Below are 57,244 nucleotides of genomic sequence, written 5' to 3'. Positions count from 1 at the left end.
GCCCAAACCCTTGCCCATGACCGCCGATGTCGGCGAAAGCATCTCGCGCATGCCCGGACCGCCCTTGGGGCCTTCGTAGCGGATCACGATCACATCGCCGGCCTTGACTTCGCCGTTGAGAATACCGGCCAGCGCACCTTCTTCGCCGTGATAGACACGAGCCGTCCCTTCAAAGCGCAAGCCTTCCTTGCCGGTGATCTTGGCCACGGCGCCGGTGGGTGAAAGGTTGCCGCGCAGCACCACCAGGTGGGAGTCCTTTTTCACCGGTTGATCGAAGGGTAGAATCACGTCCTGACCTTCGGGGTAGTCCGGCACGTTTTGCAGATTCTCGGCCAGGGTCTTGCCGGTGACCGTCAGCACATCGCCGTGCAGCATGCCGGCGGCGAGCATGCGCTTCATCAACGGCTGAATACCGCCGATAGCCACCAGTTCACTCATCATGTATTTACCGCTGGGACGCAGGTCGGCCACCACCGGCGAGACCTTGCCCAGCTCGACGAAGTCATCCAGTGTCAGCTCGACGTCCACGGCATGCGCCATGGCCAACAGATGCAGCACGGCATTGGTCGAGCCGGCGAGGGCGATGACCACCCGGATCGCATTTTCAAAGGCTTTGCGGGTCATGATGTCCCGCGGCTTGATGTCTAGCTTGAGCAGCTCCATGACCTGCTGGCCGGCGCGGAAACTGTCCGACGCCTTATCGTCGCCGACCGCATCCTGAGAGCTGGAACCCGGCAGGCTCATGCCCAACGCCTCAATGGCGGAAGCCATGGTGTTGGCCGTGTACATGCCGCCACAGGAACCGGGGCCGGGAATTGCCACTTCCTCGATCTGCTTGACCTGGATCTCGTTGATGTCCCCGCGCGCGTTCTGGCCCACGGCCTCAAACACCGAGATGATGTCGGTGTGCCCGGCGCCGGGCCGAATGGTGCCGCCATAGACGAAGATCGACGGGCGATTCAGCCGCGCCATGCCGATCAGGCACCCCGGCATGTTCTTGTCGCAACCGCCCACCGTCACCAGCCCGTCAAAGCCTTCGCAACCGGCCACCACTTCAATGGAATCGGCGATCACCTCGCGCGATACCAGCGAATACTTCATGCCTTCGGTGCCATTGGCGATGCCGTCGGAGATGGTGATGGTGTTGAAAATGACGCCCTTGGCGCCGGCGGCATTCGCGCCTTTTTCGGCTTCGATGGCCAACTTGTCGATGTGCATGTTGCACGGTGTGACCATCGCCCACGTGGAGGCGATGCCGATCTGCGGTTTCTTGAAATCCTCGTCGGTAAAACCCACGGCGCGCAGCATGGAGCGTCCGGGCGCGCGTTCCACGCCATCGACAACTTGGGAGGAATATTTGCGCAGATCAACGTTGTCACTCATGACGTCTCCTCACTGGCTCATCGAGAAAAGCACGATGAGTATAGTGGCCGAGGCGGACTATCAAGTCGGGAACAGACGCGCGGGTTTGCCGTGTCGTGATATTCTTCGCACTAACTTGGTTTGACCTATTCAGTTTGCGTGTCCTTGCGACGCGCCAACAGAATCACTGTCGCTCAAGTAGCTGAGGCCAATAATGATAAAAAACCAGTTCAGTAGGGACATATAAACTGAGGTCGATGCAGTAAGTCGGCCTTGTGTGCCCACCCTCCAATCCTTATGTACGGGAACCCACGACAGGCTGCCTGCTTGCCGTGAACCAGGGGCCTTGTGACTTCGGATGGAAGGGCGGATGGCGTTTTATCATAGGTGCAACAGATGTTTAAAAAAATGAACACAGCCCTGCTGGGGCTGGCTTTGTCGATGGGGATCGCGTCCGCGCAAGCGGAAGAGGCAAAGAAAGTTGATGTGCTGCTCATTGGCGGCGGCATCATGAGCGCGACCCTGGGTGTCTGGCTCAATGAGCTGGAACCGGGCATGTCGATGGAAATGATCGAGCGCCTCGACGGCGTCGCCCTGGAAAGCTCCAACGGCTGGAACAACGCCGGTACCGGTCACTCCGCCCTGGCCGAGTTGAACTACACCCCGGAAGACGAGAACGGCAAAGTCTCGATCCCGAAAGCCGTTGAAATCAACGAAGCGTTCCAGATCTCCCGTCAGTTCTGGGCCTGGCAGGTTCAGCAAGGCGTGCTGAAAAACCCGCGTTCGTTCATCAATTCCACGCCGCACATGAGCTTTGTGTGGGGCGACGACAACATCAAGTTCCTGAAAAAGCGTTACGACGCTTTGCAAGCGAGCCCGCTGTTCGCCGGCATGCAGTACTCCGAAGACCCGGCTGTGATCAAGAAGTGGGTTCCGCTGATGATGGAAGGGCGCGACCCGAACCAGAAAATCGCGGCCACCTGGTCTCCGATCGGCACCGACGTCAACTTTGGCGAGATCACCCGCCAGTTCGTTGCGCACCTGCAAACCACGCCGAAGTTCGACTTGAAACTGTCTAGCGAAGTGCAAGACATCACCAAGAACGCAGACGGCAGCTGGCGCGTCAGCTACAAAAACCTGAAAGACGGCAGCAAATCCGAAACCGACGCCAAGTTCGTCTTCATCGGCGCGGGCGGCGGTGCACTGCACTTGCTGCAGAAGTCCGGCATTCCCGAAGCCAAGGAATACGCTGGCTTCCCGGTAGGCGGCTCGTTCCTCGTCACCGAAAACCCGACCATCGCCGAGCAACACCTGGCCAAGGCCTACGGCAAAGCCTCCGTTGGCGCGCCGCCGATGTCGGTTCCGCACCTGGACACCCGCGTGCTGGACGGCAAGCGCGTGATCCTGTTTGGCCCATTCGCGACCTTCAGCACCAAGTTCCTCAAAGAAGGCTCGTACCTGGACCTGCTGACCACCACGACCACGCACAACGTGTGGCCAATGACCAAGGTCGGCATCAAGGAATACCCGCTGGTCGAGTACCTGGCTGGCCAACTGATGCTGTCTGACGAAGATCGCCTCAACGCCCTGAAAGAATACTTCCCGAACGCCAAAGCCGAAGACTGGCGCCTGTGGCAAGCCGGCCAACGCGTGCAAATCATCAAGCGTGATGAAGCGGCCGGTGGCGTGCTGAAGTTGGGTACCGAGATTGTTGCCTCGCAAGACGGCACCATTGCTGGTTTGCTGGGCGCATCGCCGGGTGCATCGACCGCTGCGCCGATCATGCTGACCGTGCTGCAGAAAGTGTTCAAGGACAAGGTGGCTTCGCCAGCCTGGCAGGAAAAGCTGCACCAGATCGTGCCGAGCTATGGCACTCAGCTCAATGGCAGTCCTGAGAAGGTTGCCGAGGAGTGGGCTTACACCGCCAAGGTGCTGCAACTGACTCCGCCGCCGGCGATCGGTCAGGTGGTGGCTCCGGCTGCTGCTCCGGCGGATGCTGATAAAGCAAAAGCGCCGAAGGCTAATGCTGCCAGCGATATGGCTTTGTAAGTAGAAGCGCAATCGCAAAGCCCACTGAACCGGTGACGGTCAGTGGGCTTTTTTGTGAACGGGTTTTGAGGGGCCAGTATTCAGTCAGCGTCCGGCCTCAGCACGGGGCTTCTGTGCGCGGGTTTGTTGCTAAGCGTTCGGCCGAGGGCTTGCCCGGTCATTTCGACATAGCGGTAGGTGAACATCGACGCCAGGATTACCACGCCCACTACCAGCAACGCGATGACGTTATTGAACAGGGCATTACCGGTGTCCAGGTAGCGGATTCCGTCGATCATCGGTGCGATCTCAACGCCAAGGACTTTTGCCGCCACCATGAACGCCGACACGACGCAAAACAGAATGGCCGCGTGGGTCAGGTAGATGGAATAAGACAACTTGCCGAGAAACCCGAAGGGCCGTCCCGCCAACAACCGCGACACTGCACCGCCATCAAAGGCGAATATCAATACGATGACACCGAACAACGGGCTGGCCACCAATGATTTGCCTGCAAAATCATTGACCACGAATACCAGCGCCGCGGCCACAGCCGCCACTTCAAGCGCTGTCAGCAACCCGGCTTTGGCCTGGCCGGGGTGGGGGAGCTTCAGATACACGGCGTACGCCAGGCAGCCGGTGAAAAAGTAGGTGATGCCCCGCAGCGACTCGATGGTGAAGAAGGTATTGCCTGCAAACATCAGTGCGAGGGCCACGCAGACCATCGTTGCCCAGACCCATGTCCTGACGCCGAAGGCGATGCTCAGGATCACGGCGAAGATCATATAGGTGTAGTACTCGATACTGATGCTCCAGGACGGATAGTTGAACGACAGGGGATTGGTCAAGTACGTCCAGGATTGCAACAGCAGCGCATTAGGCAGAATTTCAGCCGGGGCAAACTTTCCAGTGAATGGCGCATTGTTGAACGTCATGCCTTTTTGGACAGCCATATACCGGCCGCACTCCAAGAGTATAAAAACACCTAACATGAAGAGGTGCAGTGGCAATAAACGGAAAGTCCGCGTTATGAAGAACTTGCGAAAATTAAATTGCACAGCGCTGCCATACGCATGCGTCAAGACAAAGCCGCTCAGTACAAAAAAGAACGAAACGAATACATCGGCATGGCGAAAAAACAACCATTCGGTAAAGCTGTCGCTGACGCGTAAGTGATAGAGCATGACTGAAGCGGCCAGCAGCCCCCTGAAACTGTCCAGCGAGTAAAAACGCTTCTCTGCGCGCATATCCGGGCTCCCTGACTTGCATAGGCGGCACGTTTTGGATTCACCTACGATGACCCTGTCGCTGGGTCGGCGAGGGTTTCGCACGGCTTCTACCCGGTAACGTGCCACCCGCTCCGGGAATGATTGCAAACCCTTCAGTGCTGCAATGAAGAGCGTAGCGCAAGATTTAAACGCTTAATTGGCGAATAACAAACCGCTGATCTGATGTCACGCTAGCATCACTCTTTAAAAGAGCAAGCTGGTTTTTTCGTGTGATGGCGGGTGTATTAACGACGCAATTACAGCGTCAAAAAAGCTACTGATTTTTTAGGGGGAATTGGGGGTTGGATTATGGCGATTGGGATGGGGGGTATATCCGTTGCTGCGGTAACGGCTACTTACGGTTCCGCTCTTACAGCGGGTCACTTTTGGCAAACGCCCGGAATGCCGGCCCAGCCAAAAGTAACCAAAAGGTCTTGCCCCTCCATTCGGTGCCTCGCTTAGGCTCGGCATGCCCTCACTCCGGCATTGCTCCGGGGGCCCGCCGCCATCGGCCATCCATGGCCGGGGGCGGCTACCGCGGCATCCTTGCCGCGGTACCCCCTGCGCAACGCCTGCGTTCGGCCTCTGGGAAAGGGGCGGCAGATCTGAAGCCGAAGCAAAGCAAAGCAAAGCAACGGCAAGATCAAAAATCGCAGCCTTCGGCGCTCCTACATTGACCGTGTGTGCGCATCTATTTGTATCGCACCGATCCCCTGTAGGAGCTAGCTTGCTCGCGATGGACCCACAGGCACCGCGTTTATCCTGTTAACACGCGCCGTCATTGACGTTCTTCGCGAGCGAGCTCGCTCCTACAGGGGAACTCGTATTCCCCAATCAGGCCGGCCGGTAGGCCGCCGTGCTTTTGATTTTGATGCACCGCCCATCGAGAGGCCGAGCGCAGGTTCTGCGCAGTGGGCAACCCGGCAGGGATGCCGGGTTAGCCGCCCCCGGCCATGGATGGCCGATGGCGGCGGGCCCACGGAGCAGGACCGGAGCGAGGGCATGCCGAGCCTTAGCGAGGCACCGAACGAAAGGGCAGAAGCGCTTTGGTTACTTTCGCGCTTTTCGAAAGTGACTCGCCGTAAGGGCGAAACCCATAGCCGCAGCAACCAAAAAAACGGATATACCCCCAATGCATGGTATTGGTCGTCGTACAACGAAGCTTGACGCCAGAAACCCAAAAGCCCGCCCTCAACACCCCCAATATCAAAGGCTAACAGCCCCACAGCCAGCGCAACCTGTAAGAAACAGAAAACCTAGCAAGCATTCCCTATCAAGACGAACGGCCATTTTTCAGATTGACAGCCCGGCACCGAAGTCGATATAAAAGCGACAGTTGTACGACGACAGACGATAAGTCGGCTGTTCAACCCTAAAAATAAAAATGAGTGTCGGCCCCCACTATGAAATCCACCAGCGTACTCACCTCCTCGAATACCGCTTCCCATGGCCCGATCTTGACCGATCGCCCGTGCGCACCCTCACGCCCATTGCATGCGCAAGACGCCTCATAGCATTCGCTAAAAGCCCACCCTGAGAATTTTGCTACGCGTGATTCATCGGTGGTGGGAGCAATAAGTCGATCGGGAAACACGGCGAAATCTGACCAGCCCTGGCGCGAATTCTCGCGTTTTGGCGATGCTTTACGACACAATTGATCTCGCTTGAAACCGAGAGATCATCACCATAATCCAATAATAAAGTGATGCTATGAATCTGAACGAGCCCATCAATCCGCAACGCATAGGCCAGGCCGTTGGCAAATATCGCTGGACGATCTGTGCGCTGTTGTTTTTTGCCACCACCGTCAACTACCTGGACCGTCAGGTACTGAGTTTGTTGGCGCCGGACCTGTCGACGCAGTTTGGCTGGAGCAACACCGACTACGCCAACATCGCTTCGGTTTTCCAGTTCGTGTACGCGATTTCCATGCTGTTCGCCGGCCGTTTCGTCGATAAAATCGGCACCAAGAAGGCCTACATCGTGGCGATCGGCGTTTGGTCAACCGGCGCGATGATGCACGCGTTTTCAGTGCCGATGGGCGAGGGCATCGCTGCCGTGAGCAGCGCGTTCGGCCTGGCGGTCATCCCGGTCTCGATTGCCGGCTTCATGCTGTCGCGCGCTGTATTGGCGATCGGCGAAGCGGGTAACTTCCCGATTGCGATCAAGGCCACTGCCGAATACTTCCCGAAGAAGGAACGCTCCTTCGCCACCGGTATTTTCAACTCCGGCGCGAACGTTGGCGCGGTCCTGGCACCGATCTGCGTGCCGCTGATTGCCGGTCTCTGGGGCTGGGAAGCAGCGTTTATCGTCATCGGCATGTTGGGCTTCGTTTGGGTAGCCGTCTGGATCGCCTTGTACGAGAAACCGGAACAGCAAAAACGCTTGTCGGCGCAGGAACTGGCCTACATCCGCAGCGATGACACCGTGGAAGTGGTCACCGCGCCGGTAGCGGGCGAAGTCGCCAAAAAAGTCTCGTGGTTCAAATTGCTGACCTACCGCCAGACCTGGGCCTTTGCCTTTGGCAAGTTCATGACCGACGGCGTGTGGTGGTTCTTCCTGTTCTGGCTGCCAACTTATCTGTCGGCGCAATACGGCATGAAAGGCCAGGCCATCGTGTTGCCGCTGGCCGTGCTGTACAGCATGACCATGGTGGGCAGTATTGGCGGCGGCTGGTTCCCGAGCTATTTCATGGCGCGCGGCGACAAGCCGTATGACGGTCGCATGAAAGCCATGCTGGTGATTGCGTGCTTCCCGCTGCTGGTGCTGTTGGCACAGCCATTCGGTTACATCAGTTTCTGGGTGCCGGTGCTGCTGATCGGTGTGGGCGCGTCGGCGCACCAGGCGTGGTCGTGCAATATCTTCACCACCGTGTCCGACATGTTCCCGAAAAAGACCGTCGCTTCGGTGGTCGGTATTGGCGGCATGGCAGGCGGCTTGGGCGGTGTCGTGATGACCAAGATCGGCGGTTGGGTGTTCGACTACTACAAATCCATCAACGATATTCACACCGGCTACATGATCATGTTTGCAATCTGTGCGCTGGCCTATCTGGTGGCATGGAGCGTGATGAAAATGCTGGTGCCACGCCACAAGGAAATCACTGACCTGTAAACAGCGTTTAGTGCGATAAGAAGCTCCGTTCCATTGAGATGGGACGGAGCTTTTTCGTTTTTATAGATCTTGAGATCGCAGCCTTCGGCAGCCTCTGATCCGTACTTTTCAGCGCAATCTGCCTCTGTAATGCACACAGCCCTCGGCTCACAATGACGGCACGGTCAGCGTTCACCGAGCGGCTGCACCGCAAACTCAATGTAGGAGGCCTTCATGGGCAAGATGGCGATTTTCCTGGGTGGATTTCTGGTGTTGACCCTTTTGATTGGTGCGCTTGCCACGATTTCTCCGGTTTAGTTCGCCCAGCGACAGCGCTGGCAAAAAGCACAACGCCTCCACAGTGGGAGGCGTTGCGATCTTTCAGTGATAGCGATTACTTGAGGTCGAAGCGATCCAGGTTCATCACCTTGGTCCATGCCGCCACGAAGTCGTTGACGAATTGCTCCTTCGCGTCGCTGCTGGCATAGACCTCGGCCAACGCTCGCAGCTGCGCGTTCGAGCCAAAGACCAGGTCGACACGCGTGGCAGTCCACTTCGCTTCACCCGTTTTGCGATCGCGGCCTTCGAACTCCTCGTTAGCTTCCGAGACCGGTTTCCACTCCACGCCCATGTCTAACAGGTTGGTGAAGAAGTCGTTGGTCAACGCCCCCGGCTGCTTCGTGAAGACGCCGTGCCGGGTTTGCCCGACGTTGGTGTCCAACACCCGCAGGCCGCCAATGAGCGCGGTCATTTCCGGTGCGGTCAGCGTCAGCAGTTGCGCCTTGTCGATCAACAGCTGCTCGGCCGGTACGCGGTATCTGCTTTTCAGGTAGTTGCGGAAGCCATCGGCAATGGGCTCAAGGAAACCGAACGATTCCACGTCCGTTTGCTCTTGAGAGGCATCCATTCGCCCCGGCGTGAAGGGCACCGTCACACTGTGCCCGGCATTTTTCGCGGCCTGTTCGACGCCGGCGTTACCGGCCAGCACGATCAGGTCGGCCAGCGAGATTTTCTTGCCGCCGCTGTTGAACTCATTCTGGATGTTTTCAAGTTTGCCCAGCACGTTGGCCAGTTGCTCAGGCTGGTTGGCTTGCCAGAATTTCTGCGGAGCCAGTCGCAGACGCCCACCGTTGGCACCGCCGCGCTTGTCCGAGCCACGGAAGGTGGAAGCCGCCGCCCAGGCCGTCGACACCAACTGCGGAACGCTAAGGCCGGAGGCGAGGATTTTGCTCTTGAGTGCAGCGACGTCACTGTCGTTGACCAGTTCATGGTCGACTGCCGGGATCGGGTCTTGCCACAGCAATTCTTCGGCCGGCATTTCCGGGCCGAGGTAGCGCGAGAGTGGCCCCATGTCGCGGTGGATGAGCTTGAACCAGGCGCGGGCGAAGGCGTCGGCCAATTGATCGGGATTGGCCAGGAAGCGTCGCGCAATCGGTTCGTAGATCGGGTCGAATCGCAGGGCCAGGTCCGAGGTCAGCATGGTCGGATTACGCCGCTTGGACGGGTCATGTGCATCTGGAATGGTGCCAGCCCCCGCACCGTTTTTCGCGACCCATTGGTTCGCCCCGGCCGGGCTTTTACTCAGTTCCCACTCGAAACCAAACAGGTTTTCCAGGTAGTTGTTGCTCCAACGGGTGGGCGTGGTGGTCCAGGTCACTTCCAGGCCGCTGGTGATGGTGTCCGGGCCTTTGCCGGTGCCGAAGCTGTTCTTCCAGCCAAAGCCTTGTTGTTCGAGGCCAGCCGCTTCCGGCTCGGCGCCGACATTGTCGGCAGGTCCGGCGCCGTGGGTCTTGCCGAAGGCGTGGCCGCCGGCGATCAGCGCCACGGTTTCCTCGTCATTCATTGCCATGCGACCGAACGTTTCACGGATGTCCTTGGCCGAAGCGACGGGATCCGGGTTGCCTTCGGGGCCTTCAGGGTTCACGTAGATCAAGCCCATCTGCACCGCAGCGAGCGGGTTTTCGAGGTTGCGTCCCTGCTCGGTACGACTCTCTTCGTTTTCGCCGGGTTCGGCAACGAGTGGGCCTTCGCCGGGTTCTTGCATGGGTTCATTGTCTTTGCCGTAGCGCGTGTCGCCGCCCAGCCACTTGTTTTCAGACCCCCAGTAAACGTCTTCATCCGGTTCCCAGACGTCCGGACGCCCGCCAGAAAACCCGAAGGTCTTGAAGCCCATGGATTCCAGCGCGACGTTGCCGGTGAGAACGATCAGGTCTGCCCAGGAAATGTTACGACCGTACTTTTGCTTGATCGGCCAGAGCAGCCGGCGCGCCTTGTCGAGGCTGACGTTATCCGGCCAACTGTTGAGCGGGGCGAAGCGTTGTTGACCGGAGCCGGCGCCGCCACGCCCGTCACCGGTGCGGTACGTGCCAGCGGCGTGCCAGGCCATGCGAATGAAGAGTGGCCCGTAGTGACCGAAGTCCGCCGGCCACCAATCCTGTGAATCGGTCATCAGCGCATTCAGGTCTTGCTTGACCGCCGCAAAGTCCAGGCTCTTGAACGCTTGGGCATAGTTGAAGTTCTCGCCCAGGGGATCGGACAGGGACGAGTGCTGGTGCAGGATCTTCAGATTCAGTTGGTTCGGCCACCAGTCGCGGTTCGTCGTGCCACCGCCAGCGGCGTGATTGAACGGGCATTTCGATTCGTTTGCCATCTGTGAGCTACCTTTGGTCGTGTTCATCCGGCTATTCGGCCCAGTGTTGGGCGTTAAACAGCAACGGGCGAAACCAATGACACAGGCTGCTGGGCCAGCACTTTGATCAACTGATTGTTTTGATGACTCGGGGATTCTGAACAGCGGCAATCGAGTTGCCTGCACGGTGGCCCACGGCAGGTTTAGTCAGGCTTCTGACCCATTCCTATCTCCTTATCAGCTCTTACCGGCCGGCTTATGGTGCCAGCGCTCGAGTAAGGTTAGACCCCAGTTGGGAAGTCAGCTAATAGGTGGAGTATTAGATCGTGATAGGCAGAGTCTTTTACGGGTGTCACGGGTAATTCCGCGTCTATTTGCAGTATAGACGCGGGAAAACCATCACTTGCGCACGTTCTGGTACAGCATCAACCGTGAGGTTTCATGCAGGGCGCGGGTCAGTTGTGACAGGCGTTTGAACTCTTCCGGGTTTTGCTCGGCGACGTTGTCCAGCGGCGTCGGTGAGGCCAGGTCATGGAGAGAGGGCGAGCTGCCGTCATGTTCCATCTGCACCATGTAATGTTGAGTCACGCCGGCAATCAGCGGGAACGTGCCTTCACGCAAGACCAGCGGCACCACGCGCTCACCCTCGGGCGCCGGCTGCTGGATATCACGGCCCATGCCGCTGTTGCGGAACTCAAGGCCGGCCATGCCGGCCACGGTTGGCAGCAAGTCCACCAGGCCGACCGCTTCCTTGACCTTACGCGTCCCGAGCAAACCGGGTGCATGAATCAGCATCGGCACCGCGTTGCTTTCCAGGCCCAGTTGCTCGTAGGCCGGTGCCAGGTAAGGGATCTGGGCGATGCGGGTGTTGTGGTCGCCAAACATCACGAAAATGGTGTTTTCGTACCAGCCACCGGCCTTGGCGATTTCCATCAGGCGGCCGATGTTGAAGTCCAGCAAGCGCACGGCGTTGTACTGCTCGACACTGCGTGAGCCCGCGGCCTGGACTTCTTCCAGGGTCGGGTGCTTGACCTCGAACCCGTCATTGCTCTTGGGAATCGTGAAGGGGCGGTGGTTGCCGGCCGTTTGCACGTAGGCGAAGAACGGTTTGTCCTTGGGCAGCGCTTGCAGGATCTGGTCGGTTTCCTTGAACAGGTCCAGGTCCGAGATCCCCCAGACGTCCACCACCGGGGATTTCCAGTCGCGCTCTTCGAACAAGCGGACGCCATCGATGCTTTGCCGAATCAAGGCATTCATGTTGGCCCAACCGGAGTTGCCGCCGATGGTGTAGATCTTCTCGTAGCCGGTGAAGGCATTGATCAGCGTGTTCTGCTGGGTGATCAGCGGATTGCGCGTCGCGGTTTCCTGGCGCGTGACGTCCGGTACTCCGCTGATGCTGGCCCAGACGGTTTTTGCGGTCCCGGTTACCGGCACGTAGAAGTGCTCGAAGAACCAGCTCTGCGTGGCCAGGCGATCGATATTCGGCGTCGGGTTGATCGGGTTGCCATAGGCGCCGACGGCACTGGTGCCCAGTGATTCGAGCATGATGAACATCACGTTCGGCGGTCGCGAACCCGGTACCTTGTAGGATTGTGGCGCTTGATGGCGGACGAAGTTCAGGGCCTGCGGATCGGGCTGGTCGACGCCCAGGTACTTGGCCATGACCGCGTAGTGTGCGCGCACCTGTGCTTCGTCATAGCGCGATTGGCCGACCTTGACCGTGTCATAGAGGAAAATCACCGGGTTCAGGCCCAACGCCGCCACTTGGTTATTGCCCGAGAAAAACGCATCGCTCCAGCGCAGCGGGACCGGGTTTTCAAGGTTCATGTTCTCCACACGGCCCAAAATACCCAGTAGCACCAGCACCACCATCAGCGCGCCACCCCATGTCGCCGAGAGCGGGTGAATGACTTGGCGCGGGCGGTCCAGCGTGACGCGTTCCAGGCGTATCAGGGCCACGGTCACCAGTGCAACGGTTGCCAGCCAACCCAAAGAAATCCAGATAACCGGGTAGGTCTGCCAGACCATGTCACGGGATATTTGCGCGTCCTCGATGAAGCGCAGCACCGTGGCGTTGATCCGCACGCCCAGGTAGGCGTAATGGCCAAAATCGATGATGTAGATCAGCAGCAGTACGCTGAGGATCGCCACCAGATAGACCCGGGCGAGGAGACGAAGCAGACGGCTGCCGATCAGGTTCCAGCGAGGAATCCAGGCCAGCAACGCCAACGGCAGCATCACCAGGATGGCCAGGCGCAGGTCGAAACGAAAGCCGATGCCCAAGGTTTCCAGCACAGCTTTTTCGTCGCTCAGGGCGTTGGCGTCGAAACCGGAAAAGCCGAAAAAGAACACCACCCGCAGCAGTGCAAACAGCACAAACGCAATCGCTGTTGCGCCCAGCCAGTAATGCAAACGTCTCGATTTCAGCCAACCCATCCGTGTTCCCCTGTAAAAAATATCGTCAAATCTCAAACGGATTTGTTTGCCATGGGACTGCGCAGCGTCATTAGCCAGCGATACGCCCAGCGCGTCGCCAGCATCAGCAAAGCCAGGCAGCAATACAGACCCAGCAGCGGATCAATCAGGTAATCCCAATAGTTGTGCGACGGTTTGATCCCGGCGACGAAGGCCAGGGTCGCGCTGGCCAACATCACGACGGCCAGGCCGTTGCGCAGGTAAAACAGGCCCAGCGTCAGCAGTGCGACGAAAATCAACAGCGGGCGCGGGCTGTAACCCAATCGATAAGGGTCCAGGTCACTCAAGCCCAGGGTTGCCGGGTACAGCACCAGGGCCATCGCGGCGAAGAGGATCAATACACGGGTTTGACCGTGCTGCGCGGGCGGCAACACATCCAGCCGACGCAAACAGCCCCACATCATGAACACCAGTGAGGTGATTGCCAGGTCATCGATGTGGCTGCGCAAATACGCGGCCAGCGTTAACCCGTCCAGTGGTATGAAGCTGGCGGCCAACAGTGCGATCAGCAGCGCGAGGCGCCAGGCCTTGTTCAGTCCAAAAGACGGCAGCACCAGGAAGAGGATCATCGCGAAGCTGACGTGGGCTTGCCACAGACTAATCATTTGAGACGCTCGGACAGCCACGCATCGTTGAAGGTGACGTGTTTGATGAAGGTGTTGTTCCAGGAATAAACCAGGTGATACATGCCGTCGGGGCTGCGGATGAAGTACGGGTATTCATATTCAAACTCACAGCCTTGGGTTTTACAGACACGCTTGTCGAGGTTGTCGAGGAATTGCGCTTCCAGTGGTTCGCGAAGCTTGCCACTGGAGCCACGGAACTCTCTGCCGATGATTTCCTTGTAGGCGAGGGGCGAAAACGGCGCGCCTTGCGGGTCCGGTGATTTGTCCAGATCGCGCAACGAGCGCCAATCGTCCATGTTCGCATCGGTGCCATACAGGCTCAGCTTGAAGCGCCCCTCCTGCAGGTCGTTCAGCGCTACCAGCAAGCCGTGTTCGGGCGTCGCGATCGCCGCCAGGGAGGAATTCGGGTTCGAGGGGTCGAGCGGATAAGGTTCGCTCCAGGTTTGCCCGGCATCTTCCGTGCGGCTCGCCAAGACACGGTGGTGGGTGTTGCCGGCATAGCGCAACAAGGCGATGCCACGCCGGCCATCCAGCGGCACCACCGCTGGTTGCAATGAGTTATTGCCGTGGCTGATGCGGTATTTGTCGATCACCGCACCGTCTGCGCTCAAGTACAGGTACTCGGCAAACTTGCCCAGGAATTCGTGGTAGATCGGCAAACCGATGGAACCGTCGACATGAAACACCGGTGCCGAGCGAACCAGGGTGCTGATGTTCAGAAAGGGTGAGGTGATCAACTGACGCGGTGCCGACCAGTGTGCACCGAAGTCGTCCGAGACCATCACATTGACCGCGCTGGCGGCCCAGCCACCCATGGATACGGACACGTAGAACAGCCACAGGCGATTGTCCGGCGCGAGTGCGACCACCGGGTTGCCCAGTTTTCGAATGTATTTGCGGGTGCCTTGCTGGGTCGAGTCGCGGGTCGCCATGACCTGCTCCGCGCCCCATTCACCGGTGCTCACGTTAAAGCGGGCGGAGCGCACCTGTACGTCAGCGGCGCCTTCGCGAGTGCCGGCGAACCAGACCGCCATCAGGCTCCCGTCAGGTAACGCGGTGACCGCCGAGGAATGCACGAAGTCGACCAGCCCGGAGGAGGCGAAGCGGCTGGTATAAATCGGCTTGGCTACTTTGTCGGCCACGGCCATCGCCGGGCTCATCAGGGCAAAGGACGCATGCTTGGGGGCAGGGTGGGTGAACCATGCGCCCGCAAAGAGGCAGGCAAGGGCAAGGTAAACACCGAGGGTAGGAAGACCGGGTAAGGTGATGCGCATAATTAGAACAGAACATCTCATGGCCCGAAGGAGCGGCGTAACGTAACACTCGCTAGTACAGGATCGGGTTTTATGAGTGACTGTTTTGTAAGTAGATGTTTGTGATGCGCGTCGATGCTGTCGGCACAGGCTCGGCTGAGAGAATGAAACTACCGGACCAGAGCACTTTTGGTTCGATCTATAGGACTGATTGGCGGGTTGCCATTGGTCGTAGCACCGGACCGCAGCAATCGGTTGCCAGGTCCGGCTAGTAAAAAAACGACTTTTGTGCCACAGCGTGAAAACTTTTTCTACGATTTCAAGGCGTCAGAAGTAATACCCGATATTGACGTTGGTCCGGTAGTACCACTGATTGCTGCCCACCGAACTGGTATTGGTGAAGCCCGTGCCATTTTCCGCACCGCCGTAGGGGTTGGCGTTTTTCGCCCAGGTCAGGTCGACCCACGCCATGATCGGCATTGCCAGGAACTGCGCACCGACGGTGTACATCTGCGAGTCGTCCCAACCGCTCTTGTCTTTCATCATGCGGCTGTAGTCGTTGTACAGTTTGATCTTCTTCAACTGCCCCAGTTTCGGCGTCGGGATATCGTAGCCAACGTTCAGTGACACGATGGTGGCTTTGGACGCGATCAGATAGGCCGGCGTCAGGCCGTTGCTGCCCATCAGCACCGAGTCGTTGCTGACACCGTCGGGGTTTTTCGGGTCGTACTCGTAGCGAATGCCTTGGGTGCTGACGGTCCATTGGCCAGCGTTGATGATGGCGTGGATACCGCCCGCCCAGTAATCGCCGTCGTCTTTGGTGGTGGCGTTGTACAGCTGGGCAGCGGCCACCGATGCGCCGATCTCGGTTTTCCAGCCATCATTGTTGAAGGTCCGCGCGACGCGGGCATTGATCTGGTTGTGTTTCTCGTTGTCCTGGCGCGACTGGGTGAAGGGGATCGCATTGTCGTTGAGATCGGCAAAGCGCCCGACTTCCGGTGAGTAGCGGATATCGGAAGGCAACATGCGCGGGAAATACCCCAGTTGCAGGTCCCAGTCCTGATCCTTGTAGCTGTACTTCAAACCGGTGCCGGCGCTGACGCCATAGCCCATGAAGAAGGGCAGGTGATAGCTCCAGCCGAATTGCGGATAAGGTTCCAGGCCGAATGGCTTGAGCGGCGCGCCCAGTTGCAGGTTTGAGTTGCTGTTGATGCGATAACCGACGAAGCCGCGGTCGATGGAGTGTTTGCCGTCATCCTGGAACCAGTAGCCGACATCACTGAAGAGGTTTTTATAAGTCGCCTGCACGTCGATTCGGAAGGTGTCGAAGAGAAAGCGTCCGTTGTTTTCGGTGGTGTCCCAATGCTCGTCGCGGTAGTTGGTTCGCAGGGCACCGCCGATGTCCAGGCTGCTTTCACCGTCGTCGCTGCGCCAGGCGATATGCGGAAATGGCTTTTTACCGGTCGTCGATGTCACTGGCGCAGCAGGACCGGGTTCACCTGCGAAACTGACGCAACTGGTCATTATCAGTCCCAGGCCTATAACGTAATTCTTCATGTTGGATTCCCCTGCAATGTTGAGCGCTACAAAGTGACCGGCAACACTTTTCCGCTTGCCTTTAAAATGGCAATGGGCGGATGAGTTCGAGTGTTGCTGTATTGGAGTGCGTTTTTGTTTTTACTGTTTCGTCGGTGGGACGGCGTCTGACATATGAACTTGATAGAGATAGAGCAGAAATTATGCCAACTGCCATGTGCCACTTGTCGTTATCAATAAGTCCAGTAAAAACAATTGTTTATATGGGAAACGGGTTTTCTTGTGTTGCCCGTGAAACGCGGGGCTCAGGGGGTAACGAAACTGCACGTTGAGTGTGCGTCTTTACTTCACGCGTAATAAAAAAGGGCCGGCGAATATTTCGAAATTTCAGTTTATTTAAGAGAAGTTTTTGATTTGATTTGGATGGGGGACATATCCGTTTCTGCGGTCATGGCGACTCATGGTTTCGCTTTTACCATGGCGGGGGCGGCTACCGCGGCATCCTTGCCGCGGTGCCCCCTGCGCAACGCCTGCGTTCGGCCTCTGGGAAAGGGGCAGCAGATCTGAAGCAACAGCAACGGCAAGATCTACAGCTTCGCGAGCAAGCCCGCTCCCACATTGATCTTCAGTGAACGCAGATTTTGTGCACGACGAAGCTCAAATGTGGGAGCGGGCTTGCTCGCGAAGGTTTTGAATGCGCGACGTTTATCCTGTTGAAACGCATCATCGTTGACGACCTTCGCGAGCAGGCCCGCTCCCACATTTGGACGGTGTGCACCTGCGAGAGATTGGTCGGCTGTCAGGCCTTCTTCGCGGGCAAGCCGCGCGTTAAAGATCAAGCACCAAACGCCGACTCTTACAACCCGAGACACACACCATCATCGACTTATTCGCCGCCCGCTCAGCTTTGGTCAACACGCCATCGCGATGATCAACATCACCCTCCAGCACCCGCGTCTCGCACGAACCGCATACCCCTTCGCGGCAGCTGTACTCAATGTCGCAACCTGCCTCAAGCAACACGTCGAGCAAACTCAGCCCCGGCTCAATCGATAATGTCTTGCCGGATTTTTTCAGCTCGACGCTGTAGCTGCTCTGCGCATCTTCCGAAGGCGGCAGTTCAGCCGCCGCGAAACGCTCGATATGCGCATGCGGATAACCAAGGCCTTCGCAGGTACTTTCAAACGCATCAAGCATCGGCGTCGGGCCACAGCAATAGAAATGCGTGTCACTGGGCTGATCCGCCAAATAGGCGCTCAGGTCCGGAGGCATGCCTTTTTCATCATTGAAGTGATAGACGACTTTGGCATTCAAACCGCTGAGTTCTTCAACCAGCGCGGCTTCCTGGCGCGAGCGGGCGCAGTAGATAAGCTCGGCGGATTTACCCAGCGCCAGCAGTTGGCGAAACATGCAGTAAATCGGCGTGATACCAATACCGCCGGCCACCAGCACGCTGTGCCTGGCACTCGGGTCGAGCTGGAAATTATTGCGCGGTGACGAGATCGACAATTGCATACCGACCCGCAGTTGTGCGTGCACATACTCCGAACCGCCGCGGCTGTTGCGGTCACGCAGGATACCGATCACATACCGGCCTTTTTCACTCGGCGAGTTGAGCAATGAATAACTGCGCACCAGGCCGTTGGGCAAGTGCAGATCAATGTGCGAGCCCGCTTCAAACGGGGCGAACACCGTGTCGCCAAACGGCCGCAACTCGACGCTGATAATGCCTTCGGCTTCATAGCGCAGCGTGTGCACGCGAGCGGTGAGGGGGGAGGAATGGGACATCGGTCACCTCTTTTCGACAGTACGTAAATCAAGATCGAGACGCGCACTGGCCTCGATCTCTACCCGCAGTTCGGGAAACACCAGTGCGCTGACTTCGACCAGCGTGGATGTCGGGAAAACCGCCTGACCTTGGAAAAAGTCACGCCGCGCACGGCCTACTTCATCCTTGTCGCCGATGGCCGTGACATACACCGTCAACCGATAGATGTTGCCAACATGCCCACCCGCCGCTTCGACCAGCGCGCGGATTTTGTTCAATACGACCAGCGTCTGGGCGTAGGCATCGAGGGGCGCGTCAGCGACAACCGCCAGGCGTGTAGCGGGATGGCCGGTCATGCCGGACATCACCACTTCATTGCCGATCAGCAAGGCATTCGACCAGGTGGCGCTGGCCGACTCGATCAACGAGTCGGCCTGAACACGTTGCACGGCTGAGTTCATGACAACTGCTTCGCGTCGATCAGCTCCAGTTGGGCCTTGGCCGCGTTCTTCAGGTAGCGACGCAGGCGCACCACACCGAGGTCATGCTGGTAGAGGTTTTCACGCTGGTTGGCGTCCGGCTCCATGAACTCGAGCAGCACTCGATCCTGTTCGAGCACTGCCCAGTGACGTGCTTCCAGGCGATTTTTGTAGAGGAAACGCCAGGTGTCGCGCTGCCAGCCGGTCAATGGACGGCAGCGCCAGTGGAACACCGCCGACAAGGCGCGGCTGCTCGGCGTGTAGCTGCCGATGATGGTGAAGTTGCCACCCGGGCCGCCGGTTTTCGGATAAGGGATTTCCAGGCGCAGCCAGTGGCAGCCGTTGTCCATGAACTCGGTCCAGTCGAAATTCACCCCGCGCTGGCCTTCTTTCTCGAAGAAGAAGCCGTTGTCGGTGTCGCGGGTGACGAACTTGGCCGTGGCTTCGCCTTCGCTCATGGAGTGCGACATCTTGTGCAGGTAGGTGCCGTGCATCGGGTCCATGACGTTATCGATCACGTAGCGGTAATCACCTTTCCACTCGGTGTAGCAGACGAAGCTGCTCCAGTCGGGGGAGGTCAACTGCTCAGGCAAGACCAGCTCCGGCGGAGTATCCACGTGCGGGTCGGCGGCGTTGTACAGAAAGATTGCGCCAGCGGCTTCACGGGTGTGGAACATGCGGGTCGGGCGGCTGCCTTCGAGCTTGCAACCGGGGCTGCCGGGAACCTTGGTGACGGTGCCGTCGCAGCGCACTTCGACGCCGTGATAAGGGCATTGCAGACGGTCACCGAGCACCGGTCCCTGGGACAACGGCGCGCCGCGATGCGGGCAGTGATCTTCCAGGGCATGCACGCTGCCGTCGTTGTCGCGCCACAGCGCGATCTTGTAGCCGAGGCGGCGGATCGACAGCGGTTTTTCGCCCAGCAGATCGGAGGGCAGGACCGGGAACCAAAGGTTTTTCAAGCCATTGGCCAAGAGGTTTTCAGCGGGATCGACGGTTGTATTCATGTTCATTTCTTATTGTCCTCCGGCGGGTCATTCGCCCAGCCGAGCCATCAGGGTTTTATAGGCGTCTGGTGTCCACTCTCCGGTGGTCAGCGGGCAGGGCGGTCCGGCCAGGTTGAGGTGCGCGAGCAGGTCGGGCAGCTCGGTGACCCCGTTACCAAAGGCGCGTTCGATGGAGTCGCCGAGCAGCTCCTCGAATTGGGTGTTGGGACGTTTGCGGGCCTGGTGCGGCTCCAGGTAGGGTTCGGTATTGCTCATCTCATTGACCTCCGTTACGTACCCGTTCGCGGATCATTTCGCGCACGGGAATAAAGTCATACGTCGGGAAAACATCGGTGCTGAACACGCCCCAGGCCGAGCGTTCAAGCTCGACGTTGAGGGTCGGCAGCAGACTCGGTGGCAAACGCAGGGTGACGATCTGGCCCAGGCCCATGGCCACGGTCCAGGACACCACCTCAACGCCTTGCGGAGGAAACCGCTCCCACCAGTCCTGCTGCTTCATGTGCCGCTGAATGTCTTCCAGGTTCTTTGATTGGTCGTGCTTGAGCAGCACGCTCACCAGCAAGGTTTCGCTCATGCCCGTGGCCTGCTCAGGGTTTCGGTTTGTCGGTGAGGAACTTGCCTTGCGGCGCGTCGACGTTCTGCTGGCGTCGGGTATTGCCATCGATGCCACCGGCAATCGCCCATTCGGCGAACATCGTCGGGCCGGGCTCGAAGTCCCGCGGCTGCCATTCGCCGGTCAGCTGGTCTTCGTCGGCGTAGTACTCGACCAGCGCACCGGCCGGGTTCTTGAAATACCAGAAGAACGCCGACGACACCGGGTGCCGACCTGGACCGATTTCCGTGGCCCAACCGCAGCGGGAGATGTGCATGCCGCCGCCGAACACTTCGTGCACATCGCGCACGGTGAAGGCGACATGGTTCAAACCGGCGCGAGGGGCGGGCAGTTGCAGCATGAACAAGTCGTGGTGACCGCCTTCTTCGGCGGTGCGCAGGAACGCGCCGCGATCCGGATAACGGTCAGAGGCCTGGAAGCCGAAACGCTCGTGGTAGAAGGCTTCGCAGGCGTTGACGTCCTTGACGAAAAACACCACGTGGCCGACTTCGATTGGCGTGGCACGATCGTAGATCGGCGCGGCTTTGTTGATCCGGCCTTTGGTCTGCCAGGTGTTATGGCCGCTGCATTCGATCTCCACTTCACGCTTGCGCGTCACTTGCAGGCGGATCGCCAGGCCATTGGGGTCGGTGCAACCGATGCGGCCGTTTGCTTCGATGAAGCCCGGGTCGTTGGCGATTCGTTCGCTGTAAAGCTTCAAGTCAGCGTCGCTTTCGACGCCCCAGACCACTTCGCGCACGGTCGAACCAGGTTCGATGGCGGGCGGCAAACCGGCCTTGTTGATGTCGGCGAGCACCACGCGGCAACCGTTGAGGGTTTCGAAGATCACTTCGTCAGGCTGCTCGCTGACTTTCGTCAGGCCCCAGTCGCTGAAAAAACGCGCGCTGGTGTCGAGGTCCTCGACGCCGTAGGTGACTTCATCAATGCCTAAAACGCTCATAACCCAACCTCTCGTTGCACACCGGCCCAGGCCAGTGGCTGTTCATTCATGCCCCAATAGAGGCTTTTCTGTTCCATGTACTGCAGGATGCCGAGGCGACCTTTTTCCCGGCCCAGACCGCTGTCGCGCCAGCCGCCGAACGGTGTGGAAATCGAGAACTGTTTATACGTATTGATCCACACCGTACCGGCCTGAATTTTGCGACCCAGCGCCCAAGCGCGTTTGTAGTCGCGCGTCCAGATCCCGGCGGCGAGGGCGTACAGGCTGTCGTTGGCCTGTTCGAGCAATTGCGCTTCGTCATCGAAGGGCATCGCCACCAAAACCGGTCCGAAGATCTCTTCCTGACAGACCTGTTGGCTGTTGTTCAGGCCTTCGAGGATGGTCGGCGGGTAGTAATTACCCTGGTCGTACACGCCACCGCTCAGGCGCTGGCCACCGAGCAACAAACGTCCACCTTCGGCCAGTCCCAGAGCAACATAACGCTCTACGGATTCACGGTGGCCGGCGCTGATCAACGGGCCCATTTGCGTGCGCTCATCCGCTGGGTCGCCGACGCGCAACTCAGCCGCCGCCGCCACCAGACGCTCCATGAACGGCGCGTACAGCGCGCGGGCGACGAACAACCGTGACCCGGCGATACAGGCTTCGCCCGAAGAGCTGAAAATGCCGTACAACACGCCCGCCACGGCGTGGTCGAGGTCGGCATCCTCAAGAACGATGGTCGGTGATTTGCCGCCCAGTTCCAGCGATACCGGCATCATTTTATCGGCGGCGATGTGGGCAATATGTTTGCCGGTTTTGGTGCCGCCGGTGAACGACACACGCTTGACCAACGGGTGACGGGTCAGCGCATCCCCGAGCAGCGAACCCTTGCCCGGCAACACGCTCAGCAGACCTTTGGGCAGCCCGGCGTCTGCGCAAATGCGTGCTAGTTGCAGGGCCATCAATGGCGTGATTTCCGCCGGCTTGATCACCACCGCGTTGCCTGCCGCCAGTGCCGGGGCGACCTTTTGCGCTTCGCTGGCAATCGGCGAATTCCACGGGGTGATCGCGGCGATCACGCCCATCGGCTCGTAAACGCTCATGCTGACGAAATCACCACGGGACGGCGTGATGGTCTCTTCCAGGGTTTCACAGGCCGAGGCGAAAAACTGGAACGTCCCTGCAGCACTGGCGACCAAAGCGCGGGTTTCGTTGATCGGTTTGCCGTTATCCTGGCGCTGCAATTGCGCCAGTTCTTCGCTGCGCTCGCGGATCAGTTCGGCAATGCGATAGAGCACGCCAGCCCGTTCGTGAGGTTTGCGCTGGGCCCAGCCGCTGTGCAAAAAGGCCTGGTGAGCGCCTTGCACGGCGTCTTCAACGTCATCGACACTGGCGGCGTTGAGCCAGGCCACCGCTTCGCCCGTGGCGGGATAGTACGTGGCGTAACGCTCGCCGCGACCCAGGCGCCAGTCGCCGGCAATGCAGATCGGTAAAGTCTGTTCGAGAGTCATGGGCGGTCCCTTAAATCGAAATCGCGTGGGCGTGGTTGCCCAAGGCACGGACGACGCTATAGACGGTCAGCGCCGAGGTCTTCGGGTTGGCCAGCAGCGGTTTGCCACGCAGGCTCAATTCGAAGCCGCCAAAGGCACCGCGTGCTTCGAAGTGATGGACGTTTTCCTCGCTCAGCGGGTCGGCGATCAGCGTCACGTGGGTCCGATCGAGGCCAAGTCCGGCCAGCGACAAGGTCGCCGCGACGTTGGCATTTTTCGGGTAAAGCCGTGCCGCTTCCCGGGCGCTGCCCTTAAAAATCACCGTGGCTTCGGTAATGCTGTCCAGGTCACAGGCCTGTTCGGCGGGGGTGTTTTTCCAGGCTTTAGCCGGTTTGCGACCGGTGTAATTGACCGAATCGAGCCCGCCGACTTTGGCCGCCGACAAGGCGTCGATGCCGCCAATGGCGCCGGGCAGCAATTCGATGCGGGTCTGACCGCGTTCGGCCGCTGCTTCCAGGCGTTCAACCAGGCCGACTTCGGACAGCGCCCCGACCGAGACAATCAGGCAGGCGATGCCACGTTCCAGTGCTGGCAGCACGTGTTCTTCGATGGCGCGATGGCCGGCGCACTCGACCAACAAGTCAGGGCGCGCATCGGCCGGCAACGCGGTCAGCACTTGCGGTGGTCGCTTGAAGCTGGCCAACCGCTCCCGGACCAATTCTTCCGACCCGGCCGAGGCGATGACATAGTCAACGCACAGCTGCGGGTCCTTCTCCAACAGTTCGAGCACGCCGACGCCAATGGCGCCGCAGCCGATCATGGTGATATGCAACATGACGAGGTCCTCAGGCCGTGGCTTTCTGCGCTTTGGTTTCGCTGTTGGGCGGACCGGCGAACTGGGTGGCGAAGCTGCCGACGGCGAGCATGTCGACTTCCAGCAGGAACGGGCCCGGTTGAGCCAGCGCGGTGTCGACAACACTGCCGAAATTCTTCAGATCGGTGACCAACCCGTGGCGCAGGCTCAGGGATTCGGCCAGCTTGGAATAATCCGGGGTGTGCAGGTCGACGTAGCAGTGACGGCTGCCGTAAACCGCGTCCTGAATATTGCGAATCACCCCGTAGCGCTGATCGTTCATCAGCAGAATCACCACGTTGGCCTTCTCTTGCACCAGTGTCGCCAGTTCGCCGAGGTTGAGGATGAAGCCACCGTCACCGGCGAGGGCAAAGACTTTGCGCTCAGGGTCGGTTTGCGCGGCGGCCACGGCAGCGCCGATGCCCATCGACAAGCCCTGGCCAATGCCGCCGCCCAGCGCATGCACGCCGGAACGTGGGTGGAACAGGGTGAGCAGGCGGTTGCCCCAGATGCTGTTGGACAGCGTGACGTCGCGCACCCAGGAGAAATTGCGCCCGGTGATGGCTTGCAGCTGTTCGACCATGGCCGAGTACGGGCCGAGGTCGGCGATCAGTTGGGTACGGGATTTTTCGCGCACGTCCTTGAGTTCGGCAAGGAACGTCGGGTCGATCTGCAAGCGACCTTCAAGACGATCCGCCAGGCCTTCGAGGGCCAGCGCCGCGTCACCGCAGATGAACAATTCGCTGTTGTAGCTGCGGCCTTCGACGGCCGGGTTGGCGTCGATACGCAGGGTGTTGCGTGGCAGCTTCAGTGCGTACTTGAAGGTTTCGTTGCTGCGCAGGCGCGAACCGGCGATCAGCAGGGCGTCGCAGCTTTGCAGGAACTGTTCGACCCGTTTGTTTTGCGAGAATGCGCCGAGGCAGCGCTCGTCATCTTCGTTGACCACGCCGCGACCTTGAGTCGAGGTGATCACGCCGACGCCCATGTCCAGCAGGCGTTTGACTTGCGCCCCGGCATGCCGTGCGCCGCCGCCGAGCCACAGCAGTGGACGCGTGGCGCTGGCCAGGCGTTCGGCCACCAGGTCCAGCGCTTCGGGCGCAGGCACGGCCACCGGAATCGGCAGGGGAGAGAGGTCGGTCGGCATCGTGATAAACGTCGACTGGATGTCGATCGGGATTTCCACGCTGACCGGTCCGGTGGGTGCTGTCAGGGCGGTCTGCACGGCCAGCTTCATTGTGCTGAGGGCGGTGTCGACGCTGCGTACGCGGAACGCAGCTTTCGACACGGCTTTGAGCATGGTCAGTTGGTCGCGTGCTTCGTGGATGTAGGCGAATTCCTGGTCCAGGTACGGCGTTTCGATCTGCCCGGTGATGTGCAGCAGCGGTGTGCCAGCGGTCAGCGCTTCGACCATGGCGCCAGCGGCGTTCCCAGCCGCGGTGCCAGTGGAGGTCAGGCAAACACCCAGGCTGCCGGTGGTGCGGGCATAGGCATCGGCCATGTTGGTGGCGCCGGCTTCGCCACGGGCCATGACGAAGCGGATGTTGCCGCGAACGGCGAAGGCATCGAGGATCGGCATGTTGTGGATCGAGATCACGCCGAACGCGGCCTTGACGTCGCACTGCTCGAGAAACGCGGTGATGGCAGCGCCAACGGTGACAGTATTTTCATTACGCATGGCGGGACAGGCCTCCAGAAACATCGATATGGCTGCCTGTGGTGTAAGCCGACAGAGGCGAGGCCAGAAACAGGATCGCGCGGGCCGCTTCAATCGGCAGGCCCAGGCGCCCCAAGGGAATGTGTTTTTTACGTGCCAGCTGGGCGGTCCATTGGCTCCAGTCCAGGTCCCGCTCTTCGCGGGCCTCGAAACGTCGGCGCCATTGCCCGGATTCGACCAGGCCGATGAGGATGCCGTTGACCCGAATGCCTTCACTGGCAAATTCGGTGGCCATCGAGCGCACCAGGTTCATCACGCCGGCACGCGCCGCCGAGGTGGCGACCATGTGCGGTTCCGGCTGGCTGGCCAGCAAAGAATTGACGCAGACGATGGCTGCGTTCAGTTGACCTTGCAGCTGTGCCTTGAAGGCGCGGACCGGGTTGATCACCGAGAAAAATTTCAGGTTCAGCTCTTCGGTCCAGGCGCTGTCTGTGGTGTCGGCGAAGGTCGAGACCCGGCCTTGCCCGGCGTTGTTGATCAGCACGCTGGCCGGGCCCAGGGCGGCCAGGCTGGCGGCGGCAAACGCCTTCACCGAATCGGCGTCGAGCACATTGCAGACCTGGGCCAGCAATCGCGCCTGAGGAAAACGTTCGCGCAATGCGCCTTCGGCACGGCGCAGGCGTTCTTCGTCGCGACCGCAGAAAGCCACGGCCGCGCCAGCTTCGAGCAGCAGTTCGACGCAGGCCAGGCCAATGCCCGACGAACCACCGGTGACGATCGCGGTGCTGTCTTGCAGTTGATAAAGACTCATCTCAATCCCTCATCAACGCAGTGACGCGGTGCTGACCGTCATGGGCAGCGGCGCTGTTGTAGTTGAGCAACCGCGACAGTTCGTCAGCGCTGCGGCGCACCTGCAGCAGGACTTCGTTGAAGTTGACGTGACCGATCTGCGCGGTCGGGATCGTGACGCCCAGAGCGGCGACGATCCGGCTGGTCTCATCGCGCACCGGGGCGGCGATGGTCGAAATCGTTGACTCGAAGAAACCTTCGCTGCTGACGAAACCGCGCTGGCGGTCGGCTTGCACCATGTCAAACAGCTCCATCACGTTTTTCGGCGTGCCGTCCGAGAACTGCTCCAGGTGTTCTTCCGGGTACAGTTCACGCAACTCGGCCAGCGACAGGTCTTCGAGCAGAATCCGCCCGAGCACCGTGGCATGGGCCGGCAGACGGGTGCCGACGTTGACCGCGCTGGAGAACACCGACGGCGGCGACACTTTGGCCACGTAGACAATCGAGCGACCATCGCGCACCACCAGATTGCTCGGGTAGTTGAGGCGGTCGCACAAACGGGCCAGCAGTGGCTGGCCGAGTTCGGTCAGTTCCAGCGAGGCCAGGTATTCGAACCCAAGGCGCAGCACTGACATGCCCAGGCGGTATTCGTTACCACTGCGAGTGACGAAACCCATGGTTTCCAGGGTCGTCAGCAGCCGAAAGATGGTTGAGCGCGGCAACGCCAGACGCCGGGCCAGTTCCGGTGCGGTCAGCGTACGATTGCGCCGGCTGAATTCGCAGAGCAACAGCAAACCGCGTTCCAGGCCCGGCACGATGTATTTGTCCTGAGCGTCCTTCAGCAGATCTGAATCGTTCATAGGGATGCACCTGTCAGGGATTCTTTAATGGCAAAGGCCAGGCGGCCCGCCACGACATGAGGTTGTTCGATCGGGCAGGCATGCCCGGCATCGGGGATCAGGTTGAAAGTGGCACCCAACGCCTTGGCCAGGCTCAGGCAGCTTTCGGGGGCGGTGATGCCGTCGGCTTCGCCGCAATGCACTTCGCAAGGCATCGACAGCGGGGCATGCCGCAGCAGGTCATCGCTGCACAGCAGTTCAATGGCCTGGCGATAGCCATCGGGATTGAGCCGCGCCATGTTCCACTGCACCCAGGCATGTGCCTGTGGGCTGGCGGTGGGCGAAAGCATGAAGGCGCTGCGTTGCTCGGCCATCTGTTGAATGCTCAGTTGTTCCAGGGCCCGCAGGCGTTTGCCGCGCACTTCCTGGCGCAGCAAGGCGCGCGATGGATGGCCGTAGCCTTGGGCCGGGCTGATCAACACCAGCCGGCTGATCCGCTGTTGCTGCACGCCGCTGGCGAACGCCGTGGCGGTGATCGCCCCGAGGGAATGCCCCACCAGCACACAGCGCTCAATGCCCAGTGCATCGAGCATCTGCAGCAGTCGTTCGGCGTAGTCCGAAGCATCGGGGGCCAGCGACCGCAGCGGCGTCGAATCGCCGTAGCCGGGAGCGTCCCAGGCAATCACCCGGGCGCTTTTGCCAAGTTCCTGCGCCACCTCTAACCACGATGCCGAACCCGAGCCAATTCCGTGCAACAACACAACAGCCGGCCCGGCCCCGCATTCGCGAAAGGCCTGGCGGCCGCCTGCAATCTGCAGCGTGCGCTGGGGAAAGTTCAGGGCCAGCTGTGCCTGGAGGTCGGCCGTGAGCGGGGGGACGAGAGTGTCGATGGCGTGCAACATGGGCTTATCCGCGCTTGATCGAGGCCAGAGGGTGTTCTGGCGGGTAGGTCGGGGTCAGTGGTTTTTTCGCGCCGAGCATCACGCACATCAGCGCGTCTTCATCGCCAATGTTGATCTCTTCGCGGTACACGCCGGGCGGCACGGAAATCACGTCGCGGTCGGTGAGGATGGTTTCGAAACGCTCGCCGTCCTTCTCGATCACCACTTTGAGTTTGCCGCGCAGCACAAAGAACACTTCTTCAACGTCGGTGTGCAGGTGTGGCGGGCCTTCGTGACCGGCCGGAATCACCATGGTGGAGAACGTGAAGTTCTCCGACGGGATGGTGTTCATGTCGGTGCTCACGCCCGTGCCGCCGGTGCCGATGTAGCGCATTTGCGCACGACGGAATTTCGGGTCGTAGTCGGCCTGAAACTTCAGTGCGTTCCAGTCGTACTTGCGCGTGTCGTAGCGGGCGATGCGGGTTTGCATCCAGCTTTCAAGATCGCTGCCGGCCGGTTGTTCCCAGCTTTTTAGGGTGTTTTGTGCGGATAGATCGGTCATGGCTGTCTCCAGATTCAAGGCATGACGAACCCGCCGTTGACCGGCAAGGTTTGTCCAGTGATGAAGCGGGCGAGGTCGGACAGCGCGAACAGCACGGCGCCGCTGACGTCTTCGGGAAGTTGTGGGCGTTGAATGGCCCGTTGGTCGTTGTACAAACGGTGGCGGGCTTCGGGCACGTAGGCGGTGGCTTCGACTAGCACCAGGCCGGGCGCGATAGCGTTGACCGTGATGTTGTCGCCGCCCAGTTCGCGGGCCAGGCTGCGGGTCATCGCGATGATGGCGCCCTTGCTGGCGACATACGCCAGCAGGTTCGGCGCGCCCCACAGCGGCGTGTCGGACGCCAGGTTGACGATGGCGCCACGACCACTGGCGCGCAGGGCCGGCAGGCACGCTTTGGTCATCAGCCAGGTGCCGCGCACGTTGACTTGCATGACCTGATCCCAGGTGTCGAGGCTCAGCTCTTCGCAGGTCTTGCCGCCAGAGTTAGTGATTGAAGCGTTGTTCACCAGACCGTCGAGGCCGCCGAGCAATCGAAAGGTTTGCGCCACGCAGGCGTCAATCGAATCAGGCTGCGCCAGGTCAACCGTCACGCCATGCACGGTCAGGCCTTCGGCGGCGAGTTCAGTGGCCGATTGCTGCACGCGTTCGGCGAGGATGTCGGCGATCACCACGTGGGCACCGGCGCGGCCGATGGCTTGGGCAAAGGCATAACCCAATCCACGGGCGCCCCCGGTGACCAGCACACGGCGGCCTTCGAGCAAACGATTGAGGGCCGTCATCATTGCGTACTCAGCATGGCTTTGGGCATGTAATGCAGCACGCGTTTCTCAGCCCAGACCACGGCGCCGTAGGAGAGCACACCGATCAGCGTGAGCATGACAATGGCGACGAATACGCCGGCGGTATTGCCTTGGCCTTCGGCATCGACCAGCAAGAAGCCCAGGCCCTGGTTACCGCCCACCAACTCACCGACGGTGACGCCGATCACGGCCAGGGTCGAGGCAATGCGCAAGCCCGAGAACAGCGCAGCCATGGCCGAGGGGAATTCCACCAGGCGGAAGATCTGCCAGCGACTGGCGTTCATCGTCCGGACCAGGTTAATCATGTCTGGGTCAACGGTGCGGATGGCCGAGAGCACGTTGATCATCACCGGGAAGAACACGATCAGGATGGCGATCAGGATCTTCGGGTAAATGGTGTAGCCCAGCCACATCACGAACAGCGGGGCGAAGGCGACTTTGGGGGCGATTTGCAAAGCCAGAATGTACGGCGACAGCATGGCTTCGGCGGCAGGCGAGAGCCCGAGGGACACACCGATCGCCACACCGAGCAGAGCGCCCAGGCCGAAACCGACAATGATCTCGAACGCGGTAATCAGGGTGTGCTGCAACAAGCCGCCGGTTTGCCACATCACCACACTTTCCTGGGCCACGCGGCTCAGGTGCGGCATGACGAATTCGGGCATGCCGAGCAGTCCCGGGCCCCATTGCCAGAGCACCAGGAACAGGATCAGCAGGGCAACGCTGCCGAGCATGGAGTTATTGAGGTTTTTCATCGTGTCGTTACCTTGTTGTCACTCGCCGTTATTGCGCAGCTGTTTGGGTGTCGATGAACTGGTTGGTGTAGAGGTCGTCGAGCTTCGGTTCCTGGGTGACGATGCCTTCGCTGACATAGAACTTGCGCACGGCTTCCAGTCGCGCGGGATCGATCCGGCCGAGTACGGTTTGATTGGCGTAGACGTGCTCGACGTAAAGCTTGAAGACCTTCTCCAGCGAATCTTCCTTGCCGGCATACGCGGGGACCGCTTTGGCGAACGTGACCGCTGCGGCGCGCGGGTCCTGGATGATGTCGCGCATCCCTTGCAAGGTGGCCTGGACCACGCCGCGTACAATTTCCGGATGGGTCTTGATGGCGTCGTCTGAAGCGAGGATCGCCTGGGCCATGCTCTCGAAAATCTGCGATTGCGGGATCAGTTTGATCTTCACCCCGGCTTCTTCGGCGTTGACCACCCAGTCCGGTACACCGGCCATTGCCTGGGCTTTGTCAGCCGAGAACAACTGCCAGACGCCCGCCGGGCCGGCAGCCTGGATACTCACGTCGGTTTTGCTCAGGCCGGCTTTGCGAAGGGAGGCGAGCAGGGCGTAGTAAGTGGTGTCCGAGTAGGACATCACCGTCATGGTCTTGCCCTTGAGGTCAGTGATCGAGTTGATGTTTTCGGCGGCGTTGGTGGCAATCATAGTCACACCACCGGCGCCGAGAACGGCGACGGAGCGCACTGGAATACCGTTGGCCCGCACCACAATCGGGGTATCACCCAGGGCTCCGCCGAGCATCGCGTTACCGGCGCCGATCTGTTTCGCCACGTCCACGCCACCCTTGGCAGCAATGAATGTCATGTTCAGGTTCTGGGCGGCGTAGTAGCCCTTTTCCTGGGCGATGATCCACGGGGCGAAGGCCGGCGAGTTCGGCGGTGCCGGCAACAAGTAAGTCACGTCGGTGGGCTGCGCCTGTGCGGCGAAAGCCATGCCCAGGCCGAGCGCTATCGCGCTGGCCTGGCTAAAACGTTGAAACAGAGACTTGAACATGCGTACTCCTGAATCGGTTGATGGCCGCAAGGGCATTGATCAATGCAGTTCGGTGTCTTCGCCGACTTTCAGCAATTCCATCAGGCGACCGGCCAGCGGGCCGATCTCCGGCAGCTTGCGGCGCTCCAGCGGGTTGTCGCGAAACGGCAGGTCGACGCTGATTTCTTCGATGATCGTGCCGGGGCGGGCACTCATGACCAGCAGCCGGTCGGACATGGCGATGGCTTCGATCAGGTCGTGGGTAATGAACAGGGCGGTTTTCTTCTCATCGAAAAGCATCCGCGCCATGTCCTGCTGCAAGATCATCTTGGTCTGCGCATCGAGGGCCGAGAATGGCTCGTCGAGGAACAGCACTTGCGGGTCGATGGCCAGGGTGCGGGCCAAGGCGGCTCGTTGGCGCATACCGCCCGACAACTGGAACGGGTAGTGGTCGGCAAAGCCTTGCAGGTGGCAACGATCGAGCAGATCTTTGGCCACGGCCTCACGTGTGGCGGCCGGTACGCCTTGTATTTCCAGACCCAGTTCGACATTGCGACGAATACTGCGCCATGGCATCAACAGGTCTTTTTGCAACATGAACGCGACCTGGCGGACCGGTCCGGTGACCGCTTCGCCGCCGACGAAAACTTCCCCTTCGGTCGGTCGGTACAGGCCGGAGCCCATATTGAGAATCGTGCTCTTGCCGCAACCGGATGGGCCGATGATCGACACCACTTCACCGCGGCGAATCTTGAAACTGACGTCGCGAATGGCAAACGGCGCGTCGGACTTTCCTTTGGCCGGGAAACTTTTACCGACATGGCGGAATTCAATTTCAGTGGGCTCCAGGTCTTCCTTGGGAGCGGGTTTATTCCATTGAGGAGCGATGGCGTACATCTCGTTCACAGCCATTGGGAAGGGTCTCTGGTCTGTTTTATAGGTGATACGCCGTTTAGTGCATGAACAATGCCAGAGCAGGGCCAAGTTGAGTATTTGTTGAAAAAGTCTTGTTTATTAAAGAGTTGTGAACTTCTTAATGTTTTTTGCGTGTTTCATATATAAAACGTGGTTTCTTATTTGGCACGAAATTGCACATCGGCTGTGCACGAGATGAGCGTTCAAGAGAAAGGAGTGCTTTTTTAGGTAACGCAGGGAGGGGGACAAGTGCGATTTTGTTTTATATATGAAACAGAATAACTCCGGGACGTGTGGCGTCAGTTCGGGCCTCCTCGTGAGCAAGCCTGCTCCCTAAGGATTGGTGTCGATCAAACTGTCGATCTAACACACGCCTAATGTGGGAACGGGCATGCTCGCGAAAGGGCCGGCGTTGACACGTAAAATTCCGGATCAGTCGTACTCGTCATGCCGCCGCCACCAAGGCCCCGTTTCATTGCGCCCCTTTGGCGCACGATCAAGCCATTGGTACATGCCCCATAGCCCATCCAGCCCGCGGGCATAGGTGGAATAGCTGTGATAGACGACGCCATCCTCAAGCACAAACGCACTCAAACCCGGCCGGTCGCGCGAGTAGGTGGGCGCATCGGTGCCGCAGGAAGCGGCGAACCGGGCGACGGGCTCCGGGACCTGTGTCGCGTCCATCGCGTGGCCGCCGCGCTGGTAGTTGTAGTCGACCAGCCCTGCGCGCTGTTGCGCCTCGGTGAAGTAGACATTGAAGTCGGCGGTGAAATCGCTGTCGGGCTCGGACACCCAAGGGAACGTCCAGCCCATCCGCCGCTTGTACGCTTGCAGTGTCGCCAGAGGCGCGCGGGAGACGGCGATCAGGGTGACATCGTGGTTGGCCAGGTGGACGACAACACCGTTGAAGCCGTCGGCGATGGCCGAGCAGGAGGGGCAGCCGGCCTGGTAATCCGGGCCGAACATGAAGTGGTAGACCAGCAGTTGCGAGCGGCCCTGGAAGAGCTCGGCCAGGGTGACGCTGCCTTGGTCGGTGTCGAATCGGTAGGGCTTGTCGACTCGAACCCACGGTAACGCCTGGCGTTGCCGCGCCAGTTCGTCGCTGCGCCGTGTCAGCGCCTTTTCCGCGTCGAGCAGTTCGAGCCGCGCGGCCAGCCATTCTTTACGCGTTGCAGTCATGTGTGTGGTCATGATGGTTCGCTCCCTGGGTGTCGTCCTTCGTGATGGGCAGTCGTGAGATAGACTAAACAGCGGGTAACCGACGGTGGGAGTGACAAGTGTGGCGGGATTCCGATGGATTCGCTGATCACGGCAGCGGCGCGGGCGCTGGCGGCGGGTGATCCGCTCGGTGCGCTGGACCGGGTCGCACTGCGCGACGATGCGCCAGCGCTTGCGCTGAGGGGCATCGCGATGGCGCAGCTTGGCGATCTGGTTCGGGCGAAGGCGCTGGTGCAAAAGGCCGCGCGGGCCTTTGGGCCGAAGGAGGCGTTGGCTCGGGCGCGGTGTGTGGTCGCCGAGGCCGAGATTGCGCTGGCGTCGCGGGATCTGGGTTGGCCGGTGAAGGCACTTGAGGCTGCGCGGGTGACGCTGGAGGCCCACGGCGATCGGGTCAACGCTGCCCATGCGCGGTATCTGCAGATCCGGCGTTTGTTGCTGATCGGGCGGCTGGATGAAGCCGACAGCCTGCTTGCCGAACTCGACCCCGCACCATTACCCCCGGCACTGCGCGCTGCTCACGAACTGATCGTGGCAGGCATCGCGATGCGGCGACTGGAATCGAACAAGGCACGCTCGGCCCTCAGCAGAGCCGAGCACGCCGCGCATGACGCCGGCATTCCTGCGCTGACGGCAGAGGTCGAAAACGCAGCCCTGGTCCTGAACACGCCCGCCGCACGATTGATTGCCGGTGGCGAGGAAACGCCCTTGTTGCTGGATGAGGTTGAAGCATTGCTCGCGTCAACCTCGCTGGTGGTGGATGCGTGCCGGTACGCTGTGCGTGGCGCCGGCATGTCGGTATCCCTCGCCACGCGCCCGGTCCTGTTCACCCTTGCACGGGCGCTGGCCGAAGCCTGGCCCGGAGATGTACCGAGGGAAGTGCTGATCGCCCGAGCCTTCCGTTTGAAGCACGCCGATGAATCCCTTCGTGTCCGCCTGCGCGTCGAAGTCGGGCGACTGCGCGCGGCGCTCAAACCCTTGGCCGGCGTCAACGCAACGCCGCGCGGGTTTGCACTGGTGCCGCTGATTGCCGGCGACGTTGTGCTGTTGGCTCGCCCGGTGGAAGAGAAACACGCGGCGGTGTTCGCCTTCCTCGCCGACGGTGAGTCGTGGGCGAGTTCGGCCCTGGCGTTGGCCCTTGGCGCCAGTCAGCGGACGGTGCAACGGGTGCTCGATGAACTGGCCTCCACCGGCAAGGTGCAGTCGTTCGGTCGCGGCCGGGCGCGACGCTGGATGACCCCGCCGGTGCCGGGTTTCGCGACGACCTTGTTACTCCCGGCGCCACTGCCCAGTGACTAGGATCACTGCACACACCCCGTGACGAGGAAGCCAACATGAAAAGCTCAGCTGCAGAAATCCTCCGTGAATATGGCCCGTTTGCCGGCGTCGACAAAATCCATGGCGTCACCTACGACGGCCAGCATGTCTGGTTCGCGACCGGCGACAAACTCAATGCCCTCGACCCTGCGAGCGGCAAGACGCTGCGCTCGATCGATGTCGCCGCGCATGCCGGCACCGCTTTCGATGGCCAGTACCTGTTTCAGATTGCCGAGGACCGCATCCAGAAAATCGACCCGCAGACCGGCCGTGTACTCGCCACCATCCCGGCGCCCGGTGGCAGTGACTCAGGGCTGACGTGGGCTGAAGGAACGCTGTGGGTCGGTGAATATCAGGAGCGCAAGATTCATCAGATCGATCCCGAGACCGGGAAAATTCTGCGCACCCTCGAATCGAACCGCTTTGTTACCGGCGTGACCTGGATTGATGGACAGCTGTGGCACGGCACGTGGGAAGAGGAGGAGAGCGAGTTGCGACACATCGATTCGAACACCGGCGAAGTGCTGGAAAGCGTGAAGATGCCGGCCGGGGTTGGCGTCTCGGGCCTCGAATCCGACGGCGCCGATCAATTCTTCTGCGGCGGCGGCACCAGCGCAAAAGTGCGAGCAGTGCGCCGCCCCAAATAATAATTAAGGCAACCGTGTAGGGTTCGCGTTGTGGTTTGATTGAGCCACTCAAGGCGCGCCAAATAGCATCGTCCAGTAAACCCCTTCATCACTGCGCGAATCCGCGGCATACGCCGCACCCATCTGGGTAAACATCGGGTTCATCAGGTTCGCGCAATGACCTGGGCTGGCCAGCCAACCCGACATTGCCTTGCTCGGTGAGCCCTGGCCGGCCGCGATGTTCTCGCCAATCTGCCGACCACGAAAACCCGCCGCCCGCGCCCGATCCGCCGGGCTATCGCCGTCGGGATCCTGGTGGGCGAAGTAGTTGCCGTACGCCATGGCCTTGCTGTGTCCTTGCGCCGCAGCGCCGAGGGCGGCGTTCCAGGCCAACGGCCGTGCGGCGGCGAAACGCTGACGACCGCACAGACGCGGTTTCGCACGCGCCGCATTGACCTGCGCCAGCAAGGCCTTGCTGACGGCACGAGTATCGCCTACCTGACCGTCGAGCACCGGCCGCGCCAGCACCACCTGCCATTCACTCCGCGCGCGACTGACGCCAATGTCGGCGAACTGGGTGTCGAGTAACGCCCCGCAGTAATCGCTCTGGAGCCTGTCAAAGGCCTCGTCGGCATCTTGCGCACCGACCACCCGCAGGGTGCGCACCGTCACCGCTTGATAGCCGGATGCTTTCAGGCGGTCGCGCAAACCGCCGCTATAGCCGATCGGCAACGCCAGGTTCGACTTCAGCGCCAGCGGCATCAATGCTCCACCTGCCCGCCCGGAACAATGAGAGGGATGGGCACGGTAGTCATTGATGGCTTCCACCAGTTGGCGTTCTGCACCGGCATGGGCGGGGCTGGCGAACAGCGAAATCAGGGGAGTCAGGCACAGCGAAGCAACGCGAAACGAGCGGACGAAGTGGCGCATGAGGTGGACGGCTCTGATGAAGTGACACGCTGAAGGTGGAAGTGGAGCCGAACGAAGCGCGTTTTGTGTCGGCTGTCGGTAGCTTCGCGGCGGCTCTGAGACTGGCGTTTCGAGACTTGGTTCACGAGGTGGCCGACAAATTGCGCAAGGGCGCCGAAGCGCCGGGGAGGTGTCGTATCATGAGATTTTTTTCGCCACAGAAGGATCCTCCCATGGGCTTGAGCAAACGCGAGCAGGCGCACATCGAACGTCGCCTGGTTGCCACCCTGACTGAGGCGTGTGAGACGGCCAAAGCGCAAATCGTCGGGTTCTCCTGGTTGACCCACGAGGTCGATTACGCCGAATTTCCCGCCAGCCTGAGGATCGTCTGGGTATTCGACACCGATGCGCATAAAAACCAGGCACTGGCCGCCGGGCAGGGTGAGTGCATGGTCGAGTTGACCGCGATTGCGTTAGGCGAGGCGGATGTGCTGCTCAGCCCGGTTGCGGCCCATGTGCAATTCGATTCTGAAGAACAATGCCAGCGCGCCAACGCCGGGAATTGGCAGCAACGTTTGACGCGCAAGCGTTCGACACGGGGCTAGCGTTGTTATTTCGAAAACCTCCGCGCACCCACCACGCACAGGATCACCGCAACGGTGACACCGAGCATGCCGATGCTGACCTGCTCATGCAGCAGCGTGGCCGCCAGCGCCAGTCCGAAGAACGGCTGTAGAAGTTGCAACTGGCCGACCGCGGCAATCCCTCCTTGGGCCAGTCCGCGGTACCAGAAGACGAAACCGACCAGCATGCTGAAGACCGATACGTAAGCCAGGCTGATCCACGCGGGTGGGCTGATTCCTGAGAACGAAGGCGGTGCAAGGAACCCGGTCAGCGGGATCATCACCGGCAGTGACAGCACCAAGGCCCAGGAAATCACCTGCCAGCCACCGAGGGTCCTTGAGAGCTTCGCTCCTTCGGCGTAGCCCAGGCCACAGGCGAGGATCGCCAGCAACATCAGAATGTCCCCGGCAGGGTTGGCGGTCAGGCCCTGGGAGAGCGCAAACCCGACCACCAGCGCGCTGCCCAGGATCGAGAAGACCCAGAAAACCGGACGCGGCCGCTCGCCGCCGCGCAAGACACCGAACGCCGCAGTGGCGAGCGGCAGCAGGCCGACGAAGACGATGGAATGCGCCGAAGACACGTACTGCAGCGCCAGCGCCGTCAGCAGCGGAAACCCCACGACAACGCCCAACGCGACGATGGCCAAGGACACAAGCTGATGGCGGGCAGGGCGCTGTTCTTTAAACAGCAGCAGCATGCACAGCGCCAGCAGCCCGGCGATGGTCGCGCGGGCAACCGTCAGGAAAACCGGGTCGAATTCCAGTACCGCCAACCGAGTTGCCGGCAGCGAGCCGCTGAAAATGAGCACGCCGATGAACCCGTTGAGCCATCCGCTAGCGGTTCGTTCGGTCGTTGAGTTTTGCAGAAGAGAGGTCCGTTCCATTTGGGTCACACTCAAGAATGTTTGCGTGAACGCCATCGTATGATCGAAGATCAGCACAATCAAAAAATTGTCATGGATACATCTCGACATGCCTCGTTCCCGCTACAAGTCATTGGTGGATGCGTTTGCGGCGGACATCCGCTCAGGGCGATTGCTGCCCGGCACGCGCTTGCCCACGCACCGACAGCTCGCCACCACAGAAGGCCTGGCGTTGGTGACGGCAAGCCGGGTTTATGCAGAGCTCGAAGCCATGGGCCTGGTCAGTGGCGAGACCGGGCGCGGCACTTTCGTCAGGGAGACCTCGTTACCGCCCAGCCAAGGCATCGACCAGAAAGTCGTCGCCACCGGCATGATCGATCTCAACTTCAACTACCCATCGTTGCCCGGCCAGGCAGAGCTGTTGCGCACGGCGCTGCGTCAACTGGCCCTGGCCGGTGATCTGGAATCCCTGCTGCGATACCAGCCACACGCCGGGCGCCCGCATGAGCGCGCTTCGGTGGCGCGTCATTTGCGCGCCCGAGGGCTGACGGTGGAGGCCGAGCAAGTGTTGATGGTCAGTGGCGCTCAACACGGGCTGGCCGTAACCCTGATGGCACTGCTGCAACCCGGTGATGTGATCGCCGCCGATGCGCTGACCTATTCAGGTTTCAAGGTATTGGCCGAATCCCTGCACCTTGAGATCGTGCCCATTCCCGTTACCGTTGATGGCCCGGATCTGCAGGCACTGGACAACCTGTGCCGCAGTCGTCGCGTGCGGGCCGTGTACACGATGCCGACGCTGCACAATCCGCTGGGCTGGGTGATGAGTGCCGATCAGCGCGAGCACCTGGTAACGATTGCGCGCCAGCATGAATTGCTGATTATCGAGGACGCCGCCTACGCCTTCCTGGTCGAGAATCCCCCCGCGCCATTAGCGCAACGGGCCCCCGAGCGGACGGTTTACGTGTCAGGGCTGTCCAAAAGCGTAGCCACCGGATTACGCGTTGGCTTTGTTGCCGCGCCCCTCGAAAAAGTGCCCGCGTTCGAGCGAATCATCAGGGCGACCACCTGGAATACCCCCGGTGTGATGACAGCGCTGGCGTGCGCGTGGCTCGACGATGGCACTGTCATGCAACTCGAAGATGAGAAGCGCCGCGACGCCCAGGCCCGGCAATCCATGGCCGCCGAGGTGCTGGCGGGACTTGAGTGCGTGAGTCATCCTTCGTCGTATTTTCTTTGGCTGCCGTTGTCTGAAGACGCCAGGGCTGATCAGGTCGCCGCGGCGTTAATGCGTGAACACGTGGCGGTTTCAACCGCGGAGCCTTTTACGATTTCTGCGCACGTGCCGCATGCCATTCGATTGGCGCTGGGTTCGGCGGAGATGGGCCCGCTGCGGGAGGCGCTGGAAAAGGTCAAGTGGGTGATTGGCGCGTATTCATAGGCGCTACTCACTACAAGCCTCATTGACCGCTTTCTCGGCGCGTTCGATTTCCTGCTTGGTGTCAGTGGTTATTCGCTGTTTTTTCAGTTTCTGTTCGAGGAATTGCTGACTGCCCTGTGTTTTCAGTTCTGCGTTGGTGGCGGCGTCCTGCACTTCCAGCTCGGCCGCGTGTGCGTCGATGACCGCTTCAACCTCGGCATCATTGGTGGCACTGTCCAGGGCGCTGACCAATTTGCCGACGTCCGCCTTCTCGGCCTCGGCGTACGCTTCGACAGACAGTCCGGCAGCCATCGCCCGGGTTCGAATTTCCAGCGCTTGCATATGCTCCTGCGCTGCCTTGCACACCGCCTGCTGGCGTTCGCTCTCGCCCGCTTTCCATTCCATAAATTCGCGCGTCGTCACACCAATCACCGCCAGGATGAGGGCGGCCCCAATTAATCGGCCTCTCACATTTCACAACCTCAACAGTCAAGGAACAGGGTTTCGTGATTATTGCCCGGGTCCATCCAAGGCATTAAAAGCGTAGCAGGGCGAGCGGTGCTGAAAAGCAATTTTTGTCGTTTCGTGACCGGCGTCATTCCCCCACTCACACGCCCCATCCCTCCCTGACCGCCGTCCGAATCCCCTCCAGCAACATCGCAAACGCCGGGTTGTCGTTGTTCTCGCGCCAGATCAAATGCAGTTCGCTCTGCACGCCTTCCCCCAGATCGATATCGCGAAACACCACATTCTTGAACACCACGCTGCTGGCGCAACGCGGCACCAGGGCCAGGCCCATTCCGGCGTTGACCAGTGCCAGGATAGTCAGTGACGAGCCGAGCCATTGCACGTATTCCGGGGCCACGCGGGCAGAGCGCAGCATGCCGGTCAGCAGTTCGTTGAACGGCGGGTAGGCGGCGTGGGAGTACATCAGGAACGGTTGCGCGTCGAGGTCTTGGACCGACACGGTGTCGGCACGGGCCAGCCGATGATTGCTCGGCACGGCGAGGACGAAGGGCTCGCGCACCAGGCATTCGGTGGCGTAGCCCGGTTCGAGCAAGGGCGCGCGGACGATGCCGAGATCGATACGCCGGGCGCGCAGGGCTTCGTGCTGCTGGTAGGTGTTCATCTCCGACAGGTCGATTTTGACATGGGGCTGTTTAAGCCGCGCTTCGGCGATGACTTTGGGCAAGAATTCGTACACCGCGCTGCCGACAAAGCTGATGTTGACTGAACCGATGTCGCCTTCGGCAAAACGTCGGGCCGTGACGGCGGCTTGTTGGGCGCGCTCCAACAGGTTCTGCGCTTCGATGAAAAAGGCCCGGCCGGCGGCGGTGAGGGCGACGCTGCGGGTGGTGCGGGTGAACAGTTCGACCCCCAGGTGGTGCTCCAGCAGTTGAATCTGCCGGCTGAGCGGCGGTTGCGTCATGTTCAGCCGTTCGGCGGCACGCCGGAAATTGAGTTCGGTGGCCACCGTAGTAAAGCAGCGCAGTTGAGTCAGCTCGAACATTGATCTAATCCAGGTATCAATCGAATGCCAAGTTAGATTAGACGGGATCAATTGTCGCGTCCATCATCGCCTCGTCCCTAAAAAAACAATGAGCGGGAGATGCCTCTTGAATACCCTCCAGAATCCGCCGGAGCCGACCGTGCTTGCCCGCGCGGCGGCCAAGGTCAAGCGCCATGTGCTGCCGCTGTTCGTCGTGATGTTCATCGTCAACTACATCGACCGGGTCAACATCGGCTTCGTCCGTAGCCACATGGAAACCGACCTGGGCATCGGCGCTGCGGCCTATGGCCTGGGTGCCGGGCTGTTCTTCATCGGCTACGCGATTTTCGAAGTGCCCTCCAACATGCTGCTGCAACGCTACGGCGCCCGCGCCTGGCTGACGCGCATCATGTTCACCTGGGGCGCAGCCGCGATGGCCATGGCCTTCGTGCGTGGTGAAACCAGCTTCTATGTGCTGCGCTTCATTCTCGGCGCGGCCGAGGCGGGCTTTTTCCCTGGCATCATTTACTACTTCACCCAATGGCTGCCGTCGACCGAACGGGGCAAAGCCATGGCGATCTTCCTCAGCGGTTCGGCGATTGCCTCGGTGATTTCCGGCCCGGTGTCCGGTGCATTGTTGAACGTCAGCGGTTTCAGCCTGCATGGCTGGCAGTGGATGTTCCTGATTGAAGGCTTTGCTTCCATCGTGCTGTGCGGGTTTGTCTGGTTCTGGCTGCAATCCCATCCCCGTGAAGCGAACTGGCTGAGCGCCGAAGAGAAGGACGCACTGACCAGCGCCATCGCGCTGGAACAGCAGGCCCGTGAAGCCGCGCAGACGGTCAAGCCGTCGATGTTCAAGTTGCTCGCCGACAAGCAGATCGCGCTGTTCTGCTTCATCTACTTCTCCATCGCCCTGACCATTTATGGCGCCACGTTCTGGCTGCCGAGCATGATCAAGAAAATGGGCAACCTCGGCGACTTCCAGGTCGGCCTGTTCAACTCGATTCCATGGCTGATTTCCATCGTCGCGATGTATGGCTTCGCCGCCATGGCCAGCAAATGGAAACACCAGCAGGCGTGGGTCGCCCTGACGCTGGTGATCGCCGCGTTCGGCATGTTCATGTCCACCACCGGCGGGCCGATCTTCGCCTTCGTCGCCATCTGTTTTGCGGCCATTGGTTTCAAGGCGGCTTCGGCGCTGTTCTGGCCGATTCCGCAAGGCTATCTGGATGCGCGCATCGCGGCGGCGGTGATTGCCCTGATCAACTCCATCGGCAACCTCGGCGGTTTCGTTGCGCCGACCGCGTTCGGTTTTCTCGAGCAGAAAACCGGGTCTATCGAAGGCGGCCTCTACGGCCTGGCCGCCACATCACTGGTCGCGGCCGTGGTGATCTTTTTCGCGCGCACGGCACCCCGTGGCGACGCAGCGGCAACAACAACCCTCAATCATCAAGCCTTGAGTTCAGGTTCAAAGGGAGCAGCCTCTTGAAAATCAAACGTGTCACCGTCACCCCCATCGCTTTCCGTGATCCGCCACTGCTCAATGCCAGCGGTATCCACGAACCCTTCGCGCTGCGCTCGATCATCGAGATCGAGAGCGACAATGGCTACATTGGCCTGGGCGAAAGCTACGGCGACGCCCCGGCGCTGGCGATCCAGCTGCAACTGCAAGATCAGCTGATCGGCCTCGACCCGTTCAACCTCAATCAGCTGCGCGCGATCGTCCAGGCCACCGTGGCGGCGAACAAACCGGCGAGCATGGCCGGTGCTGAACTGGCGCCGGGCTCCCATGCCAGCAAAGCGGTGAGCAATGCGTATTCGGCATTCGAAGTGGCGTTCCTCGATTTGCAGGCGCACTCGCTGAATGTGCCGCTGGTGGACTTGCTGGGCGGAGCGATCCGCGACGAGATTCCGTTCAGCGCCTATCTGTTTTTCAAGTACGCCCAGCATGTCGACTCGCCCTACAAACCCGACAGTTGGGGCGAGGCGCTGAACGAAGAGCAGATCGTCGCCCAGGCCCGGCGCATGATCGAGACCTTTGGTTTCAAGAGCATCAAGCTCAAGGCGGGTGCGCTGGAGCCGGAGCATGAGGTGGCGTGCATCAAGGCGCTGAAAAAGGCGTTTCCGGGTTATCCGCTACGGATCGATCCGAACGCCAACTGGTCGCTGGACACCTCGATTCGCATGGCCGAACTGCTGGGTGACGACCTGCAATATTACGAAGACCCGACGCCGGGCCTCGAGGGCATGTCCGAACTGCACAAACGCACAGGCCTGCCGCTGGCGACCAACATGGTCGTCACCGATTTCGATGAATTCCGCCGCAGCGTGGCGTTGAACAGCGTGCAGATCGTCCTCGCCGACCACCACTATTGGGGCGGCCTGCGTGATACCCAGGCGCTGGCGAAAATGTGCCAGACCTTTGGCTTGGGCGTGTCCATGCATTCCAACTCGCACCTGGGCATCAGCCTGATGGCGATGGCGCATGTCGCGGCCTCGGTGCCCAACCTTGATTACGCCTGCGACACGCATTACCCGTGGCAGGAGCCGGACGAAGAGGTGATCAAGGGCGGCAAGCTGCCGATCGTCGACGGCTGCGTGAAGATCACCCGTGCGCCGGGCCTGGGTCTGGAACTGGACCACGATCAACTGGGCAAGCTGCATGACCAGTACCTGACCTGCGGCATTCGCCAGCGCGATGACGTGAAGCAGATGCAGCGTTACAAGCCGGAATGGAAAACCGTCAAACCGCGTTTTTAATCGCTGGAGATTGTTCTGATGGGGCGCCAATGTGCTCCATCAGGCCATACCTTTCCCCGCCCCATCACAAACCATCACCGATCAGCTTCAGGTACTCGGGGCTCTCGCCGATGGAGTTGTGCCCGACACCCGGTATGACCTTCAGCACCGCCACGCCGTTGGCGAAATGCGTGTAGAGCCGATCCGTACTTGAACGCGGTATCACTTCATCGTTCTGCGCCGCGATCACCAGCGTCGGCACGGCGATGTGAGCCGCAAATTTCCAGGATTCAAACTTGTCCCGCAGCAGCCACTTCACCGGGAATATCGGGTATTGCCGTGCCGCCAGTTCCTCAAGGCTGTTGTACGGCGTGATCAGCACCAGACGCGCCGCCGGTCGGAGGCTGGCGAGACGCACGGCGACGCCCGAGCCCAGGCTGCGACCGACCACCGCAATGTGCGGGTGTGTGGCGTAGACCAGGTCAAACAAGGTCATGGCATCGCGGGCAATCGCCTCTTCTGAGGGCGAACCGGAACTGCCTCCGTAGCCTCGGTAATGAAGCAGGTAGAGGGCATGATCCGGGAACGCCTGCGAAAACTCGGGCAAGCTCCGGGAAACGTCCTCGGCATTGCCACCGAAATAGATCAACGCGTTCGGCCCGTCATGCGCTCGAACAGTCACCTGCACCTGCGCATCGTCCACCGCCAGCGTCAGCAGCGCTTCGGAGGTGCCGATGGCACGCGGTTGCGGGAAGTAGATGAGCGCGCGTTGAAATACCAACAGTGCAGCGCACAGCGCCAGATACACCACAGCAGCGATAACGACGATAGACACCAGGGTTCGTGACATTCGGCTAACTTTAGTGGGCGACATTGACTGCTCTGGCCTGAAGACTGCAAGCGTTTGATCGCTGTCAGAGTGTAGTAGACCCACGCGAGACGCAGCGGGAGGGCGCCCATGCCCATCGTGCTCAAATGGCTCGACGTTCAGCCCTGCGAAAGAGCGGCGGTGATGCTGGGGTTCGCCTTCCATTTCTGCGTGCTGGCCAGTTATTACTTGGTGCGGCCACTGCGTGACGCCTTGGGCCTGGAGGGCGGCGCCGACAAATTGCAGTGGCTGTTCACGGCCACGTTCGTCGTGATGCTGTTGATGGTGCCGGTGTTCGGTGCGCTGGTGTCGCGGCTGCCGGCCACGCGATTCGTGCCGTTGATCTATCGCTTGATTGCCTTGTCGATGCTGGTGTTTGGCGTGCTGATCGCCAATCGCGTTGCGCCGGTGACGGTTGGGCGGGTGTTTTTCGTCTGGATCAGCATTTACAACCTGTTCATCGTTTCGATCTTCTGGAGCGTGCTGGTGGACCGGTTTTCCAGCGAACAAGGGCGGCGGCTGTTCGGTTTTGTCGCGGCGGGAGGCACGTTGGGGACGTTCATCGGGCCGTTGCTGGCCGCGACGATGGCCACGCGTTTAGGCCCGGTGGCATTGACCGTCGCGGCGGCGGTGCTGCTGGAAATCGCGGTGCGCTGTTATCGAGCGCTGCTGTCGCGTACCGAATCGCAGTCCGGTAACCGCTTGCTGGACGAACGGCGCATGGGCGGCAGCATGTTGGCCGGGGTCACGCTGATCCTGCGCTCGCCTTATTTATTGGGGCTGGTGGCGTTCATGCTGTTGCACACCAGCGCCGCGACCTTGTTGTATTTCGAACAGGGGCGAATTGTGGCGGGTAGCTATGCTGATGTTGTCAGCCGGACGCAGTTTTTTGCGGTCGTCGATTTGATCGTGTCGGCACTGACGTTGATCTTTCAGCTGGTGTTGACCGCGCCGTTGATTCGCCTGGTGGGTGTCGGCGGGGCACTGGCGGCCTTGCCGTTGGCGACGGTCGTGGCGTTTGCCGCCATGGCCCTGGCGCCCGTGCCGGCGACTGTCGCCCTGGCACAAGGGCTGCGCCGCGCCGTCGAGTTCGCCATCGTGCGCCCGGCGCGGGAAGTGTTGTGGACGGTGGTCAGCCGCGAGGAAAAGTACAAGGCCAAGAACGTGATCGAAACCTTGGTCTATCGCGGCGGAGATGCCGCCAGTGGCTGGCTGTCCGCCGGTTTGACGGCGCTCGGTGCCGGTTTTGGCCTGGTGGCGCTGGTGATCGTACCGTTTGCCGGGGTGTGGGGCTGGTTATGCCTGTGGCTGGCCAGGCGCCAGGCGCAAAAGGCCGGCAGCCAAGAAGTGGAAGGGCAAAACCATGAGCCACACTGATGGATACACGCGTCGAAAAATACTCACGCTGGCTGCCGGTGCTTCGGCGGTTTTCACCTTCGAGTCGGCTTTTGCAGCCTTCACGCCATCGACGGAAACAGGAGGCAAGAACATGCTGACCCGAGCCATTCCTTCCAGCGCGGAGCCGTTACCCATCGTCGGGCTGGGGACCTATCGCGGCTTTGATGTCAGGCCTGCCGATCCTGCGTACAAGCACCTGCCGGCGGTGCTCAGTGCGTTGTTCGAGAAGGGCGGGACGTTGATCGACAGCTCGCCAATGTACGGTCGCGCCGAGCAGACCACCGGTGAACTGTTGTCGATCCATCAGCCGCGCTCGCCTGCGTTTCTGGCCACCAAGGTCTGGACCCGTGGCCGCGACGAAGGCATCGCGCAGATGGAGCAGTCGTTCAAGTTGCTGCAAACCGACCGTATCGATCTGATGCAGATTCACAACCTGCTGGACTGGAAAACCCATCTGCCGACATTGCGCAAATGGAAGGAAGAAGGGCGCATTCGCTACATTGGCATCACCCATTACACGGCGTCGGCGTACGACGAAGTGGAGGCGGTGCTCAAGGCCGAAACGCTGGATTTCTTGCAGATAAACTATGCGCTGGACGACCGTGGCGTCGAGAAGCGAATCCTGCCGCTGTGTCGCGAGCGCGGCGTGGCCGTGATCTGCAATCGCCCCTTCGGCGGCGGTGGCTTGATCGGCCGATTGAAAGACAAGCCGCTGCCCCGATGGGCTTCGGACGTGAATGTGAAAAGCTGGCCGCAGCTGGCGCTGAAGTTTTTGCTGACGCATTCGGCGGTGACCTGCGTCATCCCTGGCACCGGCAACCCGCGCTACATGGCGGAAAACGCAGGTGCCGGTTTTGGTCCGATGCTCACAGGGGCGCAACGCGAACAGTTGATTGATTTGGTGGGGTAGGCGAGGGCGTTATGCCCAGTTTTTGGTGTGAGCAGGGGCGCCTAATGGCGAGCCTGTTGCGCCGCCATCGACGACGATCTCTGCACCCACGACATTGCTGGAGTCGCTGGAGGCAAGAAACAACGCGACGGTAGCGACTTCTTCCGCTTCACCAATGCGACCGAGTGGAATCGTGGTTTTCAGTTTTTCCTCCAGCGCATCCATTTCAGTGGAATTGGCGGCGAGCGGGTTCCACACCGGCGTGCGCGCCGCTCCCGGTGTGATCTGATTGACGCGGATGCCACGCGGGGCAAACTCCGCCGCCATGACCCGTGTCATCGAGCGGACCGCGCCTTTGGTGGCCGCGTAGGCACTGTAGCCCGGCCATCCCATGTCGGCGTGTACCGAGCCGTTCAAAATGATCGAGGCGCCAGGGTTTAGGTGCGGCTCAGTCGCTTGCACGGTAAAAAACGTGCCGGTGAGGTTGGTCTGGATGATGTTCTGGAAGGTCTCCAGGCTGGTACTGCCCACCGGCGTTAGCGCGGCAATGCCGGCGTTGGCGAACACGATGTCCAGTTTGCCGAAGGCCGCTACGGCTTCTGCTACAGCGCGCTCGATCTCTTTGACGTCGGCAAGGTCTGCCTTGATCGCGAGCAGGTTAGGGCCCAACGCTTCCCGGGCCTCATCCAGGGTTTTCTGACTGCGGCCGGTGATGGCGACTTTTGCGCCTTCAGCGATGAACAGTTTTGCGGTGGCCAAGCCCAGGCCGCTGTTGCCGCCGGTGATGAATGCAGTTTTTCCAGCCAGTTTCATAGGGAAACTCCTAAGGTTTTATCATGCAACCACTGAGGCCGATGCAAAGGTGCGCAAGGCAGAGTAATCGTATGAAAACGGGTTTGTGGTTTTATAATAAAACCACTGGTTGCGATTTTTACCAGCAAAGGTTGTATCATGCAACCACTTGCTGATGACGCGTGAGCGTCACGGCTGCAAACCCCTTAGACAGAGGCGTCTGACGTGAAACGTAAAAGTTTGCAGGGCAATCCCTGTCCAGTGGCTCGCTCCCTCGACCTCATCGGCGATTGGTGGTCGTTGCTGATCATTCGTGACGCGCTCGCCGGGACGCGGCGCTTCAGCGATTTCCAGAAGAGCCTGGATGTGGCGAAAAATATCCTCAGCGCTCGGCTTAAAAACATGGTCGCAGAAGGCGTGATGCGCCTGGAACCGGCCGCTGACGGCAGTATTTACAAAGAGTACGTGTTGACCGAAAAAGGCAGGGCCTTGCAGCCGGTGCTGATTGCGTTGTCGCAGTGGGGTAACGAGTTTATGTACGAGCCCGGTGAACTCGGCTCGGTGATGGTCGACACAAAAGACCGTCAGCCGCTCCAGAAACTGCAGTTGGTGGCGGTCGATGGACGATCGCTCAAGCCCGAAGAGATCACCACCAAGTTTGGCGTCGCGCATTGAGTGTATGTTGATCTGCGGGTGTGCCGAATTCGTCATTAGCCCGGCCTAAAGCGATCAAGCCGTAATCCTTGGAATAGGCCAGTCTGGACGGTCTGTCCAAGGAGCTGATTATGATCCGACTGTCCCTGGCCGAAGCTCGCGAGCTGGCCGAATCGATCCTGCTGCACAACGGTTTCAACGCGGCCCACGCTCAGGCGGTGGCCGCCACGGTGATTGCCGGCGAGCGCGACGGCTGCGCCTCCCATGGGTTGTACCGGATTCTAGGGTGTGTGAATTCGCTCAGGGCCGGCAAAGTGGCGCCCGATGCCGCGCCGCGGGTGATCGACCAGGCGCCTTCGATCGTGCGGGTCGATGCGGCAGGTGGTTTCTCGCAGTTGGCGTTCCAGGCCGGGCTGCCATTGCTTGAGGAGAAAACCCGGGCCAATGGCATTGCGGCGTTGGCGATCAATCACTGTGTGCATTTTTCCGCGTTGTGGGTCGAGATCGAGCAGCTCACCGCGTCTGGTCTGGTGGCGCTGGCCTGTAACCCCAGCCACGCCTGGGTCGCGCCGGCGGGTGGGCGTCTGCCGGTGTTCGGCACCAACCCCATCGCGTTCGGCTGGCCGCGTCCGGGTAAGGATCCGTTTGTCTTCGACTTTGCCACCAGCGCGATTGCCCGTGGCGAGATCGAGTTGCATCGGCGTGCCGGCAAAGCGATCCCCGAGGGGTGGGGCGTCGACGCCGAGGGCCAGCCGAGTACCGATGCGAACGTGGTGCTCGATGCCGGTGCGATGTTGACGTTTGGCGGGCACAAAGGCTCGGCATTGGCGGCGATGGTGGAGCTGATCGCGGGGCCGTTGATCGGTGACCTGACCAGCGCCGAGTCGCTGGCTTATGACGCCGGCAGCAAGTCGTCGCCGTACCATGGCGAGCTGATCATCGCCCTCGATCCGCGACGTTTTCTCGGCGAAGCCACCGAGCTACACCTGGCCCGCGCCGAAGGGTTGTTCGAGAGCATTCAAGGGCAGGGCGCACGCCTGCCGTCGCAACGACGATATGAGGCGCGAGTGCGCAGCCTGGTGGAAGGCGTGCAGATTCCCGAGGCCCTGTACAACGACCTGAAAGCACTATTGGCCTGATAAACGCAACCGATCAAATGTGGGAGCGGGCTTGCTCGCGAAGGCGGTGTGTCAGTCACATTTGTATCGACTGACACACCGCCTTCGCGAGCAAGCCCGCTCCCACATTTGATTTTCGCTGTATTGAGACTCGCCCTTTTACAGTGGATTGCGATGGCTGTTGCCATCAACCAGCCGAACGATGCCCAGTGGGTTTGCGTTTTTCAGCGCATCGGGCAGCAGCGCATCCGGGCAATTCTGGTAGCACACCGGGCGCAGGAATCGGTCGATGGCGAGGCTGCCGACCGAGGTGCCACGGGCATCGGAAGTTGCCGGATAGGGCCCGCCATGCACCATCGCCTCGCAGACTTCGACGCCGGTCGGATAACCGTTGAACAGCACCCGCCCGACTTTCTGTTCAAGCAGCGGCAGCAGCTCGCCATGGACTTGCAGGTCACCAGCCTCGGCTATCAGCGTGGCCGTGAGTTGTCCGTGCAAACCCTGCAAGGCCCGGTGCAGTTCGGCCGTGTCCACCACTTCCACCAGCACGGTGGTCGGGCCAAAGACTTCTTCTTGCAGCAGCGCGTCGCCGTCCAGCAGCAGGCTGACGTCGGCCTTGAACAGTTGCGGCTGAGCCTGTTTGCCCTGTTGTTCGCGGCCCGCCAGATGGTTGATTCGTGGATGCGCATGCAATGCCTGCACGCCCTTGGCATAGCTGCCGAGCGTGCCGCTGTTGAGCATGGTTTGCCCCGGCTGTTCAGCCATCAGCGCGCTAAGCGTTTCGATGAATGCGCTGAACTGCGGCGAGCGAATGCCGATCACCAAACCCGGATTAGTGCAGAACTGGCCGCAGCCGAGCACCACCGAAGCGATGAGTTCGCTGGCGATTTTCTCGCCGCGCACTTGCAGTGCTTCGGGCAACACCACCACCGGATTGATGCTGCTCATTTCGGCGAACACCGGAATCGGTTGGGGGCGCGCGGCGGCCATGTCGCAGAGGGCGCGGCCACCCTTCAGCGAACCGGTGAAGCCAACCGCCTGGATCGCCGGATGCTTGACCAGCGCTTCGCCGACCCCGGCACCGTAGATCATGTTGAACACACCCTTGGGCATCCCGGTTTGCCCGGCGGCGCGCAGGATCGCATCGGCCACCAGCTCGGCGGTCGCCATATGCCCGCTGTGGGCCTTGAACACCACCGGGCAACCGGCGGCGAGGGCGGCCGCGGTATCGCCACCGGCCGTGGAGAACGCCAGCGGGAAGTTGCTCGCGCCAAACACGGCAACCGGGCCGACGCCGATCCGGTACTGACGCAGATCGACCCGTGGCAGCGGCTGACGTTCGGGCAAGGCACGGTCAATGCGTGCGCCATAGAAATCGCCACGGCGCAGGACCTGGGCGAACAGGCGCATCTGGCCGCTGGTGCGAGCGCGTTCGCCCTGAATGCGCCCGGTTGGCAGCGCCGTTTCCTGGGTGACCAGGGTGATGAACTCGTCGTCCAGTGCGTCGAGTTGCGCGGCGATGGCTTCAAGAAATTCCGCACGGCGACTGGCCGGCAGTGCGCGAAAAGCCGGATAGGCAGACGCGGCGGCCTGGGCAGCGGCGTCCACTTCATCAACGGTTGCCTGGATAAACGAGAAGGGCAGCGCTTCACCGGTGTGGGCGTCGTGGCTGTGCACGGTGATGCTGCCGGCAGCGCTGCGCGCACCGCCGATGTAGTTGTGGCCGATGATCTGCGGCATAAAAAATTCCTGTCGAAAAAAGATTGGCACCGCACCCATTGTCGGGATCGGATCCCTTGTCGGGACGGGATCCCTTGTAGGAGCGAGGCTTGCCCGCGAAGAACTCACGAACGATGCGTTTATTCAGACAACCCGCGTCATCATTGACGACCTTCGCGGGCAAGCCTCGCTCCTACAGGGTAGGGTGGCGGTGGGTCAGGCCAGGGAATCGCCCCGGCGTGCGGTGGCCGGTGCGGTGTCGTCCAGTGCGGCAATGCGCGCGGCAGACTCGGCATCTACCTGATGCAACGACTTGCCACGGGTTTCTCGGGTCAGGCCGACGGCGACGATGGAGATCAGCGCGGCGCCGACCAGGTACCAGGCGATTGGTGTCGAGCTGTGGTACTTGTTGAGCAGGGTGATGGCGATCAACGGCGCGAGGGAACCGGCGAAAATCGGTGCCACCTGATAGCACAAGGAGAGCGCGGTGTAGCGCACGTGGGTCGGGAACATCTCGGCCATCAACGCCGAGTAGGGCGCGTAGGTCATCGACTCGATCGCCAGGCCCAGAGTGATGGCGCCGATGATCATCCAGTTATTGCCGGTGTCCATCATCGGAAAGCCGATGAAACCCCAGAACGCCGTGAGGATCGCACCGGTCAGGTACACCGGTTTGCGCCCGACCAGGTCGGACAGATAGCCCATCAACGGAATCAAAAAGAAGTGCAGCAAGTGCGCGCCGAACATCAGGAACAGAATCTCTGACGTGTCCTTGTGCACCACCAGTTTCAAGTAAGTAATCGAGAAGGTGACGACGGTGTAGTAGAGGATGTTCTCGGCAAACCGCGCGCCGATCCCAACCAGCACCGCACGCCAGTGGTGACGCAACACTTCGACCACACCCAACTGCTGTTGCTTGTTCTGCGCCTGACGCGCCTGGGCTTCCTTGAAGATCGGCGCGTCATCGACGCTGGTGCGAATCCAGTAGCCGATCAGCACCACCACCGCCGAAAACCAGAACGCGACGCGCCAGCCCCAGGCGAGAAATTGCTCCTCCGACAGATTCGACGACAACAGCAGCAGGGCGACCGTCGCCACCAGGTTCCCGGCCGGCACGCCCGCTTGCGGCCAACTGGCCCAGAAGCCCCGGCGATTATCCGGACAGTGTTCCGACACCAACAGAATCGCGCCGCCCCATTCGCCGCCGAAGGCGAAGCCCTGGATCAGCCGCAGCAACACCAACAACACCGGTGCCGCATAACCAATCTGGTCGAAACCGGGCAAACAGCCCATCAGGAACGTGGTGATGCCGACCACCACCAGGCTCAGTTGCAGCAGGCGTTTGCGGCCGAATTTGTCACCGTAGTGACCGAACACCAGACCACCCAACGGCCGGGCGAGAAAACCGACGGCGTACAGGGCGAAAGCGGCGATGATGCCGTCGACAGGGCTGTCGGTCTGGCGAAAGAACAGTTGGCCGAAGACCAGTGCCGAAGCGGTGCCATAGAGGAAGAATTCATACCATTCGGCGACGGTGCCAGCCATGGCGGCGGCCACGACACGTTTGAGTCCCGAGGGTGTGGTTGCGCTGGAGCTGCTGTGAGGATTGGACATGCTGGCGTTTTCCGTAGAGGCGCAATGACAGGCAGCCGGGCCGGACCCGCAAGGGCCCGCCCGGCAATCACTCAGAGACCGACGTCCGGCAGTTCCGGACGATTGGCCATGGCTTTGGCCATGATCTGCTCGACGAACACTCGATCGGCTTCCGGCAGCGCCAGGCGTGGCGGGCGGGTCAGGGCGCTGCCGCGACCGGCGATGGCTTCGCACAGCTTGATGCATTGCACCAGGTCGGCACGCGCGTCGAGGTGCAGGATCGGCATCAGCCATTCGTAGATCGGCATGGCTTCGGCAAAGCGGCCGGCCTTGGCCAGGCGGAAGATGGTTTCGCCTTCTTTCGGGAATACGTTGGACATGCCCGACACCCAGCCTTCGGCGCCCACTGCAATGCTCTCCAGCACCACGTCGTCGAGACCGGCGAACAGCACGAAACGATCACCGACTTCATTGCGCACGTCGATAAAGCGGCGGGTGTCACCAGAGGAATCTTTGAAGCACACCACGTTGTCGCAGTCGGCGAGGGAAATCAGGATGTCCGGCGTGACGTCGTTTTTGTAGATCGGCGGGTTGTTGTAAACCATCAGCGGTACGTCGGCGTTCTTCGCCACGTAGCGGTAGTGTTCGGCGGTCTCGAACGGCTTGGAGCCGTAGACCAGCGCCGGCATCAGCATGACGCCGTCGACGCCAACCCGGCGCACCGCGTTGGCCACTTTGGCCGCTTGAAGGCTGGTGAACTCAGCCACGCCACAAATCACCGGCACACGGCCGCGCGAGGCATCGACCGCGACTTCGGTCACGGCGATTTTTTCTTCGGCGCTCAGCGAGGTGTTTTCCCCCACCGAACCGCACACCACCAGGCCCGATACGCCGTCACGGATCACGTTGGAAATCACCTGGTGGGTTTTTTCCAGGTTGATCGAGAAGTCGTCGTTGAATTGAGTGGTCACCGCGGGGAAGACGCCACTCCAGTTAATGCGCTTGCTCATTGTTACCTCCGGTTCATTAATTGTATTTCGTATACGATATTGTAAGTGCCAACACTCGGCCAGTGCTTTTTTCAGGTTTTAAGGGGTTTTTTTAGCCGTTGGTCAGTGCGATCAAAAATTCGGTTTTCAGGCGCCAGGCCAAGTGTCTGACAGGCGATAGCCTTGCGGCCAGGGATCGCTCGGATCGAGCAGCAATTGGTGGGTGCCGGTGATCCAGGCTCGACCGGAAATGCACGGGTAGATGGCGGGGCGCCCGGCCACTTCGGTCAGTGAATCGATGCGGCAGTGGAACTCGGAACCGATGATCGAGCGGCCGATAAAACGCTCCCCGACCTGCATCAAGCCCTTGGCCTGCATCACCGCCATGCGCGCCGAGCAACCGGTGCCGGTCGGCGAACGGTCGATCTTGCCGGGTTGAATCACCACCGCATTGGCGCCGGTGGCGATGCCATGCTCATGGACGATCGGCGCGGCAATCTGGCAGAAGGAAATATGCGACCACTCAGGGTTCAGCGGATGGACGAAGCCCAACTGTTCGTTGGCCGCGCGGGTGATTTTCAGCCCGACTTCGACCAGTTCAGCGGCCTCATCGGGACGGATGGAAAAGCCCAGGCGCTCGGCGTCGGCGATCACAAAACTGTCGCCGCCATACGCGGTGTCGACCTGCAACGAGCCGAGGCCTTCGACTTCGATCCAGGCGTCGAGGCGGTCGGCGAAGGACGGTACGTTTTTGATTTCGACCCGCTCGACCTTGCCGTCACGGCAGTCGGCCACGGCCTCGATCAATCCGCCGGGCGCTTCGAGCACCAAGCGGGTTTGCGGCTCGGTCATCGGCAGGATGCCGCTGTCGAGCAATACGGTGGCCACGCACAGCGAGTTGGAGCCAGACATCGGCGGGGTGTCGGCCGGTTCCATGATGATCCAGGCCATTTGCGCCCGTGGGTCCTTGGCCGGCACCAGCAGATTGACGTGACGGAACACGCCGCCGCGAGGTTCGTTGAGGACGAAGTTGCGCAGGGTTTCATCCCTGGCGATCCAGCGTGATTGTTCCCACACCGTGGCGCCGGGTGGCGGGGCGACGCCGCCGACGATCACATCGCCGACTTCGCCTTCGGCGTGGCAGCTGACTACGTGGATGATTTTTGATGAGCGCATTGCCTGCTCCTTGTGTTGTCTGTATGGGCCCTTTCGCGAGCAAGCCCGCTCCCACATTCGATTGCATTTCTTCTGGAAGAACTCGATCAATGTGGGAGCGGGCTTGCTCGCGAAGGGGCCATTCGTTATTTCACCGATTTCAGAAACGCCGCAGTCTCTGCATGCACCGGATTGCCAATCACCTGATCCGGCGACCCGATCTCATGCACCAACCCATTGCGAAAAAACGCCACGCGATCAGACACATCCCGGGCAAAGCGAATTTCGTGAGTCACCAACACCATGGTCATCCCGTCCTCGGCCAGCATGCGCATGGTGTCCAGCACCTCGCCGACCAGCTGCGGATCAAGCGCCGAAGTGGCTTCGTCGAACAGCATGTAATCCGGCGACATCGCCAGGGCGCGGGCAATCGCCATGCGCTGTTGCTGGCCGCCGGACAACTTGCCGGGGAAGGCCTTGAGCTTGTCGCCCAACCCCACGTGCGTCAGCTGCCGCACCGCCAGTTCCTCGGCTTCGGCCTTGCTTTTGCCCAGCACTTTGCGCGGCGCCAGCATCACGTTTTCCAGCACGGTCAGGTGCGGGAAGGCGTTCCATTGCTGGAACACGATGCCGATCCGCTGCCGCAGGCGGTTGAGGTCGGTGGCGCTGTGATGGACCTCGACGCCATCGACGCGGATGTTGCCTTTCTGGATCGGCTCCAGGCCGTTGATGCACATCAGCAGCGTCGATTTACCCGAGCCGGAGCCGCCGATAATCGACACCACCTCGCCCTTGCTCACCGTCAGGTTCACGCCCTTGACCACTTCAAGGTCGCCGAAGGATTTATGTACGTTGTCGATCTCAATCATTTTCTTGCCACCTTCTTTCCAGACGAGCGCCGAGGCGAGCGACCACCAGGCTCATGACGTAGTAGATGAGGCCCGCGATGCACAGCACCAGCAGCGGCTCCTGAATGCGGGTCACGATGGTTTGCGAGGCGCGCAGCAGTTCGACGATGCCGATCCACATCACCAGCGCGGTGTCTTTCATCACGCTGAGCACCAGGTTCAGCCAACCCGGGAAGGCTACCCGCGTGGCCATCGGCAGGACGATCCAGCGCAGGTCCTGCAAGAAGCTCAGGCCCAGCGAGCGACTGGCCCGGCGCACACTGAACGGCACCGACAGCACGCCGCTGCGGACGATTTCGGTGAAGTACGCGGCGGCGTAAACCCCGAGCACGATGCAGCCAACGCTGAAGGCGCTGATGTTCAGGCCGACGATGCTCTTGAGCGAGTTGAACAGCACGAACTGGATCAGCAACGGCACGCTGCGAAACACGTCCAGCACCCAGGCCAGTGGCAGGCTGGCCCGCGGCAACAGCGCTCGCAGCAGACCGAACAGCAGCCCGGCGAAGGAGCCGAGGATGATCGACCAGAACGTCAGTTGCAGGGTGATCCAGGCGCCATTGAGTAAAAACAGCAGGTCATTCCAGGAAAAACTGGTGGAAAACATGGTCACCCCTCAGTAGCGAAACAGCCGCCAGGCCATCAGCCGGGCTGCCGCGACGATCGCCTTGGCAATCAGGTAATACAGCACCGCGGCGATGGCGAAGTATTCGAAGGTGCGGAACGTCTTGACGTTGTAGTCCTGGGTCACGCCGGTGAGGTCGTTGTTCAGCCCGACGATCACCCCCAGCGACGTCATCAACACCGCCCAGACCATCTGGTTACTCAGCGGGTAGAACACGATCCGCAGCAACTGCGGGACGATGATCATCCGGTAGGCCTGGAACGCACTCATGCCCAGCGAACGCGCAGCGCGCACCTGCGTACTCGGCACAGCCTTGAGGCCGCCGCGAAAGTTTTCCGCGAGATAACCTGCGTTGTTGAAAGTGATCCCCGCCAGCAATGCGAACCATGAACTGACGTGCAAGCCCATCGAGCCGAGGCCGAAGTACAGGACGTAGATCTGGAACAGCGACGGTGTGTTGCGGGCGATCGACACCCAGCCGTTGCCGATGCCGCGCAGCAGCGGGTTTTTGGTCTCGCGCATGACCGTCAGGGCCAGGGCGATCAGCACGCCGAAGATCATCGACAACGCCGCCGTCTCGAAGGTGACCAGCGCCCCAGCGAGCATGTCTGGCAGGGCGCGCAGGGTCGCGCGCCATTGGAAGGTGTAATCAAACATGCGCGGGGCTCTCCAGTGAGGCGGCGGGTTGCAGCCACGCCGGCAGACGACCGCTGGCCGTGGCGTTGCAGGCCGCGTCGACGCATTCGGCGAGGTTGGCGAAGTGCACCTTGCGACCGACCAGCCCCGGTGCGTAATGGGCGTACTTGCCCGAGTTGGTCATCAAGGTTTTCGCCGCCAGCGGAATCACCGGTTCGCCGAGCATGCACCAGCAGGTGTCGGTCACCAGCGTGGCGCCGAAGGCTTCGATCACGGCGATGTGCCCGGCCTCGCGGGCCTGCTCCAGCACGGCACGGCCGCAAGTGATGGCGAGGACCACGTCAGGGTGTTTGTGCCGACCGCGACACAGCCGCGCCAGGTGGGCGAACTCGCTGAGCGAGAAATGCGGGTTGCCCAGCGAAACCACATCCACCCGGTTGTCGCGGGCACTGTTGAGCTCACGCCAACTGAGCAACAAGTCCGTCAGGCGGATTTTTTCCACCGGCAGCGCGACGTCCGGCGCCAGCACCTGAGCCGGATCGAGTGCCTCCGGTGTCACCCCGGCGATATGAAACAACGGCGCGGCGGAGGTGGTGGCGAAGGCCGCACCGAAGGCTTTCAAATCGTCCAGGCTCGGCGTGCGCTGTTGCAGTCCCAGCACCAACGGAATCCGGCTGCCCGACAGGGCGCCGATGTGGTAACCGAGCAGCGGGTAAAAAGCATCGTCCAGTTCGCCCAACGCCGGCAATTCGATTTGCAGGCCAGCCTTGCGCTGCGCGTCCAGGTGGCAGCCGATCAGCGGGGCTCGTCCGGTCAGAGCGATGCAGATGTCCAGGTAGTCCGGGTATTTCAGGGTGCGTGCGCCGAGCACGCTGTTGGCGTAGACCACTGCGTTGGATTCGGCCCAGACGATTTGCTCGCCGGCCTTCGGCGCGCTGTCGAGCAGGTAGGGCGCACAGGTGAAACTGAGCTGCGCGCCCATCGCCATGTACGCATCGCCCAAGGCACTGGCCGGTATGCCGAGCGCCGGGTCGATGCCCAACTCACGCCAACGGCGCTGGTCGACGGAGATTGAATTGAGGGTGGTCGGCACCCG

The 57,244-nt window shown here is 60.8% G+C and carries 52 protein-coding genes (2 of these 52 running past the window's edge); 12 read left to right on the top strand and 40 right to left on the bottom strand.

Annotated features, from left to right (window positions below; translation table 11 throughout):
- A protein-coding gene (gene ilvD, locus ACIPL2_RS10310; RefSeq protein ID WP_401355711.1) for a dihydroxy-acid dehydratase crosses the window boundary here: on the bottom strand, positions 1-1,383 show its 5' portion. Its footprint begins 300 nt before the window's first position; 1,383 of the gene's 1,683 nt are visible here — the first part of the coding sequence; the start codon lies at positions 1,381-1,383; its stop codon lies beyond the left edge, outside the window.
- 375 nt (positions 1,384-1,758) lie between these two features.
- On the opposite strand from ilvD, the gene mqo reads away from it, so the two are divergent.
- Positions 1,759-3,411, top strand: a complete 1,653-nt coding sequence (mqo, locus tag ACIPL2_RS10305; RefSeq protein ID WP_401355709.1) for a malate dehydrogenase (quinone) — start codon at positions 1,759-1,761, stop codon at positions 3,409-3,411.
- Positions 3,412-3,491: 80 nt separating this feature from the next.
- Here the strand turns inward: mqo and ACIPL2_RS10300 are convergent, their stop codons facing one another.
- Positions 3,492-4,637, bottom strand: coding sequence for an acyltransferase family protein (locus tag ACIPL2_RS10300; RefSeq protein WP_401355706.1), 1,146 nt, complete (start codon positions 4,635-4,637; stop codon positions 3,492-3,494).
- 1,731 nt (positions 4,638-6,368) lie between these two features.
- Between ACIPL2_RS10300 and ACIPL2_RS10295 the strand changes: the two genes are divergently transcribed.
- Positions 6,369-7,772 carry an MFS transporter gene (locus tag ACIPL2_RS10295; RefSeq protein ID WP_401355703.1) on the top strand — a complete coding sequence of 468 codons (1,404 nt, stop codon included), beginning with the start codon at positions 6,369-6,371 and terminating at the stop codon, positions 7,770-7,772.
- A 373-nt stretch (positions 7,773-8,145) separates the two neighbouring features.
- Here the strand turns inward: ACIPL2_RS10295 and katG are convergent, their stop codons facing one another.
- From katG to ACIPL2_RS10175, 24 genes are all read right to left on the bottom strand, one after another.
- A complete protein-coding gene (katG, locus tag ACIPL2_RS10290; protein ID WP_401355700.1) occupies positions 8,146-10,401 on the bottom strand; it encodes a catalase/peroxidase HPI in 2,256 nt (751 codons plus the stop codon).
- A gap of 378 nt (positions 10,402-10,779) precedes the next feature.
- Positions 10,780-12,816 carry an LTA synthase family protein gene (locus ACIPL2_RS10285; RefSeq protein WP_401355697.1) on the bottom strand — a complete coding sequence of 679 codons (2,037 nt, stop codon included), beginning with the start codon at positions 12,814-12,816 and terminating at the stop codon, positions 10,780-10,782.
- A 32-nt stretch (positions 12,817-12,848) separates the two neighbouring features.
- Positions 12,849-13,460 carry a hypothetical protein gene (locus ACIPL2_RS10280; RefSeq protein WP_401355694.1) on the bottom strand — a complete coding sequence of 204 codons (612 nt, stop codon included), beginning with the start codon at positions 13,458-13,460 and terminating at the stop codon, positions 12,849-12,851.
- Complete coding sequence (locus ACIPL2_RS10275; protein ID WP_401355692.1) at positions 13,457-14,755, bottom strand: exo-alpha-sialidase; 1,299 nt, start codon at positions 14,753-14,755, stop codon at positions 13,457-13,459. The genes ACIPL2_RS10280 and ACIPL2_RS10275 overlap by 4 nt, the downstream gene beginning before the upstream one ends.
- 306 nt (positions 14,756-15,061) lie before the next feature.
- Positions 15,062-16,291, bottom strand: a complete 1,230-nt coding sequence (locus tag ACIPL2_RS10270; RefSeq protein WP_401355689.1) for a hypothetical protein — start codon at positions 16,289-16,291, stop codon at positions 15,062-15,064.
- A 566-nt stretch (positions 16,292-16,857) separates the two neighbouring features.
- Complete coding sequence (locus ACIPL2_RS10265) at positions 16,858-17,109, bottom strand: hypothetical protein (protein ID WP_401355686.1); 252 nt, start codon at positions 17,107-17,109, stop codon at positions 16,858-16,860.
- Positions 17,099-18,058, bottom strand: coding sequence for a PDR/VanB family oxidoreductase (locus ACIPL2_RS10260; protein ID WP_401355684.1), 960 nt, complete (start codon positions 18,056-18,058; stop codon positions 17,099-17,101). Before ACIPL2_RS10260 ends, ACIPL2_RS10265 begins: the two co-directional genes overlap by 11 nt.
- Positions 18,059-18,061: 3 nt before the next feature.
- A complete protein-coding gene (locus ACIPL2_RS10255) occupies positions 18,062-18,499 on the bottom strand; it encodes a Rid family hydrolase (protein ID WP_401355682.1) in 438 nt (145 codons plus the stop codon).
- Entirely contained in the window at positions 18,496-19,530 is a 1,035-nt protein-coding gene (locus ACIPL2_RS10250) for a Rieske 2Fe-2S domain-containing protein (protein ID WP_401355681.1), read from the bottom strand. Before ACIPL2_RS10250 ends, ACIPL2_RS10255 begins: the two co-directional genes overlap by 4 nt.
- A 21-nt stretch (positions 19,531-19,551) precedes the next feature.
- Positions 19,552-19,779 carry a recombinase-like helix-turn-helix domain-containing protein gene (locus tag ACIPL2_RS10245; protein WP_140681286.1) on the bottom strand — a complete coding sequence of 76 codons (228 nt, stop codon included), beginning with the start codon at positions 19,777-19,779 and terminating at the stop codon, positions 19,552-19,554.
- 1 nt (position 19,780) lies between these two features.
- The gene (locus ACIPL2_RS10240) at positions 19,781-20,098 is read right to left on the bottom strand and encodes a hypothetical protein (RefSeq protein ID WP_401355678.1); all 318 of its coding nucleotides are present in this window, start codon (positions 20,096-20,098) and stop codon (positions 19,781-19,783) included.
- 13 nt (positions 20,099-20,111) lie between these two features.
- Positions 20,112-21,077 (bottom strand): VOC family protein, encoded by a 966-nt coding sequence (locus ACIPL2_RS10235; RefSeq protein WP_401355676.1) that lies wholly within the window; start codon positions 21,075-21,077, stop codon positions 20,112-20,114.
- Positions 21,074-22,570 carry an aldehyde dehydrogenase gene (locus ACIPL2_RS10230; RefSeq protein ID WP_401355673.1) on the bottom strand — a complete coding sequence of 499 codons (1,497 nt, stop codon included), beginning with the start codon at positions 22,568-22,570 and terminating at the stop codon, positions 21,074-21,076. The genes ACIPL2_RS10235 and ACIPL2_RS10230 overlap by 4 nt, the downstream gene beginning before the upstream one ends.
- A 10-nt stretch (positions 22,571-22,580) precedes the next feature.
- The gene (locus ACIPL2_RS10225) at positions 22,581-23,384 is read right to left on the bottom strand and encodes an aspartate dehydrogenase (RefSeq protein WP_401355671.1); all 804 of its coding nucleotides are present in this window, start codon (positions 23,382-23,384) and stop codon (positions 22,581-22,583) included.
- Between the two features lie 10 nt (positions 23,385-23,394).
- Positions 23,395-25,077, bottom strand: a complete 1,683-nt coding sequence (locus tag ACIPL2_RS10220) for a thiamine pyrophosphate-binding protein (RefSeq protein ID WP_401355668.1) — start codon at positions 25,075-25,077, stop codon at positions 23,395-23,397.
- Positions 25,070-25,867, bottom strand: coding sequence for an SDR family oxidoreductase (locus ACIPL2_RS10215; RefSeq protein ID WP_401355665.1), 798 nt, complete (start codon positions 25,865-25,867; stop codon positions 25,070-25,072). The genes ACIPL2_RS10220 and ACIPL2_RS10215 overlap by 8 nt, the downstream gene beginning before the upstream one ends.
- Position 25,868: 1 nt before the next feature.
- Positions 25,869-26,705, bottom strand: coding sequence for an IclR family transcriptional regulator (locus tag ACIPL2_RS10210; protein WP_401355662.1), 837 nt, complete (start codon positions 26,703-26,705; stop codon positions 25,869-25,871).
- Entirely contained in the window at positions 26,702-27,586 is an 885-nt protein-coding gene (locus tag ACIPL2_RS10205; protein ID WP_401355660.1) for an alpha/beta fold hydrolase, read from the bottom strand. Before ACIPL2_RS10205 ends, ACIPL2_RS10210 begins: the two co-directional genes overlap by 4 nt.
- A gap of 4 nt (positions 27,587-27,590) precedes the next feature.
- Entirely contained in the window at positions 27,591-28,127 is a 537-nt protein-coding gene (locus ACIPL2_RS10200; RefSeq protein WP_401355658.1) for a cupin domain-containing protein, read from the bottom strand.
- Positions 28,128-28,141: 14 nt separating this feature from the next.
- Positions 28,142-28,909 (bottom strand): SDR family oxidoreductase, encoded by a 768-nt coding sequence (locus ACIPL2_RS10195; RefSeq protein ID WP_401355656.1) that lies wholly within the window; start codon positions 28,907-28,909, stop codon positions 28,142-28,144.
- Positions 28,906-29,682: an ABC transporter permease gene (locus tag ACIPL2_RS10190; RefSeq protein WP_027923579.1), complete on the bottom strand. Its 777-nt coding sequence runs from the start codon at positions 29,680-29,682 to the stop codon at positions 28,906-28,908. Before ACIPL2_RS10190 ends, ACIPL2_RS10195 begins: the two co-directional genes overlap by 4 nt.
- Positions 29,683-29,710: 28 nt before the next feature.
- A complete protein-coding gene (locus ACIPL2_RS10185) occupies positions 29,711-30,712 on the bottom strand; it encodes an ABC transporter substrate-binding protein (RefSeq protein ID WP_401355654.1) in 1,002 nt (333 codons plus the stop codon).
- A gap of 39 nt (positions 30,713-30,751) precedes the next feature.
- Complete coding sequence (locus ACIPL2_RS10180) at positions 30,752-31,588, bottom strand: ABC transporter ATP-binding protein (RefSeq protein WP_401355746.1); 837 nt, start codon at positions 31,586-31,588, stop codon at positions 30,752-30,754.
- Positions 31,589-32,038: 450 nt separating this feature from the next.
- Positions 32,039-32,797 carry a DUF899 domain-containing protein gene (locus ACIPL2_RS10175; protein WP_401355651.1) on the bottom strand — a complete coding sequence of 253 codons (759 nt, stop codon included), beginning with the start codon at positions 32,795-32,797 and terminating at the stop codon, positions 32,039-32,041.
- Positions 32,798-32,899: 102 nt separating this feature from the next.
- Here ACIPL2_RS10175 and ACIPL2_RS10170 point away from each other — a divergent pair, with 102 nt between their 5' ends.
- Together ACIPL2_RS10170 and ACIPL2_RS10165 are read left to right on the top strand one after the other, a co-directional pair.
- Positions 32,900-34,120, top strand: coding sequence for a helix-turn-helix domain-containing protein (locus ACIPL2_RS10170; protein WP_401355650.1), 1,221 nt, complete (start codon positions 32,900-32,902; stop codon positions 34,118-34,120).
- Positions 34,121-34,155: 35 nt separating this feature from the next.
- Positions 34,156-34,785 carry a DUF5074 domain-containing protein gene (locus ACIPL2_RS10165; RefSeq protein ID WP_401355647.1) on the top strand — a complete coding sequence of 210 codons (630 nt, stop codon included), beginning with the start codon at positions 34,156-34,158 and terminating at the stop codon, positions 34,783-34,785.
- A gap of 48 nt (positions 34,786-34,833) precedes the next feature.
- Here the strand turns inward: ACIPL2_RS10165 and ACIPL2_RS10160 are convergent, their stop codons facing one another.
- Positions 34,834-35,694 (bottom strand): CAP domain-containing protein, encoded by an 861-nt coding sequence (locus ACIPL2_RS10160; RefSeq protein ID WP_401355645.1) that lies wholly within the window; start codon positions 35,692-35,694, stop codon positions 34,834-34,836.
- Between the two features lie 212 nt (positions 35,695-35,906).
- On the opposite strand from ACIPL2_RS10160, the gene ACIPL2_RS10155 reads away from it, so the two are divergent.
- A complete protein-coding gene (locus tag ACIPL2_RS10155) occupies positions 35,907-36,278 on the top strand; it encodes a hypothetical protein (protein ID WP_401355642.1) in 372 nt (123 codons plus the stop codon).
- A 5-nt stretch (positions 36,279-36,283) separates the two neighbouring features.
- Here the strand turns inward: ACIPL2_RS10155 and ACIPL2_RS10150 are convergent, their stop codons facing one another.
- Entirely contained in the window at positions 36,284-37,180 is an 897-nt protein-coding gene (locus ACIPL2_RS10150; RefSeq protein WP_401355639.1) for a DMT family transporter, read from the bottom strand.
- Positions 37,181-37,268: 88 nt separating this feature from the next.
- Here ACIPL2_RS10150 and ACIPL2_RS10145 point away from each other — a divergent pair, with 88 nt between their 5' ends.
- The gene (locus ACIPL2_RS10145) at positions 37,269-38,600 is read left to right on the top strand and encodes a PLP-dependent aminotransferase family protein (RefSeq protein WP_401355636.1); all 1,332 of its coding nucleotides are present in this window, start codon (positions 37,269-37,271) and stop codon (positions 38,598-38,600) included.
- A 3-nt stretch (positions 38,601-38,603) separates the two neighbouring features.
- On the opposite strand, the gene ACIPL2_RS10140 is transcribed toward ACIPL2_RS10145, so the two are convergent.
- Complete coding sequence (locus ACIPL2_RS10140) at positions 38,604-38,984, bottom strand: hypothetical protein (RefSeq protein ID WP_401355633.1); 381 nt, start codon at positions 38,982-38,984, stop codon at positions 38,604-38,606.
- A 202-nt stretch (positions 38,985-39,186) separates the two neighbouring features.
- Positions 39,187-40,089: a LysR substrate-binding domain-containing protein gene (locus ACIPL2_RS10135; protein ID WP_401355631.1), complete on the bottom strand. Its 903-nt coding sequence runs from the start codon at positions 40,087-40,089 to the stop codon at positions 39,187-39,189.
- Positions 40,090-40,195: 106 nt separating this feature from the next.
- On the opposite strand from ACIPL2_RS10135, the gene ACIPL2_RS10130 reads away from it, so the two are divergent.
- Positions 40,196-41,557 (top strand): MFS transporter, encoded by a 1,362-nt coding sequence (locus tag ACIPL2_RS10130; protein WP_401355630.1) that lies wholly within the window; start codon positions 40,196-40,198, stop codon positions 41,555-41,557.
- Positions 41,554-42,828, top strand: a complete 1,275-nt coding sequence (locus ACIPL2_RS10125; RefSeq protein ID WP_401355628.1) for a glucarate dehydratase family protein — start codon at positions 41,554-41,556, stop codon at positions 42,826-42,828. The genes ACIPL2_RS10130 and ACIPL2_RS10125 overlap by 4 nt, the downstream gene beginning before the upstream one ends.
- A 64-nt stretch (positions 42,829-42,892) precedes the next feature.
- Here ACIPL2_RS10125 and ACIPL2_RS10120 read toward each other — a convergent pair whose 3' ends face one another.
- Positions 42,893-43,681: an alpha/beta hydrolase gene (locus ACIPL2_RS10120; RefSeq protein ID WP_401355625.1), complete on the bottom strand. Its 789-nt coding sequence runs from the start codon at positions 43,679-43,681 to the stop codon at positions 42,893-42,895.
- A gap of 84 nt (positions 43,682-43,765) precedes the next feature.
- On the opposite strand from ACIPL2_RS10120, the gene ACIPL2_RS10115 reads away from it, so the two are divergent.
- Positions 43,766-45,052 (top strand): NTP/NDP exchange transporter, encoded by a 1,287-nt coding sequence (locus ACIPL2_RS10115; protein ID WP_401355622.1) that lies wholly within the window; start codon positions 43,766-43,768, stop codon positions 45,050-45,052.
- Positions 45,039-45,983, top strand: coding sequence for an aldo/keto reductase (locus ACIPL2_RS10110; protein ID WP_401355619.1), 945 nt, complete (start codon positions 45,039-45,041; stop codon positions 45,981-45,983). The genes ACIPL2_RS10115 and ACIPL2_RS10110 overlap by 14 nt, the downstream gene beginning before the upstream one ends.
- Positions 45,984-45,992: 9 nt before the next feature.
- Here the strand turns inward: ACIPL2_RS10110 and ACIPL2_RS10105 are convergent, their stop codons facing one another.
- Positions 45,993-46,775 (bottom strand): SDR family oxidoreductase, encoded by a 783-nt coding sequence (locus ACIPL2_RS10105; RefSeq protein ID WP_401355616.1) that lies wholly within the window; start codon positions 46,773-46,775, stop codon positions 45,993-45,995.
- A 204-nt stretch (positions 46,776-46,979) separates the two neighbouring features.
- On the opposite strand from ACIPL2_RS10105, the gene ACIPL2_RS10100 reads away from it, so the two are divergent.
- The gene (locus tag ACIPL2_RS10100; protein WP_401355614.1) at positions 46,980-47,429 is read left to right on the top strand and encodes a winged helix-turn-helix transcriptional regulator; all 450 of its coding nucleotides are present in this window, start codon (positions 46,980-46,982) and stop codon (positions 47,427-47,429) included.
- A 110-nt stretch (positions 47,430-47,539) separates the two neighbouring features.
- Positions 47,540-48,547 carry an Ldh family oxidoreductase gene (locus ACIPL2_RS10095; protein WP_401355612.1) on the top strand — a complete coding sequence of 336 codons (1,008 nt, stop codon included), beginning with the start codon at positions 47,540-47,542 and terminating at the stop codon, positions 48,545-48,547.
- A 138-nt stretch (positions 48,548-48,685) separates the two neighbouring features.
- Here the strand turns inward: ACIPL2_RS10095 and ACIPL2_RS10090 are convergent, their stop codons facing one another.
- The 8 genes from ACIPL2_RS10090 to ACIPL2_RS10055 all read right to left on the bottom strand — a co-directional run.
- Positions 48,686-50,266 carry an aldehyde dehydrogenase (NADP(+)) gene (locus ACIPL2_RS10090; RefSeq protein WP_401355610.1) on the bottom strand — a complete coding sequence of 527 codons (1,581 nt, stop codon included), beginning with the start codon at positions 50,264-50,266 and terminating at the stop codon, positions 48,686-48,688.
- Positions 50,267-50,461: 195 nt separating this feature from the next.
- Positions 50,462-51,859, bottom strand: coding sequence for a fosfomycin efflux MFS transporter AbaF (gene abaF, locus ACIPL2_RS10085; protein ID WP_401355608.1), 1,398 nt, complete (start codon positions 51,857-51,859; stop codon positions 50,462-50,464).
- Positions 51,860-51,930: 71 nt separating this feature from the next.
- Complete coding sequence (locus tag ACIPL2_RS10080) at positions 51,931-52,848, bottom strand: dihydrodipicolinate synthase family protein (RefSeq protein ID WP_401355606.1); 918 nt, start codon at positions 52,846-52,848, stop codon at positions 51,931-51,933.
- A 126-nt stretch (positions 52,849-52,974) separates the two neighbouring features.
- Positions 52,975-54,003, bottom strand: coding sequence for a proline racemase family protein (locus ACIPL2_RS10075; protein WP_401355603.1), 1,029 nt, complete (start codon positions 54,001-54,003; stop codon positions 52,975-52,977).
- Positions 54,004-54,128: 125 nt separating this feature from the next.
- Complete coding sequence (locus ACIPL2_RS10070) at positions 54,129-54,851, bottom strand: amino acid ABC transporter ATP-binding protein (protein ID WP_401355601.1); 723 nt, start codon at positions 54,849-54,851, stop codon at positions 54,129-54,131.
- On the bottom strand, positions 54,844-55,494 hold the full coding sequence (locus ACIPL2_RS10065; RefSeq protein ID WP_059402451.1) for an amino acid ABC transporter permease: 651 nt from the start codon (positions 55,492-55,494) through the stop codon (positions 54,844-54,846). The genes ACIPL2_RS10070 and ACIPL2_RS10065 overlap by 8 nt, the downstream gene beginning before the upstream one ends.
- Positions 55,495-55,503: 9 nt before the next feature.
- Positions 55,504-56,169, bottom strand: a complete 666-nt coding sequence (locus ACIPL2_RS10060) for an amino acid ABC transporter permease (protein WP_401355598.1) — start codon at positions 56,167-56,169, stop codon at positions 55,504-55,506.
- Positions 56,162-57,244, bottom strand: the 3' portion of a protein-coding gene (locus tag ACIPL2_RS10055) for an aconitase X (RefSeq protein ID WP_401355595.1). The gene runs 696 nt beyond the window's last position; only the last 1,083 of its 1,779 coding nucleotides appear in the window; its start codon lies off the right edge, out of view — the gene reads right to left on this strand; it ends in the stop codon at positions 56,162-56,164. The genes ACIPL2_RS10060 and ACIPL2_RS10055 overlap by 8 nt, the downstream gene beginning before the upstream one ends.

Origin of the sequence: Pseudomonas sp. NPDC086251, assembly GCF_044746405.1 — a bacterium.
Taxonomy (GTDB): Bacteria; Pseudomonadota; Gammaproteobacteria; order Pseudomonadales; family Pseudomonadaceae; genus Aquipseudomonas.
This window is presented reverse-complemented; position numbering and strand designations above follow the sequence as displayed.

Coding starts and splice junctions, on each gene's coding strand:
- ACIPL2_RS10235 (WP_401355676.1), bottom strand. CDS start 21,077: ATGAGCGTTTTAGGCATTGATGAAGTCACCTACGGCGTCGAGGACCTC.
- mqo (WP_401355709.1), top strand. CDS start 1,759: ATGTTTAAAAAAATGAACACAGCCCTGCTGGGGCTGGCTTTGTCGATG.
- ACIPL2_RS10060 (WP_401355598.1), bottom strand. CDS start 56,169: ATGTTTGATTACACCTTCCAATGGCGCGCGACCCTGCGCGCCCTGCCA.
- ACIPL2_RS10250 (WP_401355681.1), bottom strand. CDS start 19,530: ATGAACATGAATACAACCGTCGATCCCGCTGAAAACCTCTTGGCCAAT.
- ACIPL2_RS10240 (WP_401355678.1), bottom strand. CDS start 20,098: ATGAGCGAAACCTTGCTGGTGAGCGTGCTGCTCAAGCACGACCAATCA.
- ACIPL2_RS10075 (WP_401355603.1), bottom strand. CDS start 54,003: ATGCGCTCATCAAAAATCATCCACGTAGTCAGCTGCCACGCCGAAGGC.
- ACIPL2_RS10170 (WP_401355650.1), top strand. CDS start 32,900: ATGGATTCGCTGATCACGGCAGCGGCGCGGGCGCTGGCGGCGGGTGAT.
- katG (WP_401355700.1), bottom strand. CDS start 10,401: ATGGCAAACGAATCGAAATGCCCGTTCAATCACGCCGCTGGCGGTGGC.
- abaF (WP_401355608.1), bottom strand. CDS start 51,859: ATGTCCAATCCTCACAGCAGCTCCAGCGCAACCACACCCTCGGGACTC.
- ACIPL2_RS10105 (WP_401355616.1), bottom strand. CDS start 46,775: ATGAAACTGGCTGGAAAAACTGCATTCATCACCGGCGGCAACAGCGGC.
- ACIPL2_RS10225 (WP_401355671.1), bottom strand. CDS start 23,384: ATGTTGCATATCACCATGATCGGCTGCGGCGCCATTGGCGTCGGCGTG.
- ACIPL2_RS10295 (WP_401355703.1), top strand. CDS start 6,369: ATGAATCTGAACGAGCCCATCAATCCGCAACGCATAGGCCAGGCCGTT.
- ACIPL2_RS10285 (WP_401355697.1), bottom strand. CDS start 12,816: ATGGGTTGGCTGAAATCGAGACGTTTGCATTACTGGCTGGGCGCAACA.
- ACIPL2_RS10145 (WP_401355636.1), top strand. CDS start 37,269: ATGCCTCGTTCCCGCTACAAGTCATTGGTGGATGCGTTTGCGGCGGAC.
- ACIPL2_RS10140 (WP_401355633.1), bottom strand. CDS start 38,984: ATGGAATGGAAAGCGGGCGAGAGCGAACGCCAGCAGGCGGTGTGCAAG.
- ACIPL2_RS10150 (WP_401355639.1), bottom strand. CDS start 37,180: ATGGAACGGACCTCTCTTCTGCAAAACTCAACGACCGAACGAACCGCT.
- ACIPL2_RS10120 (WP_401355625.1), bottom strand. CDS start 43,681: ATGTCGCCCACTAAAGTTAGCCGAATGTCACGAACCCTGGTGTCTATC.
- ACIPL2_RS10280 (WP_401355694.1), bottom strand. CDS start 13,460: ATGATTAGTCTGTGGCAAGCCCACGTCAGCTTCGCGATGATCCTCTTC.
- ACIPL2_RS10205 (WP_401355660.1), bottom strand. CDS start 27,586: ATGTTGCACGCCATCGACACTCTCGTCCCCCCGCTCACGGCCGACCTC.
- ACIPL2_RS10135 (WP_401355631.1), bottom strand. CDS start 40,089: ATGTTCGAGCTGACTCAACTGCGCTGCTTTACTACGGTGGCCACCGAA.
- ACIPL2_RS10220 (WP_401355668.1), bottom strand. CDS start 25,077: ATGCGTAATGAAAATACTGTCACCGTTGGCGCTGCCATCACCGCGTTT.
- ACIPL2_RS10155 (WP_401355642.1), top strand. CDS start 35,907: ATGGGCTTGAGCAAACGCGAGCAGGCGCACATCGAACGTCGCCTGGTT.
- ACIPL2_RS10255 (WP_401355682.1), bottom strand. CDS start 18,499: ATGAACTCAGCCGTGCAACGTGTTCAGGCCGACTCGTTGATCGAGTCG.
- ACIPL2_RS10270 (WP_401355689.1), bottom strand. CDS start 16,291: ATGAAGAATTACGTTATAGGCCTGGGACTGATAATGACCAGTTGCGTC.
- ACIPL2_RS10115 (WP_401355622.1), top strand. CDS start 43,766: ATGCCCATCGTGCTCAAATGGCTCGACGTTCAGCCCTGCGAAAGAGCG.
- ACIPL2_RS10185 (WP_401355654.1), bottom strand. CDS start 30,712: ATGTTCAAGTCTCTGTTTCAACGTTTTAGCCAGGCCAGCGCGATAGCG.
- ACIPL2_RS10080 (WP_401355606.1), bottom strand. CDS start 52,848: ATGAGCAAGCGCATTAACTGGAGTGGCGTCTTCCCCGCGGTGACCACT.
- ACIPL2_RS10215 (WP_401355665.1), bottom strand. CDS start 25,867: ATGAGTCTTTATCAACTGCAAGACAGCACCGCGATCGTCACCGGTGGT.
- ACIPL2_RS10190 (WP_027923579.1), bottom strand. CDS start 29,682: ATGAAAAACCTCAATAACTCCATGCTCGGCAGCGTTGCCCTGCTGATC.
- ACIPL2_RS10260 (WP_401355684.1), bottom strand. CDS start 18,058: ATGTCCCATTCCTCCCCCCTCACCGCTCGCGTGCACACGCTGCGCTAT.
- ACIPL2_RS10070 (WP_401355601.1), bottom strand. CDS start 54,851: ATGATTGAGATCGACAACGTACATAAATCCTTCGGCGACCTTGAAGTG.
- ACIPL2_RS10300 (WP_401355706.1), bottom strand. CDS start 4,637: ATGCGCGCAGAGAAGCGTTTTTACTCGCTGGACAGTTTCAGGGGGCTG.
- ACIPL2_RS10175 (WP_401355651.1), bottom strand. CDS start 32,797: ATGACCACACACATGACTGCAACGCGTAAAGAATGGCTGGCCGCGCGG.
- ACIPL2_RS10230 (WP_401355673.1), bottom strand. CDS start 22,570: ATGACTCTCGAACAGACTTTACCGATCTGCATTGCCGGCGACTGGCGC.
- ACIPL2_RS10090 (WP_401355610.1), bottom strand. CDS start 50,266: ATGCCGCAGATCATCGGCCACAACTACATCGGCGGTGCGCGCAGCGCT.
- ACIPL2_RS10065 (WP_059402451.1), bottom strand. CDS start 55,494: ATGTTTTCCACCAGTTTTTCCTGGAATGACCTGCTGTTTTTACTCAAT.
- ACIPL2_RS10095 (WP_401355612.1), top strand. CDS start 47,540: ATGATCCGACTGTCCCTGGCCGAAGCTCGCGAGCTGGCCGAATCGATC.
- ACIPL2_RS10245 (WP_140681286.1), bottom strand. CDS start 19,779: ATGAGCAATACCGAACCCTACCTGGAGCCGCACCAGGCCCGCAAACGT.
- ACIPL2_RS10180 (WP_401355746.1), bottom strand. CDS start 31,588: ATGTACGCCATCGCTCCTCAATGGAATAAACCCGCTCCCAAGGAAGAC.
- ACIPL2_RS10275 (WP_401355692.1), bottom strand. CDS start 14,755: ATGCGCATCACCTTACCCGGTCTTCCTACCCTCGGTGTTTACCTTGCC.
- ACIPL2_RS10200 (WP_401355658.1), bottom strand. CDS start 28,127: ATGACCGATCTATCCGCACAAAACACCCTAAAAAGCTGGGAACAACCG.
- ACIPL2_RS10110 (WP_401355619.1), top strand. CDS start 45,039: ATGAGCCACACTGATGGATACACGCGTCGAAAAATACTCACGCTGGCT.
- ACIPL2_RS10195 (WP_401355656.1), bottom strand. CDS start 28,909: ATGATGACGGCCCTCAATCGTTTGCTCGAAGGCCGCCGTGTGCTGGTC.
- ACIPL2_RS10165 (WP_401355647.1), top strand. CDS start 34,156: ATGAAAAGCTCAGCTGCAGAAATCCTCCGTGAATATGGCCCGTTTGCC.
- ACIPL2_RS10210 (WP_401355662.1), bottom strand. CDS start 26,705: ATGAACGATTCAGATCTGCTGAAGGACGCTCAGGACAAATACATCGTG.
- ACIPL2_RS10160 (WP_401355645.1), bottom strand. CDS start 35,694: ATGCGCCACTTCGTCCGCTCGTTTCGCGTTGCTTCGCTGTGCCTGACT.